This window comes from Streptomyces sp. BB1-1-1, assembly GCF_031597775.1.
Classification (GTDB): domain Bacteria; phylum Actinomycetota; class Actinomycetes; order Streptomycetales; family Streptomycetaceae; genus Streptomyces; species Streptomyces thinghirensis.
The window spans coordinates 2,362,501-2,420,171 of the sequence record NZ_CP134203.1 but is presented as its reverse complement, the minus strand read 5'-3'; the positions used below and the strand labels follow the sequence as shown (position 1 = coordinate 2,420,171).

Below are 57,671 nucleotides of genomic sequence, written 5' to 3'. Positions count from 1 at the left end.
ACACGACCGCCGCCGAGGGCTTCACCGACGGCCGCCCGACGCGATGGGTACGCCCCTTCCACCCGGCCTTCCAGCTGCGCCTGAACAGACCGCCCGGCGACACCCGCGCCGCATACCGCCGCTCCGTCGACTTCACCACCGGCGAGACGACCGCCACCTGCTCCACCTGGACCAGCCGCGTCTTCGTCTCCCGCGCCGACGACGTGATCGTCCAGCACGTCACCGCCCCGAACCTCACCCTCGACCTCTCCCTCGACCCCCGCCTCCCCGGCGCCCCCGCCGGGCTCGGCGTCGGCCACGGCGCCGTCCTCACCCCCGAGGGCGCCCTGCTCAGCCTGCGCGCCCGCTACCCCGGCGACAGCGGCCTGGCGTACACCGGCGTCACCCTGGCCGCCGTCACCGGCGGCACCACGAAGCTGGTACCGCCCGGCGTACGCGTCGAGGGCGCCACGGAGGTACTGCTCCTCACCCGGGTGCGCCGGCACACCTGCGAGCTGGACGTGGTCACCGAGGGCCGGGCCCTGCGCGACCTGCCGGAGGGGACGTCGTACGAGGGCCTCCTCGACCGCCATCTCGCCCTCCACCGCACCGCCTACGACCGCGTCACCCTCGACCTCGCCGCCGACCCCGCCGAACGCGCCCTGCCGGGCTCCGCGCTGCTCGACCGCCCCCGCGGCAGCGCCCTCCTGGAGCGGCTCTTCGCCGCCGGCCGCTACCACCTCCTGTCGGCCAGCGGCATGCTCCCGCCCCGCCTGACCGGCCTGTGGACCGGCGACTGGAACACCGCCTGGTCGGGGGCGTTCACCACCAACGCCAACCTCAACCTCCAGACCGCCTCCGCCGCGGCCGCCGCCCTCCCCGAGGTCACCGAGGCCCATGCCGCCCTGGTCCACGGGCAGCTCCCGGACTGGCGGGACAACGCCCGCGCGATCTTCGGCACCCGGGGCGTCGTCGCGCCCTCGCACACCGACGGCGAGTGCGGGCACACGTACCACTTCAGCCGCGAGTACCCGCTGCACCTGTGGACGGCGGGCGCCGACTGGCTGCTCAAGCCCCTCGTCGACCACGACGAGACCCGCGGCGAACGCGACCCCCGCACCACCGCCGCGCTCGCCGAAGTCGCCCTGTTCTACGAGGACTTCCTCACCCGGACCGACGACGACGGACACGCGGTCGTGGTCCCCTCCTACTCACCCGAGAACCGCCCCGCCAACGCCGGTTGGGGCACCGTCGACGCGGCCATGGACCTCTCCGCCGCCCGGCACGCCCTGCTGACCGCCGCCGACCGCCACCCCGAGCACGCCGACCGCTGGCGCGCCCTGGCCGACCGCCTCCCACCGCACCGGACCAACGCCGACGGCGCCCTGGCGGAGTGGGCGTGGCCGGGCCTGGCGGACACCTACGACCACCGCCACCTCAGCCACCTCTACGGCGTCTGGCCGCTCGACGAGATCAACCCGTACGACACCCCGGCCCTCGCCGAGGCCGCCCACCGCGCCCTCGCACTGCGCGGCGCCGAGAACGACTCCGCCCACGGCCACCTCCACCACGCCCTGATCGCGGCCCGCCTCCGGGACGCCGGACGGGTCGCCCACGCCCTCGGCCAGGTGCTCGACGGCGACTTCTTCCACGCGTCCCTGATGAGCGCGCACTACCCCCACCGCGACGTGTACAACGCGGACGCCGCGCACGCCCTCCCGGCCGTGCTCATCGAGATGCTCGTGCAGTCCACCCCCGACCGGCTGGTCCTGCTCCCCGCGCTCCCGGAGAGCTGCCGCGCGGGCCGGCTCACGGGCGTACGCACCCGGTTCGGAGCGGAGCTGGACCTCACCTGGGCGGCCGACGGTACGGCGACGGCCGTCCTGCGCCCGGGCCGCACCCACCGCATCGAACTGAGGACTCCCTCCGGCACCGAACCGCTCGACCTCGCCGCCGGAGAGGACCGCGTCATCAGCGTCAAGGCGCGGTAGCAGCACCGCAACTCCCCCCCACCCATGGAAGGAACCCCATGGCACCACGCAACCGCACTCGTCTCCGCACCCGCACCCTGACCGCCCTGCTGGCCCCGGCCCTCGCCCTCGGCGCCACCGTCGGCCTGGCCTCCGCCCCCGCCCAGGCGGCCGTCTGGAACTCCTGCGACCAGTGGGGCAACACGAGCCTGAACGGCTACACGCTCTACAACAACATCTGGGGCTCCGGCGCCGGCAGCCAGTGCGTCTGGGCCAACTCCGGCACCAACTGGGGCGTCTGGGCCGACCACCCCAACACCGGCGGCATCAAGTCCTACCCGAACGCCAAGAAGGTGATCAACAAGCCCATCACCTCCCTCGGTTCGCTGAGCAGCAGCTACAACGTCACGGTCCCGTCGTCCGGCGCGTACAACACGTCGTACGACATCTGGGACACGGACTACGACTACGAGATCATGCTCTGGGTCAACCACAACGGGGCCGTGGGCCCGCTCGGCAGCCCGCAGGGGTCGGTCACCCTCGGCGGCCACTCCTGGAACGTCTACAAGGGGGACAACGGCGCCAACGAGGTCTTCTCGTTCCTGCGCACCTCGGACTCGAACTCCGGCACCGTCGACATCCTGCCGATCCTGAAGTGGATCAAGGACACCAAGGGCTGGATGGGCAACGAGACCATCGGTGACGTGCAGTTCGGCTACGAGATCACCTCGTCCGCCGGCGGCCTCGACTTCCGCACCAACAACCTGACGGTCAGCGGCGGCTGACCCGTACCGCGGCACGGCCGAGGGGCCGGCCCCGCCCGGGACCGGCCCCTTCGCTCATCCCGCGCTCACTCCGCGACCGGCAGCCGCGCCCCGTCCCGCAGGAACAGCGGGATGCGGTCCAGCGGCGCGTCCACCGTCACCGACCTCCCGCCCTCGTACGTCTCACCCGTCCACGCGTCCGTCCACCGCGCGCCCGCCGGAAGGTACGCCGTCCGGACCGTGGCGCCCGCCGTCAGCACCGGCGCGACCAGCAGGTCCCGGCCGAAGAGGTAGGCGTCGTCCACCGGCCAGGCCGCCGGATCGTCGGGGAACTCCAGGAACAGCGGCCGCATCACCGGCAGCCCCTCCTCGTGGGCCTCGCGCATGACGTCGAGCACGTACGGCTTCAGCCGCTCGCGCAGCCGCAGGTACTTCTCCAGAATCGGGTACGCCTCCTCGCCGTACGACCACACCTCGTTCGGGCCGCCGGTCATGTCCGGGCCCAGCGGCATGCCCGGGTCACGGAAGCCGTGCAGCCGCATCAGCGGGGACAGCGCGCCGAACTGGAACCAGCGGACCAGCACCTCCCGGTACGCCGGGTCGTCCGGGTCGCCGCCGTGGAAGCCGCCGATGTCCGTGTTCCACCAGGGGATACCGGACAGCCCGGTGTTGAGACCGGCGGCGATCTGGCGGCGCAGGGTCGCGAAGTCGGTGCCGATGTCCCCGGACCAGAGCGCGGCGCCGTGGCGCTGACTGCCCGCCCACGCCGAGCGGTTGAGGGTGATCACCTCGTCGACGCCGGCGGCGCGCAGGCCCTCGTCGAAGGCGCGGGCGTTCTCGGCCGGGTACAGGTTCCCGACCTCCAGGCCCGGACCGGCCCAGTAGCGCAGGTTCTCCGGGAAGCCCGGTTTCAGCTCGGGCTCGCAGGCGTCCAGCCAGAAGGCCGTGATGCCGTAGGGGTCGAGATAGTTCTCCTTGATCTTCGACCACACGAACTCGCGCGCCTCGGGGTTGGTGGCGTCGTAGAAGGCCACCTGGACCGTCGACGCGACCTCCTTGTCCGGCCAGTCGGCGTGCGCCATCGGGCCGTACTGGGTGCCGATGAAGTAGCCGCGCTGTTCCATGACCGGATGGTTTTCGCTCAGCGGGGACACCGACGGCCAGACGCTCACCACCAGCTTGACGCCCAGCTCGCCCAGCTCACGGACCATGGCCGCCGGGTCCGGCCACTCGGCCGGGTCGAACTTCCACTCACCGAGGTGCGTCCAGTGGAAGAAGTCGCAGACGATGGCGTCGATGGGCAGCCCGCGCCGCCTGTACTCCCGAGCCACCGCGAGGAGTTCGGCCTGCGTGCGGTAGCGCAGCTTGCACTGCCAGAAGCCGGCCGCCCACGCGGGCAGCATCGGCGTACGGCCGGTCACCGCGCTGTAGCGGCGCTGCGCGTCGGCCGGGGCGCCGGCCGTGATCCAGTAGTCGATCTGCCGGGCCGAGTCGGCGACCCAGCGGGTGCCGTTGTGGGCCAGCTCCACGCGGCCGATGGCCGGGTTGTTCCACAGCAGCGTGTAGCCGCGGCTGGAGGTGAGGACCGGGACGGAGACCTCGGCGTTGCGCTGGACCAGGTCCACGACCAGGCCCTTCTGGTCGAGGCGGCCGTGCTGGTGCTGGCCGAGGCCGTACAGCTTCTCGTCGTCGTAGGCGGCGAACCGCTGCTCCAGCCGGTGGTGCCCGCCTCCGACGGCCGTGTACAGGCGCGGGCCGGGCCACCAGAAGTGGGCGGGTTCCTCGGCCAGCAGCTCACCGCCGTCCGCGGTCCTTACGAAGCACACCTGTCCCTCGGAGCCGACCTCCACGGTCAGCGCCCCGACGGTCAGCGAGCCGTGCCCGTCCTCGATCTTGACGGTGCTCTCGGTCGCCGGTGCCTCGGCGAGGAGTGCTCCCGGCAGCCCCTCCAGCACCGGGCCGCCGAGCCGGGCCCGGACCCGGACCGCGTCCGGCCCCCACGCCTCGATCCGGACGGTCTCCTGACGGCCGCTCCACTCCAGCGCGCCGTCCCGCTCGCGGAACGTGCCGACGGTGGGGGAGGACTGGGCGAGGCTGACCTTCGGCTGTATCTCGGCAGGCTGGTTCACGGAAGCGGCTCCTGGGGGAGTGCGGGGAGAACGGGGGCTACTGAGAGAGCAGGGGGGCACTGAGAGAGCAGGGAGGCACTGGGAGAGCGGAGGGCTACTGAGTAAGCGGAGAGCTACGACCCGGCGGGCGCCGGCCCCGAGCTGGCCCGGACCGTCAGTTCCGGCGCGAGCAGCACGACCTCGTCGCTCCCGCGCCCGTCGAGCTTGGCGACCAGCTGCTGCACGGCGTGCCGGCCCATCTCCTGCGCGGGCACGGCGACCGACGTCAGCCGCACCGAGGCCTGGGTGGCGACCTGCTCGGGGCAGACCGCGACCACCGACACGTCCTCGGGCACGGCCCGGCCCTGCTGGCGCAGCAGGGCGAGCAGCGGCTCGACCGCGGACTCGTTCTGGACGACGAACCCGGTGGTGTCCGGGCGTTCGTCGAAGACGCGGGCGAGGGTCGCGGCCATCGCGTCGTACCCGCCCTCGCAGGGGCGGTGCAGCAGCCGCAGCTCCAGCTCCCGCGCGCGGGTGCGCAGCCCGTCGAGGGTGCGCTCGGCGAAGCCGGTGTGCCGTTCGTAGACCGCGGGCGCCTCGCCGATGACCGCGATGTCGCGGTGCCCCAGCTTCGCCAGATGCTCCACGCACAGCGCGCCGGTCGCCCGGAAGTCGAGGTCGACGCAGGTCAGCCCGGTGGTGTCGGCGGGCAGGCCGATCAGCACGGACGGCTGGTCGGTGTCACGCAGCAGGGGCAGCCGCTCGTCGTCGAGTTCGACGTCCATCAGGATCATCGCGTCGGCGAGCCCGCTGCCGGTGACGCGGCGCACCGCGTCGGGGCCCTCCTCACCGGTGAGCAGCAGGACGTCGTACCCGTGGGTGCGCGCGCTGGTCGCGACCGCGATGGCGATCTCCATCATCACCGGCACGTACATGTCGGTGCGCAGTGGGATCATCAGGGCGATGATGTTCGACCTGCTGCTGGCCAGGGCGCGGGCACCCGCGTTCGGGTGGTAGCCGAGCTTCCGGATGCTCTCCTCGACCCGCTGCCGGGTGGTGGTGGAGATGGACCGCTTGCCGCTGAGGACATAGCTCACCGTGCTCGCCGAGACTCCGGCGTGCTGGGCGACCTCGGCGAGGGTGACCATCCAGCTCTCCAAGCTATGTGAAGCGCTTCGACAGCGCGCGGGGTGGACAAAAGCGGGTGAGGGTGGTTCGACACTAACCCCAGCGGGGGTGGGTGTCCATAGGGTCGTCGAAGCGCTTCGACACCTTTCTTTCCCGCCGTTCCTCCGCCGCTCCCCTTCCACGGCATCGGCCGAACGGCCGCACGAAGGGTGGTGGGACCGCCCGGGATCGGGTACATACGATCGGGTAGCACCGACTAGTAACGTACGTCCGCAACTTCGCGTATGACGAACCGTCGCGATCTTCGTGGACGTACTTTCCCCCGATGCCGATTCGCGGCGAGGTGAGCCTCATGTCCGCACCAACCACCCCCTCCTCCCGATCCACCGTCACCGAACGTGAGGCCCGCGAGGTCGCGGAGGCGGCCCGGGAACAGGACTGGCGCAAGCCGAGCTTCGCCAAGGAGCTGTTCCTCGGCCGCTTCCGCCTCGACCTCATCCACCCCCACCCGCTCCCGGCCGCCGAGGACCTCCAGCGCGGCGAGGAGTTCCTCGCCAAGCTGCGGGACTTCTGCGAGACGAAGATCGACGGGGCCGTGATCGAGCGCGACGCACGGATCCCGGACGAGGTGATCACCGGGCTGAAGGAGCTGGGCGCCTTCGGCATGAAGATCGACACCAAGTACGGCGGTCTCGGCCTCACCCAGGTCTACTACAACAAGGCCCTCGCCCTGGTCGGATCCGCGAATCCCGCGATCGGCGCGCTGCTCTCCGCCCACCAGTCGATCGGCGTGCCGCAGCCGCTGAAGATGTTCGGCACGCAGGAGCAGAAGGACACGTTCCTGCCGCGTTGCGCCCGCACCGACATCTCGGCGTTCCTGCTGACCGAGCCGGACGTCGGCTCGGACCCGGCCCGCCTGGCCACCACCGCCGTCCGGGACGGCGACGACTACGTCCTCGACGGCGTGAAGCTGTGGACGACCAACGGCGTCGTGGCCGACCTGCTCGTCGTGATGGCCCGCGTCCCGAAGTCCGAGGGTCACAAGGACGGCGAGGGCGGCAAGGGCGGCATCACCGCCTTCGTCGTGGAGGCCGCCTCCGAGGGCGTCACGGTCGAGAACCGCAACGCCTTCATGGGCCTGCGCGGCCTGGAGAACGGCGTCACCCGCTTCCACCGCGTCCGCGTCCCGGCCGCCAACCGCATCGGCCCCGAGGGCGCCGGCCTCAAGATCGCCCTGACCACCCTCAACACCGGCCGGCTCTCGCTCCCCGCCATGTGCGTCGGCGCCGGCAAGTGGTGCCTGAAGATCGCCCGCGAGTGGTCCGCGGTGCGCGAGCAGTGGGGCAAGCCGGTCGCGCTGCACGAGGCGGTCGGTTCGAAGATCTCGTTCATCGCGGCGACGACCTTCGCCCTGGAGGCGGTCCTGGACCTGTCGTCCCAGATGGCGGACGAGGACCGCAACGACATCCGCATCGAGGCCGCCCTCGCCAAGCTCTACGGCTCCGAGATGGCCTGCCTGATGGCCGACGAGCTGGTCCAGATCCGCGGCGGCCGCGGCTTCGAGACCGCGGCCTCCCTCGCCGCCCGCGGTGAGCGCGCGGTGCCCGCCGAGCAGATCCTGCGCGACCTGCGCATCAACCGGATCTTCGAGGGCTCCACCGAGATCATGCACCTGCTGATCGCCCGCGAGGCCGTCGACGCCCACCTCTCGGTCGCCGGCGATCTGATCGACCCCGACAAGACCCTGTCGGACAAGGCGCGGGCGGGCGCACAGGCGGGCGTCTTCTACGCCAAGTGGCTGCCGAAGCTGGTCGCCGGACCCGGTCAGCTCCCGCGCTCCTACGCCGACTTCCACCCGTCCGGCCACCCCGACCTGTCCGGACACCTCCGCTATGTCGAACGCACCGCCCGCAAGCTGGCCCGCTCCACCTTCTACGCCATGTCCCGCTGGCAGGGCCGGATGGAGACCAAGCAGGGCTTCCTGGGCAGGATCGTCGACATCGGCGCCGAGCTGTTCGCGATGAGCGCCGCGTGCGTGCGTGCCGAGCACCTGCGCGCCGAGGGCGACCACGGCCGCGAGGCCTACCAGCTCGCCGACGCCTTCTGCCGCCAGGCCCGCATCCGCGTCGAGGAACTCTTCGGCCGCCTGTGGACCAACACCGACGACCTCGACCGCAAGGTCGTCAAGGGCGTGCTGGGCGGCGCCTACGAGTGGCTGGAGCAGGGCGTCGTCGACCCCTCGGGGGACGGTCCGTGGATCGCGGACGCGTCGCCGGGCGAGTCACGGCGGGAGAACGTCCATCGCCCCATCCGGTAGACCGGCCGCACGCCAGTACCTTCCCGGGGCCGCCCCAGCGGGGCCGCGCGGCCCCGGGAAGGCGCCGCGACACCCGTGCGAGGGACGCGCTGTCCGCCCGGCGGGCGGTTGCGGCAACAATGGGAGGATGAGCGACAGTCCAGCCCCACTCGCCGACCCCCACCTCGTCTACGACCCGGTGGCGGGCGACGGCCCGAAGGACGTGGTGATCCTCGGGTCCACCGGGTCGATCGGGACCCAGGCCATCGACCTCGTGCTGCGCAACCCGGACCGCTTCCGGGTCACCGCCCTGTCCGCGAACGGCGGCCGGGTCGCCCTCCTCGCCGAGCAGGCGTACCGGCTGAAGGCGCGGACCGTCGCCGTCGCCCGCGAGGACGTCGTACCGGCGCTGCGGGAGGCGCTGAGCGACCAGTACGGCGGTGGGGAGCCGCTCCCCGAGATCCTCGCCGGACCGGACGCGGCCACCCAGGTCGCCGCCTCCGACTGTCACACCGTCCTCAACGGCATCACCGGTTCCATCGGGCTCGCCCCGACCCTCGCCGCCCTGGAGGCGGGCCGCACCCTCGCGCTCGCCAACAAGGAATCGCTCATCGTCGGCGGCCCGCTGGTCAAGGCGCTCGCCAAGCCGGGGCAGATCATCCCGGTCGACTCCGAGCACGCCGCCCTCTTCCAGGCGCTGGCCGCCGGCACCCGCGCCGACGTGCGCAAGCTGGTCGTCACCGCGTCCGGTGGTCCGTTCCGGGGGCGTACCAAGGAGCAGCTGGCGGGCGTCACCGTCGAGGACGCCCTCGCCCACCCCACCTGGGCGATGGGCCCGGTGATCACGATCAACTCCGCGACCCTCGTCAACAAGGGCCTGGAGGTGATCGAGGCCCACCTGCTCTACGACATTCCCTTCGACCGCATTGAGGTGGTCGTGCACCCGCAGTCGTATGTCCACTCGATGGTTGAGTTCACGGACGGATCGACACTGGCCCAGGCGACGCCCCCCGACATGGGCGGGCCCATCGCCATCGGCCTCGGCTGGCCTGAACGCGTCCCCGACGCCGCGCCCACCTTCGACTGGAGCAAGGCGTCGACCTGGGAGTTCTTCCCGCTCGACAACGAGGCCTTCCCGTCGGTGAACCTGGCCCGGCACGTAGGGGAGCTCGCGGGCACGGCCCCGGCGGTGTTCAATGCCGCCAACGAGGAGTGCGTCGAGGCGTTCCGCTCCGGCGCGCTGCCGTATCTCGGGATCATGGAGACCGTCACGCGGGTGGTCGAGGAACACGGCACCCCCCGGGCGGGAACCTCGCTCACCGTCGCGGACGTCCTCGAAGCGGAGACCTGGGCCCGCACCCGGGCCCGGCAACTGGCGGCACAGACGGCGGAGGCCCGTGCATGACGACCCTGATGTTCATCCTTGGCATAGTCGTCTTCGCGGTCGGCCTGCTGTTCTCGATCGCCTGGCACGAGCTTGGGCACCTCTCCACGGCGAAGATGTTCGGCATCCGCGTGCCGCAGTACATGGTCGGCTTCGGGCCGACGCTCTTCTCGCGGAAGAAGGGCGAGACCGAGTACGGGGTAAAGGCCATCCCGTTCGGCGGCTACATCCGCATGATCGGCATGTTCCCGCCCGGCGCCGACGGCCGGCTGGAGGCCCGCTCCACCTCACCCTGGCGCGGCATGATCGAGGACGCCCGCTCGGCCGCCTTCGAGGAACTGCAGCCGGGTGACGAGAAGCGCCTGTTCTACACGCGCAAGCCGTGGAAACGCGTCATCGTGATGTTCGCGGGCCCGTTCATGAACCTCATCCTCGCGGTGGTGCTGTTCCTCACCGTCCTGATGGGCTTCGGCATCTCGCAGCAGACCACCACCGTCAGCTCCGTCTCCCAGTGCGTCATCTCGCAGAGCGAGAACCGCGACGACTGCACCAAGTCCGACCCGGCCTCCCCGGCCGCGGCGGCCGGCCTCCGCGCGGGCGACAAGATCGTCGCCTTCGACGGCGTACGGACCGACGACTGGGACCGGCTGTCCAACATGATCCGCGCCAACCCCGGCGAGCAGGTGCCGGTCGTCGTCGAGCGCGGCGGCCAGGAGATCACCCTCCAGGCGACGATCGCCACCAACCAGGTCGCGAAGAAGGACTCGAACGGACAGATCGTCGAGGGTGAGTACGTCACCGCCGGCTTCCTCGGCTTCAGCGCCGCCACCGGCGTGGTGAAACAGGACTTCGGCCAGTCCGTGACCTGGATGGGCGACCGCGTCGGCGACGCCGTCGACTCCCTGGCCGCGCTGCCCTCCAAGATCCCCGCCCTGTGGGACGCGGCCTTCGGCGACGGACCACGCGAGGCCGACTCCCCGATGGGCGTCGTGGGCGCCGCCCGCGTCGGCGGCGAGATCGCCACCCTGGACATCCCACCCACCCAGCAGCTCGCGATGTTCGTGATGCTGGTGGCCGGCTTCAACCTCTCCCTGTTCCTCTTCAACATGCTCCCGCTGCTGCCGCTCGACGGCGGCCACATCGCGGGCGCGCTGTGGGAGTCGCTGCGCCGGAACGCGGCCAAGGTGCTGCGCCGCCCGGACCCGGGGCCGTTCGACGTGGCGAAGCTGATGCCGGTGGCCTACGTGGTGGCGGGCATCTTCGTCTGCTTCACGCTGCTCGTCCTGGTGGCGGATGTCGTCAATCCGGTACGAATCAGCTGACATGGGGACGGTTCGGTCAATCCGGAGAGTTCGGAGGGGCCGGACAATCACCACGATCCGATGAGAAGCCCGATCCGGAGAGCCTGTCCCTCCGGGTCGGGCTTCACGCCGGTCACCCGGCAGATGGACGCCAAAGGGTGTACTCCCCGTACGCCGTGTGCCTGGCGTTCACGTCGGTGCCGTAATCTCGAAGGCCGGAGCCCGCCGCTGAACGGGGCCGGACCTTGATCCACGACTTGGGGTTGCACAGCAGATGACTGCGATTTCTCTCGGCATGCCGGACGTTCCGACCAGGCTCGCGGAGCGCCGCAAGAGCCGTCAGATCCAGGTCGGGCCCGTGGCGGTGGGCGGCGACGCCCCCGTGTCGGTGCAGTCCATGACCACCACCCGGACGTCGGACATCGGCGCGACGCTCCAGCAGATCGCCGAGCTGACGGCGTCCGGCTGCCAGATCGTGCGGGTGGCCTGCCCCACGCAGGACGACGCCGACGCCCTTGCCGTGATCGCGAAGAAGTCGCAGATCCCGGTGATCGCGGACATCCACTTCCAGCCCAAGTACGTCTTCGCCGCGATCGAGGCGGGCTGCGCGGCGGTCCGTGTGAATCCCGGCAACATCAAGCAGTTCGACGACAAGGTCAAGGAGATCGCCAAGGCGGCCCGTGATCACGGCACGCCGATCCGCATCGGCGTCAACGCCGGCTCGCTGGACCGGCGCCTGCTTCAGAAGTACGGCAAGGCGACCCCGGAGGCGCTCGCGGAGTCCGCCCTGTGGGAGGCGTCCCTGTTCGAGGAGCACGACTTCCGGGACATCAAGATCTCCGTCAAGCACAACGACCCGGTCGTGATGGTCGAGGCGTACCGGCAGCTCGCCGCCCAGTGCGACTACCCGCTGCACCTCGGTGTCACCGAGGCCGGTCCCGCCTTCCAGGGCACCATCAAGTCGGCCGTCGCCTTCGGCGCCCTGCTCTCCCAGGGCATCGGCGACACCATCCGCGTCTCCCTGTCGGCCCCGCCGGTCGAGGAGATCAAGGTCGGCATCCAGATCCTGGAGTCGCTCAACCTGCGCCAGCGCGGCCTGGAGATCGTCTCCTGCCCGTCCTGCGGCCGCGCCCAGGTCGACGTCTACAAGCTGGCCGAGGAGGTCACCGCCGGCCTGGAGGGCATGGACGTCCCGCTGCGCGTCGCCGTCATGGGCTGCGTCGTCAACGGCCCCGGCGAGGCCCGCGAGGCCGACCTCGGCGTCGCCTCCGGCAACGGCAAGGGCCAGATCTTCGTCAAGGGCGAGGTCGTCAAGACCGTCCCCGAGTCCAAGATCGTGGAGACGCTGATCGAGGAGGCCATGAAGATCGCCGAGCAGATGGAGGCCGACGGCGTGGCCTCCGGCGAGCCCTCGGTGGCCGTCGCGGGCTGATCCACCCTGCTTCTGCCGCGTCGCCCTGGGGGGCGGCGCGGCATATTCGTGGCAGGTACAGTGCGGGGACCAGCAGATCTCAGGGTGAGGCCCCCGCACGTGTTGACGCAGACCACCTCCCGCGTGCTCGAACCGAGCGACCTGGACGCCGCGCTCGCCATCCTCGACCGCGAGCCGGTCGCGAACGCCTTCGTGGCCGCCCGGGTGCAGATCGCCGGCCTCGACCCGTGGCGGCTCGGCGGCGAGATGTGGGGCTGGTACGAGCACGGCATGCTGACCTCCCTGTGCTACGCGGGCGCCAACCTCGTCCCCATCTGCGCCACCCCGCGCGCCGTCCGCGCCTTCGCCGACCGCGCCCGGCGGGCCGGCCGCCGCTGCTCCTCGATCGTCGGCCCCGCCGACACGACCGCCCAGCTCTGGCGCCTGCTCGAACCGGGCTGGGGCCCGGCCCGCGAGGTCCGCACCCGCCAGCCCCTCATGGTCACCGGCCGCATGCCCGCCGACATCACCCCCGACCCGTACGTCCGCCGCGTCCGCAAGGACGAGATGGAGCGGATCATGCCGGCCTGCGTGGCGATGTTCACCGAGGAGGTCGGCATCTCCCCGATGGCCGGCGACGGCGGCCTGCTCTACCAGGCCCGGGTCGCCGAACTCGTCGGCTCCGGCCGCTCCTTCGCCCGCTTCGACAGCGACGGCAGGGTCGTCTTCAAGGCCGAGATCGGCGCCGCCACCGACCGCACCTGCCAGATCCAGGGCGTATGGGTGGCCCCCGAGTACCGGGGCACCGGCCTCGCGGCACCCGGCATGGCGGCGGTCCTCCGCTACGCCCTCACCGACGTCGCCCCGGTGGCGAGCCTGTACGTGAACGACTTCAACACGGCGGCCCGACGGACGTACCGGCGGGTGGGTTTCCAGGAGATCGGCGCCTTCATGAGTGTGCTGTTCTGAACGCCGCGGGAAAACACCGGCTCCGGTCCCGCCGTGAGCGGCGCCTGGGCCAGCGCACCGGCGCTGACCGGCGAAGCACCCAGGTAGGCTCCCCGCCATGGAGCTCGTGATCGGCCCCTTGGACCTCGCCGCGCACGTGGACGAGGCCCTCGCGGTCCAAGCCGCCGCGTTCGGACTCGGCCCCGACGAGGTGGCCGTCCGACGACAGATCGTCCTGCGCCACCTGACCTACCCCGGCGCGAGAGCCCTCGGCGCCACCGTCGGAGGCGACCTCGTCGGCTTCGTCTACGGCATGCCCAACGACCGCTCCCACTGGTGGTCCACCGTCGTCGAGCCCTACCTCCGCGCCCAGGGCAACGACACCTGGCTCGACGACTCCTTCGTCATCACCGAACTCCACGTCCACCCGGCCCACCAGAATCGCGGCCTGGGCCGCTCCCTGATCACCACGATCACCGACGCGGTCGCCGAACCCCGCTCGATCCTCTCCGCGATCGACCGGGACAGCCCCGCCCGCGGCCTCTACCGCTCCCTCGGCTACCAGGACCTCGCCCGCCAGGTCCTCTTCCCCAGCGCCCCCAAGCCGTACGCCGTGATGGGCGCCCCGCTGCCCCTGCGCAGGCCGGCGGCCGGTCATTAACCGATTTCCACCGCACCGGACCCCCCGGCTAACCTCCTAGCACCACCCTTACGCAGCAGGAGACACGTAAACCATGGCCAACGCACCGGTCCAGCGCATGTCGAAGTTGATGGCGAAGACGCTGCGCGACGACCCGGCGGACGCCGAGGTCCTCAGCCACAAGCTGCTGGTCCGCGCCGGCTACGTGCGCCGCACCGCCGCCGGCCTCTGGAGCTGGCTGCCGCTCGGCAAGAAGGTCCTCGGCAACATCGAGCGCATCGTCCGCGAGGAGATGGACGCCATCGGCGCCCAGGAGGTCCAGCTCCCCGCCCTGCTGCCGCGCGAGCCGTACGAGGCCACCGGCCGCTGGGACGAGTACGGTCCCGAGCTGTTCCGCCTCCAGGACCGCAAGGGCGGCGACTACCTCCTCGGCCCCACCCACGAGGAGATCTTCACCCTGCTGGTGAAGGACCAGGCGTCCTCCTACAAGGACCTGCCGGTCATCCTCTACCAGATCCAGAACAAGTACCGCGACGAGGCCCGCCCCCGGGCCGGCATCCTGCGCGGCCGCGAGTTCCTGATGAAGGACTCCTACTCCTTCGACGTCGCCGACGAGGGCCTCGCCGAGTCCTACGCCCTGCACCGCGCCGCCTACCAGCGGATCTTCGAGCGCCTCGGCCTCGACTACCGCATCTGCGCCGCGACCGCCGGCGCGATGGGCGGCTCCAAGTCCGAGGAGTTCCTGGCCCCCGCCGAGGCCGGCGAGGACACCTTCGCGGACTGCCCGAACTGCGACTTCGCCGCCAACACCGAGGCGATCACGTACGCGCTCAAGCCGGTGGACGCGGCGGACGTGCCCGCCGCCGAGGACATCCCGACCCCCGACACCCCCACCATCGAGACCCTCGCCGCGTCGCTCGGTGTCCCGGCCTCCGCCACCCTGAAGAACCTCCTCGTCAAGGTGGACGGCGAGATCGTCGCCGTGGGCGTCCCCGGTGACCGCGAGGTCGACATGGACAAGGTCGAGGCGCACTTCGCCCCGGCCGCCGTCGAACTGGTCACCGCCGAGGACTTCGTGGGCCGCCCCGACCTGGTCCGCGGCTACGTCGGCCCGCAGGGCCTGGGCGAGAAGGTCCAGTACATCGCCGACCCGCGCGTGGCGCCGGGCACCGCCTGGATCACCGGCGCCAACAAGGAGCACACGCACGCCAAGAACGTCGTGGCGGGCCGTGACTTCGAGGTCGACGCGTACGTCGACGTCGTCGTGGTCCGCGAGGGCGACCCCTGCCCGAAGTGCGGCACCGGTCTCAAGCTGGACCGCGCCATCGAGATCGGCCACATCTTCCAGCTGGGCCGCAAGTACACCGACGCCCTCAAGCTCGACGTCCTCGGCCAGAACGGCAAGCCGGCCCGCGTCACCATGGGCTCCTACGGCATCGGCGTCTCCCGCGCGGTGGCCGCCCTCGCCGAGCAGCACGCCGACGACAAGGGCCTCGTCTGGTCCAAGGAGGTCGCCCCGGCCGACGTCCACGTCGTCGCCGCCGGCAAGGCCCTGCAGACCGAGCTGGCCCTCGACGTCTCCGAGAAGCTGTCCGCCGCCGGCGTCTGCGTCCTGGTGGACGACCGGGCCGGCGTCTCCCCGGGCGTCAAGTTCACGGACGCCGAACTCATCGGCGTACCCCAGATCCTGGTCGCCGGACGCCGCTCCGCCGAGGGCGTGGTCGAGCTGAAGGACCGCCGTACCGGTGAGCGCGAGGAACTGACGGTCGACGAGGCCATCGCCCGCCTCACGGCCTGACGCCCCGGGCCCACGGCGGCCCATGACGTGGAAGGGGCGGCGTACTCCGGCGCGGTGCCGGCGTACGCCGCCCTCGGGCGGAACGGGTCGCGGGATGTGGCCCGCTTTCATGGCGGTTACTTCGGGTCGCGGTTGAACTTCGCGGCCGACCAGAAGTAGCCGAGCACCGCGAGCCCCAGGCACCAGGCGACCGCCAGCCACCCGTTGTGGCCGATCTCGGTGCCGAGCAGCAGCCCGCGCAGGGTCTCGATGGCGGGTGTGAAGGGCTGGTACTCGGCGATCGGCTGGAACCAGCCCGGCATCGCGTCGACCGGGACGAAGGCGCTGGAGAGCAGCGGCAGCAGGATCATCGGCATCGCGTTGTTGCCGGCGGCCTCGGCGTTCGGGCTGATCAGACCCATGCCGACGGCGATCCAGGTGAGTGCCGTGGCGAAGAGCACGAGCAGTCCGAACGCGGCCAGCCATTCCAGGGCGGTGGCGTCGGTGGAGCGGAAGCCGATGGCCACGGCGACGGCGCCGACGAGGACCACGCTCATGACGGACTGGAGCACGCTGCCGATGACGTGCCCGATGAGTACGGAGCCGCGGTGGATCGCCATGGTGCGGAAGCGGGCGATGATGCCCTCGGTCATGTCCATGGAGACGGACACCGCGGTGCCGATCGTGGTGCTGCCGATGGTCATCAGGAGGAGACCCGGCACGAGGTAGGCGATGTAGTCGGAGCGGTCGGCGCCGCCGCCGGCGATGCCCGCGCTCATCACGTCGCCGAAGACGTAGACGAAGAGCAGCAGCAGCATGACCGGCGTGAGCAGCAGGTTCAGGGTGAGGGACGGGTAGCGCCGGGCGTGCAGCAGGTTGCGGCGCAGCATGGTGGACGAGTCGCGCACGGCGAGGGAGAGGGAGCTCATCGGAGGGCCTCCTTGGGCTGGTTCGGGATGCCGGGGCCGGTCAGGGCGAAGAACACGTCGTCGAGGTCGGGGGTGTGCACGGTCAGTTCGTCGGCCTCGACGCCGGCGGAGTCCAGCCGGTCGAGGACGGAGCGCAGCTCGCGCTGGCTGCCGTCGCTGGGGAGCCGCAGTGCCAGTGCCTCGTCGTCCCGGGTGACCTCGCCCAGTGCGGAGGCGGCGCGCTGGTAGGCGGCCGGGTCGGTGAAGCGGAGCCGGATGTGTCCGCCGGGGATGAGCCGCTTCAGTTCCTCGGCGCTGCCCTGGGCGGCGATCCTGCCGTCGTTGAGTACGGCGATGCGGTCGGCGAGCTGGTCGGCCTCTTCGAGGTACTGGGTGGTGAGGAAGACGGTGACGCCGCCGGTGACGAGTTCGCGGATGATCTGCCACATGTTGTGGCGGGAGCGGGGGTCGAGGCCGGTGGTGGGTTCGTCGAGGAAGATGATGCGGGGGTCGCCGACGAGGGTCATGGCGATGTCGAGGCGGCGCTTCATGCCGCCGGAGTAGGTGGCGGCGGGCTTCTTCGCCGCCTCCGTGAGATCGAACCGCGCCAGCAGTTCGGCGGTGACCCGTCGCCCCTCCTTCTTGGAGAGGTGGTGCAGGTCGGCCATGAGGAGCATGTTCTCCTCGCCGGTGATCAGGCCGTCCACGGCGGAGAACTGCCCGGTGACACCGATCGCGGCCCGCACCGCCTGCGGGTCGGAGGCGAGGTCGTGGCCGCCGACGCGGATCTCACCGGAGGCGGGATCGGCGGAGACGAGGGTGGAGAGGATCTTGACGGCGGTGGTCTTGCCGGCGCCGTTCGGGCCGAGCAGGGCGAACACGGACCCGGTCGGGATGTGCAGGTCGATGCCGTCGAGGACGACCTTGTCGCCGTAGGACTTGCGCAGCCCGTTCGCGGTGATGGCCGGAGTGGTCATGATCGGTGCTCCTCAGAGGCTGCGGGCGACGATGTCGCCGTAGGAGGTGGTCGCGTGGATGGTCAGGTCCGCGGCGGCGCCGTCGGTGTTCCTGAGCGCGTTGTGAATCCGGCCGTAGCCGGTGCCGGCGTCCAGGGAGGCGGAGACTCCGTGGGCGGCGCCGACCGACACCTCGCCGGCCTCGGTGCGCAGCACGACCGTGCCGCGCGCGGCCTCGGCGATCCGGATGTCGCCCTTGGCGGTCCTGATCTCCGCGGGGCCGTCCAGGCGGCCGACCGAGACGTCACCGGCGAGGGTGGTGAGCCGGGCACTCGCGGCCTCGTCGAGCTTGACCGAGCCGTGCGAGCTCTCGAAGGCGACGTCGCCGAGCCGTCCGACGCCCCGGAATTCGGCGCTGGCCGCCTTCCCCTCGACCCGGGAGTCGGCGGGCAGCTGGATGGTCACCTCGATGGAGCCGGAGCTGCCGAGGATCCGGTTGTCCGCCGGAGCCTCGACCCGCAGGACGCCGTCGCCGTATTCGACCCTGGTCCGCTCCGCCGCCTTCACGTCGCGGCCGTTCGAGGCGTTCGCGGGCAGTACCTCGACAGTGGTGTCGGCCCGGTCGGCGGCGATGAACCGGATGCGTCCGGCGGGGATGTCCAGGACGGTGGCGATCGGGGTGGGAGTGTCGAACGTCTGCATCGTGCTCTCCTTCGTCGCGCTGCTTTCTGACGTTCGAAACGCTACGTTGCATTCACGGATCCATCAACAAGTCTGTTGCATCCAATCCCTGTCACCGCAGGTGAAGGCTGTCTATTTGTTGCAATGGCCTTCCCGCTTAATGCAACGACGGACTCGCTGGCGTTGCAATGGATTGAAAGCGAACGCTATGGTGGTGACACCACGGCAGTACGAAGGAGGCAGCGGTGCCCGGAGGCAGGCTCACTCAGCAGGAACGTCAGCGGATCGCACTCGGGCTGGCCGACGGCCTCGCCTACGCGGAGATCGCCAGACGCCTCGACCGCCCGACCTCGACGATCACGCGCGAGGTGATGCGCAACGGCGGCCCCACCGCCTACCGTGCCGACCTCGCCCACCGCGCCACCGAACACCGAGCCCACCGGCGCAGGCAGGCCGCCCCCCAGGGCCCGAAGGCGACGCCGCAGGCCCACGGGCGGGACGCCGACGCCGTGCGTGAGTACGAGGAGGTGTTCACCACGGTCCTCATGGCCTCGGGCATGCCCAAGATGATGGCCCGGGTCATGGCCTGTCTCACCCTCACCGACTCCGGCAGCCTCACCGCGTCCGAACTCGTCCAGCGCCTCCAGGTGAGCCCGGCGTCCGTCTCCAAAGCGATCGCGTTCCTCGACGAGCAGGCCTTCGTCCGCCGGGAACGCGACGAACGCCGCCGCGAGCGCTACGTCGTCGACGACGACATCTGGTACCAGTCCACGGTGGCCAGTGCCCGGTCCATCGCCCAGGTCGTCGAGACCGCACGGCAGGGCGTAGGCGTCCTCGGCTCCGGCACCCCGGCCGGCGCCCGCCTGGAGAACGTCGCCCGCTTCCTCGACTTCGTCAGCGAGAGCACCGCCCGCGCCGCCGAGCAGGCCCGCGAGGTCCTCCACACGAAAGCCAAGACGCCCGAACCCGCGGCGCCGGACGCGGAGACGACGCGGTAGGGAGCCAGGACGGCGTGATCAGGCGCCGCGTCGACTCCCCGCCGCGCCCTCCGGCGTCCTACAGCCAGCTCGCGAACTCCAGCAGCAGTTCCGCGTCCTGCTCCCGGCCCACCCGGCGGGCCCGTACGCCCGACTCGACAGCGCGGAACAGCGTCCAGCCGCGCAGCCGTTCCTGGTCGACCTCCAGCGACTCCGCGAGCCGCTTGACCCGCCGCCGGGTCGTCGAGGCGCCCGAAGGCTGGGCGATGAGGTCCTCCACCCGGTCCCGCACCAACCGCGCGAGGTCGAAGGCGCTCTCGCCGACCACCGGGTCCGGGCCCACGGCGAGCCAGGGCATCCGGTCCCCGGCGAGCACCTTGCTCTGCCGGAACGTGCCGTGCAGAAGCCGCGCTTCGGGCGGCGCGGCCAGCAGTTCCTCGCGGGCCGCGAGCGCCGCGTCGACCAGCGGCGCCACCTCGGGGCCGGCCACCGCGCCCGCCCGCATGGCCTCGGCCTGCCGCCCGGTCCGCTCGGCCACGGTCTCGAATGGGTGACCGGCGGGCGGCTCGACCCACAGCCGCCGCAGCGTCCCCGCGGCCTCCAGCAACGCCTTCGCCTCCGGCAGCGACCGCACCGAAACGTCCGGATGCAGCCGCTCCAGCAGCAGTACGCCCTCCGCGGTCTCCGCTTCGAGCAGCTGTACGGCGCCCAGTCCGCCCCAGTGGGCGAGCGCGGCCCGCTCGCTCTCCGGGCGCGCCCGGCGCGGGGCCAGCTTCAGCACCGCGGGCGTCCCGCCGGCCGTCCGCACCAGGACCACCAGACTGCTGCGCCCGCCGGGCACCTGCACCCGCTCCGCGGTCAACTCGCGCAGCGCCACGGCCCGCTCCGCCGCTTCGGGCAGCTTCTCCAACCAGTCGTCACCGTCCGGTGCCGTCTCACCGAGCGCCCTGACCAGACGCCGCGGCGGTTCGAAAGCCATGCGCGAGCCGTTCCCTTCCCGTACGGGCAGCCGTACGTGTTACGCGGTCGGTGTCCCCGAAGCCGAAGCCGAAGCCGGGTCCGAGGCCGGGCCCGAGGCCTGGTCCGGCGCCGCATCCGGGGTCGACGGGCTGCCGGCCCGCTCGGCGAGCCCAGGGAAGGCTACGCTCCCGCCCCGCCAGCGCACCGCCCGGACCGCCGCCTCCCGCAGCGCCCCCGCCGCCGCGGCCCGGCGTTCGCCCTCCGCCGCCCGCACCAGGTCCGAATAGACACCGGCCACGCGCTCCTCCAGCTCGGCCGCCAGCCGCACCGCCGCCGCCGAGTCCGGCACCTCGAAGGGCAGCGCGTACCCGGCCGCAGCGGCGACCGGCTTGCCGCCGAGGTCGCGCACCTTGCGCGCCAGCGCGTCCCGCCGCGCCCGGTGGGCGTCGTAGGCCGTCCGCGCCTCGGTACGCCGTTCCTCGCCGACCCGGCCGCCGACGACCCCGTAGCCGTACACGGCCGCGTGCTCCGCCGCCAGCGCCGCCTGGACGGCGTCCAGTTCCCGGTCCTCCGCCTCGCTCACCCGTCACCCTCCGTCAGCAGATACACGTGCGCGGATCCGGCCGCCGCCACCGAGGCCAGCAGCCGGGCGAGCTCGCCCGGCACCTCCAGCAGCGCCCGGGCCCGCCGGTCGGCCAGCTCCCGCTCGGCGGCGGCGAGCAGGGCCAGGGCGTCCTTCTCGGCCGCCGGTACGGCGGCGGAGGCGTCCTCCGGTCCGGCGGCCCGCGCGGAGACCGAGGGCGACGCCTTCGGCGAGGCCGCACGCACGGCACCGAACGCCTCCGCGTGCCGCACCACCTCCGCGTGCAGCGGCCTCAGCCGCTCCGCCAGCCCCGGATGTGCGGTGATCACCGCCGCGTACCGTCCGGCCAGTTCCTCGCTGTCCCGGGCCGCACGCGCGCGTGCCCGGTCGGCGGCCGACGGACTGCCCTCCGTGCCGCCGTCGCCCGGCCCGCCGGAACAGCCGACGAGCAGGGCGGCCCCGGCGGCCGAGGCGAGCAGGGTCCTTCTGCGCGGCCCCGAGGGCAGGCGCGGCGACGCGGGCGGGCGCGGCGACGCGGGCGGGCGCGGCGATGAGGAAAACGACACGGCAGACGTCCTCGACAGGCTCGTACGGAAGCGACGGCAAAGCGACGGGCGAGCGGCGGGAACCCGCGGTGCGGCCTGCCCGTGATCACGGTACCCGGGCCCCGGCCGGGCACCACTCATCGGCGCCGCCGGTCCCGGGTGGACGGCAACACCCCCCGGGACCGGATACCCTTTGACCAGACACGCGCACCGTCCCACAACAGCACACGCGGCCGAGGAGTCACCCGGATGAGCACCACCCAGAGCGAGAGGCTGCGAGAGCTGCTGGAGCCGCTCGTCGCCTCCCAGGGCCTGGACCTCGAAGAGATCGCGGTGGACTCGGTCGGCCGCAAGCGTGTGCTGCGTGTCGTCGTCGACTCCGACACCGGTGCGGACCTGGACCGGATCGCCGATGTGAGCCGCGCGCTCTCGGCGAAGCTCGACGAGAGCGACGCGATGGGCGAGGCCGAGTACACCCTCGAGGTCGGCACCCCGGGCGCGGAGCGCTCCCTCACCGAGCACCGCCACTATGTGCGCGCCACGGACCGCCTGGTGCGGTTCCAGCTCCACGAGGGCGGCGAACTGGTCGCACGCGTTCTCGGCGTGGACGACGACGGACTCGACCTCGAAGTGCCCGGAGTGAAGGGCCGCAAGGCCACCACCCGCAGACTCGCCTTCACCGACATCGACAAGGCCCGCGTCCAGGTGGAGTTCAACCGCAAGGACGACAGCGGCGACAAGAACGACAAGAACACGACGGAAGAGGAGGAGGCGTAGCCGTGGACATCGACATGAGCGCCCTGCGGGGCTTGGTACGGGAGAAGGAGATCTCCTTCGACCTGCTGGTCCAAGCGATCGAGTCGGCCCTCCTCATCGCCTACCACCGCACCGAGGGAAGCCGCCGACACGCGCGCGTGGAGCTCAACCGGGACACCGGGCATGTGACCGTGTGGGCGAAGGAGGACCCCGACGACCTCGAAGAGGGCCAGGCGGCCCGGGAGTTCGACGACACCCCGTCCGACTTCGGCCGTATCGCCGCCAGCACCGCTAAGCAGGTCATCCTGCAGCGGCTGCGCGACGCCGAGGACGACGCGACGCTCGGTGAGTACGCCGGCCGTGAGGGCGACATCGTCACCGGCGTGGTCCAGCAGGGCCGCGACCCGAAGAACGTGCTCGTCGACATCGGCAAGCTGGAGGCCATCCTGCCGGTGCAGGAGCAGGTGCCGGGCGAGACCTACCCGCACGGCATGCGGCTGCGCTCGTACGTCGTCCGGGTGGCCAAGGGCGTGCGCGGCCCCTCCGTGACGCTGTCCCGCACGCACCCCAACCTGGTGAAGAAGCTCTTCGCCCTGGAGGTGCCGGAGATCGCCGACGGGTCCGTCGAGATCTCGGCGATCGCCCGCGAGGCCGGCCACCGCACCAAGATCGCCGTACGCTCCACCCGCTCGGGCCTGAACGCCAAGGGCGCCTGCATCGGCCCCATGGGCGGCCGGGTGCGCAACGTCATGGGCGAGCTGAACGGCGAGAAGATCGACATCGTCGACTGGTCGGACGACCCGGCCGAGATGGTGGCGAACGCGCTCTCCCCGGCCCGCGTCTCCAAGGTGGAGGTCGTGGACCTGGCGGCCCGCTCCGCACGCGTGATCGTGCCCGACTACCAGCTGTCGCTGGCGATCGGCAAGGAGGGCCAGAACGCCCGCCTCGCGGCCCGGCTGACCGGCTGGCGGATCGACATCCGGCCGGACACCGAGCAGCCGTCCGAGCACTCGTCCGAGCAGTCGTCCGACCGTCCGTCGGCGGGGCGCGGGGAATAGATCCAAGCCGCACGGCGCTGAGATCACGACAGTCTTGCGTGCGGTATGTGTTCGATTCTTGCCCCAAAGGGGTGAGGTCGGTCCGGGGAGGTAGACTTAGCTGTGTCTGGCCGGACACGTACCCGAGCATGCCCCGAGCGCACCTGCGTGGGGTGCCGGGAGCGAGCGGTCAAGAGCGAGCTGCTGCGCACTGTGGCGGTCGAGGGTGATTGCACCCCCGATCCACGCGGTACGCTGCCCGGCCGGGGTGCCTATGTGCACCCCGCACCGGTCTGTGTCGACCAGGCAGTGCGCCGCAAGGCGTTCCCGCGGGCGCTCCGCGTCCCGGGGCCGCTCGACGTAAAGGCGTTGCGCCGCTACGTCGAGCAGGCACAGGGTTGCCGACAGCAGCTGTAGGCAACGTGCCAAGGAAGACGAGTCGTACGGAACCCCGTGCGGCCTGGTACCTCGCGAAGTGAAAGCAGGTCGAGATTGCGATGAGCACTCGATGAGTACGCGATGAGTACGCCCATGAACTAGCGACGGTCCGGACGCAACCCGGACCTCAGAGGAGCGAAGTGGCTAAGGTCCGGGTCTACGAACTCGCCAAGGAGTTCGGTGTCGAGAGCAAGGTCGTCATGGCCAAGCTCCAGGAGCTCGGTGAATTCGTCCGTTCGGCGTCTTCGACGATCGAGGCGCCCGTAGTACGCAAGCTGACAGACGCGTTCCAGCAGGGCAGTGGCAACGGCCGGTCCGCCGGTCGCCCCGCGGCCCCGAAGAAGGCGGCCCCCAGGCCCGCCGCGCCGTCCCCGGCGCAGGCGGCCCGCCCGGCCGCCCCGCGGCCGCCGGCCGCGCCCAAGCCCGCGGCTGCCCAGCAGCCCGAGGCTCCGTCGGCCCCCGCGCCGGCGCCGTCCCAGGGCCAGTCCCAGGGCCAGCGGCCGACGCCGGGCCCGAAGCCCGCGCCGCGTCCGGCCCCCGCCGCCCCGGAGTTCACCGCTCCGCCGGCTGCTCCGGCCGCTCCGGCCGCCTCGACTCCGGCTCCGGCCGGACCGAAGCCCGGTGGCGCGCGTCCCGGTGCTCCCAAGCCCGGCGGCAGCCGTCCGTCCGGTCCGGGTCAGGACCGCGGTCAGCAGGGCGGCCAGGGCCGTCCCGGTGGCCAGCGCCCCGGCGCCCCGGCGCAGCGTCCCGGAGGCCGCCCCGGCGGTCCGCGTCCGGGTAACAACCCCTTCACCTCCGGCGGCAACGCCGGCATGGCGCGCCCGCAGGCGCCCCGTCCGCAGGGCGGCCCGCGCCCGGGTGGTCCCGGTGCCCCCGGCGCCGGTCCCCGTCCGCAGGCTCCCGGCGGTCAGGGCGGCGGTCCTCGTCCCCAGGCTCCGGGCGGCAACCGTCCGAGCCCGGGCTCGATGCCGCGTCCGCAGGGCGGCGGCGCAGGTCCCCGTCCCGGCGGCGGCCCGCGTCCGAACCCCGGCATGATGCCGCAGCGTCCCGCTGCCGGCCCGCGTCCCGGCCCCGGTGGCGGCGGTCGCGGTCCCGGCGGTGCCGGTCGTCCCGGCGGCGGCGGTCGTCCCGGTGGCGGCGGCGGCTTCGCCGGTCGTCCCGGTGGCGGTGGCGGCGGCGGTCGTCCCGGTGGCGGCGGCGGTTTCGCCGGTCGTCCCGGTGGTGGCGGCGGCTTCGGTGGCGGCGGTGGCCGTCCCGGCTTCGGCGGTCGTCCCGGTGGCCCGGGTGGCCGTGGTGGCACGCAGGGCGCCTTCGGTCGTCCCGGCGGTCCCGCGCGTCGCGGTCGCAAGTCGAAGCGGCAGAGGCGCCAGGAGTACGAGGCCATGCAGGCCCCGTCGGTCGGCGGCGTGATGCTGCCTCGCGGCAACGGCGAAGCCATTCGCCTGTCGCGCGGTGCCTCGCTCACCGACTTCGCGGAGAAGATCAACGCCAACCCGGCGTCGCTCGTCGCGGTCATGATGAACCTCGGCGAGATGGTCACCGCGACCCAGTCCGTCTCCGACGAGACGCTCCAGCTCCTCGCCGGCGAGATGAACTACACGGTTCAGATCGTCAGCCCGGAGGAGGAGGACCGCGAGCTGCTCGAGTCCTTCGACCTGGAGTTCGGCGAGGACGAGGGCTCCGAGGAGGACCTGGTCGTCCGTCCGCCGGTCGTGACCGTCATGGGTCACGTCGACCACGGTAAGACCCGGCTGCTCGACGCCATCCGCAAGACGAACGTCATCGCGGGCGAGGCCGGCGGCATCACCCAGCACATCGGTGCCTACCAGGTCGCGACCGAGGTCAACGAAGAAGAGCGCAAGATCACCTTCATCGACACCCCGGGTCACGAGGCGTTCACCGCCATGCGTGCCCGTGGTGCGCGGTCGACCGACATCGCGATCCTGGTCGTCGCGGCCAACGACGGCGTCATGCCGCAGACGGTCGAGGCGCTCAACCACGCCCAGGCGGCCGACGTCCCGATCGTCGTCGCGGTCAACAAGATCGACGTCGAGGGCGCCGACCCGACCAAGGTGCGCGGTCAGCTGACCGAGTACGGCCTGGTGGCCGAGGAGTTCGGCGGCGACACCATGTTCGTCGACATCTCCGCCAAGCAGGGTCTGCACATCGACTCCCTGCTGGAGGCCGTGGTCCTCACCGCGGACGCCTCGCTCGATCTGCGGGCCAACCCGGTCCAGGACGCGCAGGGCATCTCGATCGAGTCCCGTCTCGACCGCGGCCGCGGTGCCGTGGCGACGGTCCTCGTCCAGCGAGGCACCCTGCGGGTCGGCGACACGATGGTGGTGGGCGACGCCTACGGCCGCGTCCGCGCCATGCTCGACGACAACGGCAACAACGTCGCCGAGGCCGGTCCGTCGACGCCGGTCCAGGTCCTGGGCCTGACCAACGTCCCGGGCGCCGGTGACAACTTCATCGTGGTCGAGGAGGACCGTACGGCCCGCCAGATCGCGGAGAAGCGCGCCGCCCGCGAGCGGAACGCCGCGTTCGCCAAGCGCACGCGCCGCGTGTCGCTGGAGGACCTGGACAAGGTGCTCAAGGCCGGCGAGGTCCAGCAGCTGAACCTGATCATCAAGGGTGACGCTTCCGGATCCGTCGAGGCCCTCGAGTCCTCGCTGCTCCAGCTGGACGTCGGCGAAGAGGTCGACATCCGCGTCCTGCACCGCGGCGTCGGTGCGGTCACGGAGTCCGACATCGACCTGGCGATGGGCTCCGACGCCATCGTGATCGGCTTCAACGTGCGCGCCGCTGGGCGTGCCGCGCAGATGGCCGAGCGCGAAGGTGTGGACGTCCGGTACTACTCGGTCATCTACCAGGCGATCGAGGAGATCGAGGCGGCCCTCAAGGGCATGCTCAAGCCGGAGTTCGAAGAGGTCGAGCTCGGTACGGCGGAGATCCGCGAGGTCTTCCGCTCGTCCAAGCTGGGCAACATCGCGGGTGTTCTCATCCGCTCCGGCGAGGTCAAGCGCAACACCAAGGCGCGCCTGCTGCGCGATGGCAAGGTCATCGCGGAGAGCCTCAACATCGTGGGCCTGCGTCGCTTCAAGGACGACGTCACCGAGATCCGCGAAGGCTTCGAGGGCGGTATCAACCTCGGAAACTTCAACGACATCAAGGTCGACGACGTCATCGCGACGTACGAGATGCGCGAGAAGCCGCGGGTGTAACAGCCCCGACTTCCGAGACGGTGCGGTCCGGGGCCGGTCGGCGGAGCACAATATCCGTCGATCGGCCCCGGCCGTTCGTTGTACGGTTCTGATGTCCCCGCCACATGGATGGCGGGGCCATCGATCCCGAGCCGGCGGGTGAACCGGTTGCACACATGTATGTGGGGACGCTGTCCTTCGACCTCCTCCTCGGCGACGTACATTCGCTGAAGGAGAAGCGCTCCGTCGTCCGCCCGATCGTCGCCGAGCTCCAGCGGAAGTACGCGGTGAGCGCGGCCGAGGTGGAGCACATGGACTTGCACCGGCGGGCGGTCGTCGGCCTGGCCCTGGTGTCCGGTGACGCGGGGCACCTGTCCGACGTACTCGACCGGTGCGAGCGGCTGGTGGCCGGCCGCCCCGAGGTGGAGCTGCTGTCCGTCAGACGGCGCTTCCACGGCGACGACGACTGACCAGAGAACGCACGAGAAGCGCAGAAGAAGCGCAGACGAAGCGCAGACGAGAAAGAGAACGGGAGACGGACCAGTGGCCGACAACGCGCGGGCGAAAAGGCTGGCGGACCTCATCCGAGAGGTGGTGGCCCAGAAGCTGCAGCGCGGGATCAAGGACCCGCGGCTCGGCTCGCACGTCACCATCACGGACACCCGGGTCACGGGTGACCTGCGGGAGGCGACCGTCTTCTACACGGTGTACGGGGACGACGAGGAGCGCGCGGCCGCGAGCGCCGGCCTGGAGAGCGCCAAGGGCATCCTGCGCTCCGAGGTCGGCAAGGCGGCGGGCGTGAAGTTCACGCCGACCCTGACCTTCGTCATGGACGCCCTCCCGGACACCGCCCGGAACATCGAGGACCTCCTCGACAAGGCGCGGCAGTCCGACGAGAAGGTGCGCGAGGCGTCCGCGGGCGCCGCGTACGCCGGTGAGGCGGACCCGTACCGCAAGCCGGACGAGTCCGAGGACGACGCCGAGGCCGCCGAGGCCGACGAGACGGACGACACCGCTAAATGACCGACAAGCACCCCACGCCCGACGGCCTTGTCATCGTCGACAAGCCGTCGGGCTTCACTTCGCACGACGTCGTCGCCAAGATGCGGGGCATCGCCCGCACCCGGCGCGTCGGGCACGCCGGCACGCTCGACCCGATGGCGACGGGCGTCCTGGTCCTCGGTGTGGAGCGGGCGACCAAGCTCCTCGGGCACCTCGCCCTCACCGAGAAGGAGTACCTGGGCACGATCAGGCTCGGGCAGACGACACTGACCGACGACGCCGAGGGCGAGATCACGGGGTCGCAGGACGCCTCGAAGGTCACCCGGGACGCCGTCGACGCCGCCGTCGCCAAGCTGACCGGCCGCATCATGCAGGTGCCGTCCAAGGTCAGCGCCATCAAGATCAAGGGCGTGCGCTCCTACAAGCGGGCGCGCGAGGGCGAGGAGTTCGAGATCCCCGCCCGCCCCGTCACCGTCTCCTCCTTCGCGGTGTACGACGTCCGGGACGCCGTCGCCGAGGACGGCACCCCGGTGCTGGACCTGGTGGTCTCGGTGGTCTGCTCCTCCGGCACCTACATCCGCGCCCTCGCCCGCGACCTGGGCGCCGACCTGGGCGTGGGGGGCCACCTCACGGCCCTGCGCCGCACCCGTGTCGGCCCGTACAAGCTGGACGCGGCCAAGACGCTGGACCAGCTCCAGCAGGACCTCACCGTCATGCCGATCGCGGACGCGGCCACCGCCGCCTTCCCGCGCTGGGACGTGGACGCCAAGCGGGCGCGGCTGCTCACCAACGGTGTACGCCTGGAGATGCCCGACTCCTACGCGGGCGCCGGTGCCGTCGCCGTCTTCGATCCCGAGGGCCGCTTCCTCGCGCTCGTGGAGGAGCACAAGGGCAAGGCGAAGAGCCTGGCCATATTCGGCTGAGCCGACCTGCCGTCGGGCTCCGCCCGTGGAGCGGCGATCACGGGGACTTCCATCGTCGCCGCTCCACGGTCCCCCCTCGGTTCCCCCACCACATAGGGTGTATCCAACCCTCCCTTCCTGTTCACCCGTCCGGGCAGGCGCTCGGAGTGAACCGGGGGAGTGGAAGGGGGCGCGTTCGCCATGGGATCTGTCCCATTGATCATCACGCGCCTACCGTCGAACACACAGCACGGGTGTACGGCGGGGAGGTTCGACGATGGCGTCGCGGAACCGGTCCCGGGAGGCGGCGGGCGGCAGGGCAGGACTGCGGTCCCCGGACTGCCTCCCGGAGGCGTGCGGCGGGCCGCCCGCCCCGCCGACCGAAGCGCCACGGATCGCGCCCGACGACGCGCTGATCCGGGTCCATGACCTCGCCGGCCGCCCCCGAGGCACCGGTTTCCTCGCCGACCACCACGGCACGCTGATCACCAGCCACGAAGCGGTCGACGGTCTGTCCCGACTGGTGCTGAGCGGCGCCGGGGACCGCCGCCGTGTCGTGGCCGCCGCCGACGTGACTCCGCTGCCCGCCCTCGGCCTGGCCCTCGTACGCACCGAGGGCCTCGGCGCCGAGCCGCTGCCCGTCGCGGCGCGCGGCAGGGTCGAGGCCGGGACGTACGTCCGGATCGCCGCCGGCGGCTGGCGCGAGGCCCGGGTCCTCGGCGCCACCGACGTCACCTACGCGGCCACCGACCGCTTCCATCTCCTCGGCGACGCCCTGGAGCTGGCGCTCGGCACATCGGGGCGGGACGCGCTGCGGCTGGGCGGCGGCGCGGCCGGCGGACCGGTCCTCGACATCGCGACCGGCGCGGTCGTCGGCGTCCTCGGCACCGCCCTGAGTTCCGGACACAGCGACGTCGGCTTCGCCGTGCCGTTGCTTCCCGTCCCCGGCCCCCTCGCCGACCTGCTCGCCGAGAACGCGGCGACGGTCCCGGCCTACGGCGCCGACCTCAATCTGGCGGGCGTACTCGCACTCACGGCGACCTCGGTGGGGCAGGACGGTCCGCCGGGGGCGGCGGGAGGGGGTGGGCGCGGGGGTGTGGGTCACGGATCCGGCTCCGGCTTCGTGTCCGGGTCCAGCTTCGGGTCCGGGTCCGGGTTCGGGTCCAGCTCCGGCTCCGGCTCCGGTTTCGTGTCCGGGTTCGGCTCCGGCTTCGGGTCCAGCTCCGGCTCCGGTTTCGTGTCCGGGTCCGGGCCCAGCTCCGGCTCAGGCTCCGGTTCCGGCGCCGGGAGCGATCCGGGTGTCGGGGCGGGGGTCGGGCCGGGCACCGGCTGCCCCGCGGGACCGGTCGAACGCGCGGCTGTGGTGCGGGAGTTCGCCGACTTCGCCGTAAGTCGCGCCAGCGTGCTCGGCCTGGTCGGTGCGCCCGGCAGCGGCCGTACGACCGAGCTGGCGGCCCTCGCCTCCCGCCGCGCCCTGGGCGCGGAACCGGCGCCCACACTGTGGCTGCGCGGCGCCGATCTGCGGGACGACGACATGTCGCTGGCGGACGCGGCACGCAGGACGCTGGCCCGGGCCGCCCGCATCATCGCCGCCTCGGACCGCTCCCGCTCCGCCGGCCTCGGCGACATCACCCCGGACCGCCTCGCCCACCTCGCCCGCGCCGCCGGACGCCCCCTTCTGCTGCTGCTCGACGGCCCCGAGGAGATGCCGCCCGTCCTGGCCCACCGCCTCCCCGAGTGGACGGAGGGCACGGTGACGTGGCTGCGGGACACGGGGTCGCGGCTCGTGGTGGCATGCCGGGCGGAGTACTGGGAGCGGGCGGGGGCGGAGTTCCCGCGGGAGCTGTTGTACGGGGCGGTGGCGGGGGCGCCGGCGTCCGGACCGGTTGCCGGAGTGTCGCGGCCGCCCGGCTCGGCTGCGGGGGAGTGGCCGTCCGGGCAGGTCGTGGGCGCGCCGTCGCCTCGGGCGATCGCTGCCGGAGAGCCGTGGCCCGGGTCGGCGGGCGGTGGAGTGCCGCTGTCCGGAGCGGCCTGTGGAGAGCCGTGTGGCGTGCCGGTCAGTGGCGCGTCGTTGCCGGCGTCGGGCGCTGAAGTGCCCTCGATCGGGACGCCCCTCGTAGCGGCGCTGGAGGAGTCGACGGCAGGGCCGGCAGGCAGAGCGCCCACGTCGAAGGCCGCCGATCGCGAACCGGAACCGCCGTTCGGAGCGGCCGGCGCAGCGCCGAGGGAGACGGCGCCGACCGCCGGCAGGACGACCGCGGGCAGGACGACCTCCGGCAGGACGACCTCCGAGACAGCGGCCGCTCCGGTTCGGTCCGAGTACGCCGAGCCCCGGTCCGAAGATCCCGGCGCAGGCATCCCACCCTGCGTCCGGCTCGGCGATCTGCGCGACGACGAGGCCCGGGAGGCGCGCGCACGCTACCGCCTACCGGAAGGCGCCCTCGCGGACCCGGACGGTCGGCACCCCCTCACCCTTCGCCTGCTCGCGGAGGTGCGTGACGCCCTCCCCGGCTCCCCGCCCCCCGCCCGCGCCGAGCGGCACGCGGTCTTCGCGGCCTACCTGGACCTGACGTGCCTGCGCGTCGCCAACCGCCTGGCCGCGGCGAACGGCCTGCACGGCACCGCCGTACGACGACTCGCGGCCAAGGTCTCCGGACAGGTCCACGAGGCGGCCCGGCGCAGTCTCGGCCCGGGCCAGGGCGAGCTGGACCGGGAGTCGTTCGAGGCGCTGTTCCCGTTGGGACCGGCCCCCGCCCGGCTCGGCGGCGGCACCGGTTGGGCAACGGCCGTACTCGGCGAGGGCCTCCTCGTACCCGCGGGCAGCGGCTACCGCTTCGCCCACGAGGAGCTCGCCGACTGGATCCAGGGCACGCACCTCGACCTGGACGAGGCCCTGCGCGCCCTCGTCCACCACCGCGGCACCCCGCACGACCCCCACACCCACACCCTCCCCGTGCCGCACCACCGCATCGGCCCCGTGGTCGAGGCCCTGCTGCTCCTCGCCCGCCAGTACGGCATCCCCCAACTCGCGCTGACTCTCGAAGAGCTGGTGCACGCACTGGACGCCGACCCGCACTCCTGGTGGGCCGCCCGGCTGCTCGCCGAGGTGCTGACGCGCGTGCCCGACGCCACGCCGTACACGGAGGTGCTGCGGCTGCTCGCCGACGGCATCGTGGAGCGGAGCGGCGAAGGGCGGGCCGCGCCGGGGGAGTTCGGGCCCGCCTTCTGGACGGCCGTGCGACTGCCGGAGGCCACGCGCCTGGACCTGCTGCGCCGCCTCGTCCTCGCCGACGGCCCCCCGCACGAGCCCGGCCCCCGTCACCTCGACACCGTCGCCGGACGGCTCGCCGCCGATCCGACGGCCGTGCAACCGCTCCTCGTCCGTTGGTTCGACGACGAACGGCCGCTGCCCGCGACCCCGCACGCCACCGTCGCGACGGCCGCACAGGCGCTGCTGCACACGCACCGCCACCGCGGCCCGGGCGGCCTGGACGGCCTCACCGAGGTACTCGTCGACAGCGCGCACCGACGGGCCGACGAACTGCTCGCCGTCCTGGCCGAGGAGGAGCCGTCCGCCCTCTGCCGCGCCGTCGAACGGTGGGCGCGCGACGAGCGGCCCGCCCGGCGGACGGCGGCGGTGACCCATGGCCTGCGCACCGCACCGCACGCACGCACCGGTGCCGACCGCACCCTCCTCCGCCACGCCGCCCTGGTCCTGCTCGCCGACCCCGCCGACAGCGCCTCGCGCGGTGGTGCGCTCGCCCTGCTCGTCCAGGACCCGGGCAGCCGGGACCGTCACCTCCCGCGGGCGCTGAGCCACTTCGCGGCGGGCGACCCGTACCTCCCGCCGAGCGCGGTGGCCGCCGCCCTGCCGACCCATCCGGGGCCCGTCCTCGACGCCTTCCGGGCCAGGCTGCGCGGGCCGGACGCCGGAGAGGCGCTGCGCAGGCTCGCCGACGCCACCACGCCCGCGCTCGCCCGCAGGGTGGCCGTACTCGTCGGTGAGGCCGTGGTGGAACGCCCGGAGACCGCCGGGCACGTGGCCGCGTACGTCGACCGGCGCCTCGACCGGGACCCCGCGGCCCGCGCCGTACTCCACCCCCTGGTCACCGGCCTGCTCGACGACGGTCCCGAGCCGGTGCGCGCCGCGCTCGCCGGTGTCCTCGCCGGCGACGGCACCCATGGCAGCGGCGCCCCTGGCAGCGGTCCGCTCCGCCGCGAGTTGCGCGAGCACCTCCTGGCCCACGAGCAGGACCCCGCCGTCCTGGACGCGCTGCTGCATGCGGCCGCCCGGTGCGGCGGCGACGACCTGCCCGCCCTCGTCCACCGCACCGGCCTCCTCCTCGTCCGCACCCCGGACGGCGCCACCCGCTTCGACCGCGGCCTGGTCGACCTGGCCCGCCACCTCCCGGGGTTCGCCACCAGGGTCACCGGCTGGCTGGCCGACGAGCCCCAGGACTGGGCGGCGCTGGTGGGCCCCAGCGCACGCCGCACGATCGAGAACCTGGCGGGCGCCCGGATCCCGGCGTGAGCCGGATCCGGCGCACCGGACGTGCACCCGGTCACAGCGCGGATGCCGATGCGGGCGGGAGCCGGACGGCATGGCACCCTTAGACCTGCGTAAGAGGCACCACGGAAACCACCAAGGAGCAGACACAGTGCAGCGCTGGCGTGGCTTGGAGGACATCCCCGAGGACTGGGGACGCAGCGTCGTCACCATCGGCTCCTACGACGGCGTCCACCGCGGGCACCAGCTGATCATCAAGCACGCGGTGGACCGCGCCCGCGAACTGGGCGTCCCCGCCGTCGTCGTCACCTTCGACCCGCACCCCAGCGAGGTCGTCCGCCCCGGCAGCCACCCGCCGTTGCTCGCCCCGCACCACCGCCGCGCCGAACTGATGGCGGAACTGGGCGTGGACGCGGTGCTGATCCTCCCCTTCACCAAGGAGTTCTCGAAGCTGTCCGCGGCCGACTTCGTGGTCAAGGTCCTGGTCGACCGGCTGCGCGCCAAGGCGGTCGTCGAGGGCCCCAACTTCCGCTTCGGCCACAAGGCCGCGGGGAACGTCGAGTTCCTCATCGAGCAGGGCAAGGTCTACGACTTCGAGGTCGAGGTCGTAGACCTGTACGTGACCGGTGACGCGGGCGGCGGCGAACCCTTCTCCTCGACGCTGACCCGCCGCCTGGTCGCCGAGGGCGACGTCGCCGGCGCCGCGGAGATCCTGGGCCGCCCGCACCGCGTCGAGGGAGTCGTCGTCCGGGGCGCCCAGCGCGGCCGTGAGATGGGCTTCCCCACGGCCAACGTCGAGACCCTCCCGCACACCGCCATCCCGGCCGACGGCGTTTACGCCGGCTGGCTGCACGCCCAGGGCGAGGCGATGCCGGCCGCGATCTCCGTCGGCACCAACCCGCAGTTCGAGGGCACCGAGCGCACGGTGGAGGCGTACGCCATCGACCGCGTCGGCCTCGACCTGTACGGCCTGCACGTCGCCGTGGACTTCCTGGCCTTCGTACGGGGCCAGGCGAAGTTCGAGACGCTGGAGGCGCTGCTCGTCCAGATGGGCGACGACGTCGACAAGTGCCGAGAGATCATCGCGGCGGACGACACCCGGCAGCCCTGACGGCCACGCCGACACCGTCGGCGGGTATACCGTCGCCGCCACCCCGGGCGGTAGCCGCGTTACTGCCCTGCCCGGATGGGTCGTTTCTGCCGCGTGGCAGCTGCGCCCCGCCGACGCCGTCCGCCCGGCCGTCCAGTGGGGTGGTAGCGCGTCCCCCGACGGACAGGCCCGCCCGGGTCAGCCCGGCCGTACCGCGGCCGTGTCCCCCGCCCCGGCCGCCGACCGCTCCGTCAGGGCCCAGTGGCAGGCGACCTGCGCCGTGTCGCCGCCGGTCAGGATCTCCAGGTCCTGATGGCGGCACGCGTCGGCGACCCCGGCGCGTTCCGCCTCGCCACCGGCCAGGATCTGGCAGCGGACGTGGAAGCGGCAGCCGGCGGGGACATGCGACGGGTCGGGAGGTTCACCGGAGAGCACGACCGGGGCGCCGGGCGCCTCCGGCAGGACGGACAGCAGGGCCTGGGTGTACGGATGCCGGGGCGCCGTCAGTACCTGCTCCACCGCACCCGTCTCGACGATCCGGCCCAGGTACATCACCGCGACCCGGTCCGCGATGTTCCAGGCCAGCCCCAGATCGTGGGTCACCACCAGCGCGGACAGGCCCAACTCGGTGCGCAGCCGCAGCAGCAGCGCGAGGATCTCGCCGCGCACCGACGCGTCGAGGGAGGCCACCGGTTCGTCGGCGACGAGGAGTTCCGGTTTCAGGACCAGGGCGCCCGCGATGACGACCCGCTGGCGCTGGCCGCCGGACAGCTCGTGCGGGTAACGCAGGAAGAAGCGTTCCGGTGGCCGCAGCCCGGCACGGGACAGCGCCTCGGCGACCGCCGTCCGTTCGTTCCCCGCGTGACCGTGGATGCGCAGGCCCTCGGCGACGATGTCATACACCGTGTGCCGCGGGTTCAGTGAGCCGCTCGGGTCCTGGAGGACCAGTTGGGCCCGCCTGCGGTACGCCTTCAGCGCGCGGCCGGAGCGGGCGAGCGGGGCGCCGTCGAAGGTGACGCGGCCGGCGGTCGGCGGGACCAGGCCGAGCAGGCAGCGGGCGAGTGTGGTCTTCCCGCAGCCCGACTCGCCGACCAGCGCGACGATCTCGCCCCGCCCGATGTCGAGATCGACCCCGTCCACGGCCCGGGCGGCGGGCGCGCCGCGCCGACCGGGGAAGGCGACCTCCAATCCCTGAACGCTCAACAGCGAAGGTGCGGTGCCCGTCGTCGGGGTGCTCGTCGTCGGAGTGCTCGTCATGGGGTGCTGCTCCTCACTCCCTCGTCCCGCGCCGGCGGTGTGCCGCCGGGTGCCGCGCCGTCGGCGGGCGGTGTGCTGGTGCCGTCGGTCCCCACGTGCACGCACGCCGCCCGCCGGTCCTCTCCCGCCGCCCGCAGTGCCTGGTCCTGCGTGGCGCAGACGTCCAGCGCGACCGGGCACCTCGGGTGGAACGCGCACCCGGACGGCACCGCCGCCGGGTCCGGTGGGTCACCCGGCAGCCCGCGCGGCGCGAACCGCGACGCCGGGTCGCCGATCCGCGGGAACGCCCCCGACAGCGCCCGGCCGTACGGATGCCGGGCGTCCTCGTAGACCTGCCGTGCCGGGCCCTCCTCGACCACCCGCCCCGCGTACATCACCGCCAGCCGGTCGCAGGTGTCGGCCAGTACGGCGAGGTCGTGGCTGATCATGATCAGGCCCACGTCCTGCTCACCCACCAGGGTCTCGATCAGCCGCAGGATCTGGGCCTGGATCATCACGTCGAGCGCCGTGGTGGGCTCGTCGGCGACGATCAGACGCGGGTCGCAGGCCAGCGCCATCGCGATCATCACCCGCTGCCGCTGGCCGCCGGACAGCTCGTGCGGGTAGGCGCTCGCGCGGGCCGCCGGCAGGCCCACCTGCTCCAGCAGCTCACCGGCCCTCTTCCGGGCGCCGGCCGGCGTGGCCCTGCGGTGCAGCAGGATGGGCTCGGCGATCTGGTCGCCGACGCGGTGCACGGCGTTCAGGGAGTGCATCGCGCCCTGGAAGACGATCGACGCCCTCGCCCAGCGGACCGCCCGCACCCGGCCCCACTTCATCGTCAGCACGTCCTCGCCGTCCAGCAGGACCTCCCCGTCGGTCCGGGCACCGGGCGGCAGCAGCCGCAGCAGGGCCAGTGCCAGGGTGGACTTGCCGCAGCCGGACTCGCCCGCGATGCCGAGCTTCTCGCCCGCGACGAGGCTCAGATCGGCTCCGCGCAGCGCGGCCGCACCGCCGGGATACGTCACGTGCAGGTCACGGACCTCGAGCAGGCTCAACGCGACACCCCCAGCCTGGGATTGAGAACGGCCTCCACCGCGCGCCCGCACAGGGTGAACGCCAGCGCCACCAGTGCGATCCCGACGCCCGGCGGCACCAGGTACCACCAGTCGCCCGAGCTCACGGACCCCGCCTCCCGCGCGTCCTGCAGCAGCCCGCCCCAGGAGACGACCGCCGGGTCCCCGAGCCCGAGGAAGGCCAGGGTGGCCTCGGCCAGGATCGCGGAGGAGATGATCAGGGTCGTCTGGGCGAGGACCAGCGGCATGACGTTGGGCAGCACGTGCCGGGACATGATGTGCCAGTGCCCGCCCCCGAGCGCCTTCGCGCGTTCGATGTACGGCCGCGACTCCACCGCCAGCGTCTGGGCCCGGACCAGACGTGCCGTGGTGGGCCAGGTGGTCACGCCGATGGCCAGCACGATCGTGCCGAGTGAACGGGACAGGACCGTCGCCAGCACGATGGCGAGCACCAGCGTCGGCATCACCAGGAACCAGTCCGTGATCCGCATCATCACCGTGGCGTACCAGCCGCGGAAGTGTCCGGCCGTGATCCCGATGAGCGCCCCGATCGTCACCGACAGCGCGGCCGCGAGCAGCCCGACGAGCAGCGAGACGCGTGAGCCCCAGATCAGCAGACCCAGCAGATCCCGCCCGAACTGGTCGGTGCCCAGGAGGAACCGGCCGCTCGGGCTCTCCAGCGGCTGCCCGGGCGCGTTGGTCACGCTCTCCACGTCCGACCCGACGGTGAGCGGTGCGGAGAGCGCGACAAGCACGAACAGCGACAACGCCGCCAGCCCGAACACGCCCGCGCGGTGCCTGCGGTACTCCCTCCAGAAGCGCGCGACGGTGGCCCGGCGCCGCCGCCGGGCGAGAGCACGTGGACCGGGTGCCGCGCCTTTCGCCGGGGACTCGGGGCTCTCGGTGCCTTCGGCACCTGTGGTGCTCTCGCTGCCTTCGGTGGTCTCGGCGGTCATCGGCCCACCCTCGGATCGAACAGTGGATACAGCAGGTCGGCCAGTGTGTTCATGAGGATCACCGCGGCAGCGAAGACGAAGAACAGCCCCTGCACCAACGGAAGATCGGGCACACTGAGCGCCTGGTAGAACAGCCCGCCGAGCCCCGGCCACGAGAAGACCGTCTCGACGAGGATGACGCCTGCCACCGTCCGCCCCAGGTTGACGAAGACCAGCGTGACCGTCGGCAGCAGCGCGTTGGGCACCGCGTGCCGGCGCCGTACGAGATCGTCCCTGAGCCCCTTGGCCCGCGCCGTCGTCAGGTAGTCGCCGCCCATTTCGTCCAGCAGCGCCGACCGGGTGACCAGCAGCGTCTGCCCGTACTCCACGGCGACCAGAGTCACCACCGGGAGTACGAGGTGGTGGGCGACGTCGACGACGTGGGCGAAGCCCTCTTCCCTGCCTGACTCCATGCCCCCGGTCGGGAACAGACCCGGGATCGGGTCCACGCCGACCGACAGGACGATGATGAGCAGCAGCCCCAGCCAGAAGGACGGGATGGAGTAGAGCGTCAGTGCCAGACCGGTGTGGAGACGGTCGCCGAGCCCGCCGTGCCGCCATGCCGAGCGGGTGCCGAGAAAGACGCCCAGCGCGGTGTAGAGCACGAACGCCGTGCCGGTGAGCAGCAGGGTGTTCGGCAGCGCCTCGGTGATCTTGTCGACGACCGGCGCGCGGAACTGGTACGACGTGCCCAGGTCCCCGGTGAGTGCCTTGCCGCAGTAGTCCGTGAACTGCTGCCACAGCGGCAGGTCGAGCCCGAACTCCCGCCGGTAGACGGCGATCTGCTCGGCCGAGACCGGGCGGCGGCCGGTCATGAACTTCACCGGATCACCGGGGATCATCCTGAAGAGGAAGAAGCTGGTGACGAGGACGGCGAGCAGGGAGACGGCCGCGCCGGCCAGCTTGCCCGCCACGTACCGGGGATACGCGCCGACGGAGAGCCCGCGGGCGCGGGGCGACGGGGACGGCCGCTCCGCGCCCGCGGACCCCGGCCCTGGCGCCGCACCGGCCTCCCCGGTCGTCGGCCTGCTCACGCTACTCACGGTCGTCCGCCGTCGCCCGGCGGCGGACCAGGAAGAGCACCCCGAGCCCGACGAGGACGACGGCGCCCGCGGTGATCCCGATCACGGCACCGGTCGACGACGAACCGCCGGAGGAGTCACCGGAGTCCGCGGGGACCGCCGACCACCAGCTCCAGTAGCCGTCCTGCCCGTATATATTGCCCGCCGCGGAGGGCATGGTCGTGATCGACTCGATCTGGTCCGTGCGGTAGGCCTCGACCGCGTTCGGGTAGGCCATGACGTTCATGTACCCCAAGTCGTACAGCCGCGACTGCATCTGCTTGACGATGTCCGCCCGCTTGGCGGGGTCGTACTCGGCCAGCTGCCGGGCGTACAGCTCGTCGTACGTCTTGTCGCAGATGAAGTTGTCCGTGGCGCCCGTGTCCTTCGGCGTGGCCGGGAGCGCGTCGCAGGTGTGGATGGAGAGCACGAAGTCCGGGTCGGGGTTGACGGACCAGCCGTCGAAGGCCAGGTCGTACTCGCCGGCCAGCCACGGGTCGGTCACGTTGTCCAGGCAATTGAGGGTGATCGAGATGCCCAGCTCGCCCCACCACTCCTCCAGGTACTTGCCGACCGCCTTGTCGTTCGGGTCGGTGGCGTGGCACAGGACGCGGTAGTTCAGCGGCTTGCCGTCCTTGCCCAGACGCTTGCCGTCGGCGTTCGTCCGGTAGCCCGCCTCGTCGAGCAGCCGGGCCGCCTCGGCGGGAGCGTATGCCAGCTTCTGGTCGGCCGACGGCTCGAAGAAGTACTGCGGGAAGCGCGGCGGGATGTAGCCCTCACCCTCGACCGCGTGCCCCTGGAACACCTTGTCGACGATCGCCTTGCGGTCCACCGCCATGAACAGCGCGTGCCGCACCCGCTGGTCCAGCAGGGAGGGGTGGCCGTCACCGAACTTCGTGCCGTCCTTCGCCCGTACGCCCGGGTTGGTGGCGAGGGCGTAGAAGCGGCGGCCGGGCGCGTCGTTGACGTGGATGTTCTCCTCTTCCTCCAGCGAGGCGGACTGGGCGGGCGTCAGCGACGGCGAGCCGGACACGAACGACACCTCGCCCTTGCGCAGGGCGGCCACGGCGGCGTCCTGGTCCTTGTAGTAGCGGAAGACCAGCTCGTCGAACTCGGGCGCGCCCCGCCAGAAGTCCTTGTTGGCCTTCAGTCGTACATAGCTGTCCGGTTTGTAGTCCGTGAGGACGAACGGGCCGTTCCCGACGACCGGGAAGTCCTTGTCGTTGTTGAACTTCGAGAGGTCGTCGACCTTCTCCCAGACGTGTCTGGGCACGATCGGGACGTCGAGCGCGGTCATGGTGGCCTGCGGCTGCTTCAGCCGGATCACCAGCTGGGTCGGGCTGGGCGCGGTGACCTCCGCGAAGTTGGTGACGAAGCTGCCGTTGGCGGTGGCGGCTCCGTCGTCGGTCATCATCTTGTTGAACGTCCACGCCGCGTCCTCGGCGGTGGCCTGCTGCCCGTCCGACCACTCGGAGTCGGAGCGGATCGTGTACGTCCAGGTCAGCTTGTCCGGCGACGACTTCCACTTGGTGGCCAGACCCGGGACGACGTGGTTGTCCTCGGGGTCGTAGTTGGTCAGGTACTCGTACGTCAGCCGGTGGATGCTCGTGCTGAGCAGCCGTACCGCCAGGAAGGGACTGAGCGAGTCGACGCTCTGCGCCACGGCGACGGTGAGCACCTCGTCGTCCTCGGCGGCCGAGGCCGACGGGGCGGCGGTCCCCGATGCGAGGAGGAGCGCGGTGGCGCCCGCGGCGGCGAGCAGCCGGATCCTCCGCGGGCGGGTGCCGGTACGTCCACTGCCGAGCTGATCGTGTGTGCTCATGACTACCTGACCTCGCGTCATCGCACGCGCGGGATGCCGTGGGCCCCCGCGGGAGGCGGGCTTGAACAGATGTGAACAGGCTGGAGCGATCCGTGAATGGCTTCGAGCGGGCTTGCCCGGGTGGCACAAGCAGAATGAAGTGTGTGTCTACCAGCGGCAGTCTGCGCGCGTCAACGGTGCGTCAAACCCCATGTGGCCTGCGGAAACAACGAGTTGGTGAAGCATTCACTCCCATTGGCACAGACCACTGGCGCCTCCCTGGTGAGAGCCTGACGGCCGAGCCCCACCCGTTCTGCCTGCGAACGTGCGAAGGCCCGCGCCGTCCGGGGACGACGCGGGCCTTCAAGCGGTGGTGGACCTACTGCTGCGGCGGGGGAGGCGTCGGCCCCGGCTGCGGATATCCGTAACCGGGCTGCGGGTACGGCTGTTGCCCCGGCTGTTGCGGGTACGGCTGCCCGGGCTGCTGCGGGTAGGGCTGTCCCGGCTGGTGCTGTGCGGGCTGTTCCGGCTGGGCGTACTGGCCCGGCTGTGCGGGCGCACCGGGCTGACCCTGTACGGGCTGTTGCCCGGGCATGGGCTGCTGACCTGGCGCGGGCTGCTGTCCGGGCATGGGCTGACCCGGCAGCGGCGGTGCGGCCACCGGCGGCGGGTTGCCGTTGGACGTCCACAGGCCGTGCGACTGCTGGTGGCGGACGAAGTCCTCGGCGACCATCGCCGAGAGGTTGAAGTACGCCTCCCGCACCTTCGGCCGCATCATGTCGAGGTCGACCTCGGCACCGGCGGCCAGGTGCTCGTCGAACGGCACCACGACCACGCCCCGGCACCGGGTCTGGAAGTGGCCGACGATGTCGTCGACCTTGATCATCTTGCCGGTCTCGCGGACCCCCGAGATGACGGTGATGGACCGGGAGACGAGGTCCGCGTACCCGTGCGCGGACAGCCAGTCCAACGTCGTACTGGCGCTGCTCGCACCGTCCACGGACGGCGTCGAGATGATGATCAGCTGGTCGGCGAGGTCGAGCACTCCGCGCATGGCGCTGTAGAGGAGACCCGTGCCCGAGTCGGTCAGGATGATCGGGTACTGCTTGCCCAGCACGTCGATCGCGCGCCGGTAGTCCTCGTCGTTGAAGGTCGTGGACACGGCCGGGTCGACGTCGTTGGCGATGATCTCCAGCCCGGACGAGGCCTGGGAGGTGAACCGCCTGATGTCCATGTACGAGTTGAGGTACGGGATCGCCTGGACGAGGTCGCGGATGGTGGCCCCGGTCTCCCGGCGCACCCGGCGGCCGAGCGTACCGGCGTCCGGGTTGGCGTCGATCGCGAGGATCTTGTCCTGCCGCTCGGTGGCGAGCGTGGAGCCGAGGGCGGTGGTGGTGGTCGTCTTGCCGACGCCGCCCTTGAGGCTGATGACGGCGATGCGGTAGCAGGAGAGCACGGGCGTGCGGATCAGCTCCAGCTTCCGCTGCCGCTCGGCCTCCTCCTTCTTCCCGCCCAGCTTGAATCGCGAACCGCCGGCCGCCGGGCGGCTGCTCTTCGCCTTCTGCTTCTTGTTGTTGAGCAGCCGGTCGGACGACAGCTCCACGGCGGCCGTGTAACCGAGCGGTGCGGCACCCGGGTTGGTGGGCTGACGCTGGTCGTGCTGCATGGGTTGCGGCCAGGCGGCACCGAGACGGGGGTCGACGGGGTGCTGCTGCTGAGGCTGGTGAGGCGCTTGGGCCTGGGCCTGGGCCTGGGCCTGCTGAGGTTGCTGGGACTGGTCCGGCTGACCGGGGTGCCCGGGCTGCATCGGCTGGGGTGCGGGGGGCGCGGCCTGGTACGGCTGCTGGGCAGACGGGGCCGGCGGAGTCTGGGGAGCCTGTCCCGGCTGAGGGTGCCCCGGCTGAGGAACCTGCCCCGGCTGAGGGGCCATCGGCTGGGCCTGCGGATCCTGCGGGGTGAAGCCCTGCTGGGCGGCCGGCGGCGCGGTCGGCGGAGTCTGAGCCTCACCCTGCGGCTGCCCCTGCTGAGGTACACCGGGGTGCGGCTGCGGCTGCGGCTCCGGTGACTGCCCGTGCGGCGCGGGCGCCTGCGGGAAGCCGTAACCACCGGGCTGCGCCGGAGGGTAGGGCTGCTGAGTCGGCGCACCGGGCTGAGGGAACCCATAACCGGTGGCGCTGGGCGCGGGAGCGCCGCCAGGCTGCTGGACCGGAGGCTGCTGGGCTGCCGGAGGCGTGGCGCCCGGCTGCGGGAAGCCATAGCCGGCCTGCGGAGCGGGCTGGGGAGCGGGCTGCGCGGGCACCTGGTTCGGCGGCATCGGCGCGGCGGTCGGCTGCGGGTTCCACGCGGCGGGCGCGGGCTGCGGAGCCTGCGGCTGGAACGGAGGCTGCTGGGTCGGTACGCCCGGCTGCTCCGGAGCGGCGGGGGCCGGCTGCGGCTCTGCGGGCCACTGGTGCGCCGGGGCGGGCGCGACGGGAGGGTACGACGGAGGCAGGGGCGGCACTCCGCCCTGCGCCACGGGCGGTGCGTCGGCCGGCACGGCGTCCTCCGGCGCGCTGTCGGCGGGAGCGTCGGCCGGGACGGCGTCCACGGGCTCCGCAACAGGCGCCACGGGCTCCGCCGAGGGCTGGGCGTCCCGAGGATGGGGCACCGCGTCCTCGGGCTCGTCCTCGGCCGGAGTGCTGTCCTCGGGGGCGGGCTCGGCCACCGGAGCGGCGGGAGCGAGCGGGGCGACCGACACGGGCTCGTCGTCCTGAGCCGGACCGGCGAGGCGGGACTCGTCCACGTCGTCGGCCAGGTCGGACACGTCGACCGAGGGCGTACGGACCTCGTCCGTCTCCTCGTCCCGCTCACCGTCGTCGGCGAGTTCGGGACCGCCGCCCGCGACTGCGAAACCGTCGACGCTCTCGGGCTCCACGGCGTCGTTCGGCACGGCGTCGTCCGCCACGGCGGAGGGCTCGTCCGGCGCGTCCTCACCGGTCTCGTCGGTCTCGTCGGTCTCGTCGGAAACGGTCACCGCGTCGTCCACGGCGGTGACTTCGGGCTCGTCGACCGCAGGCTCCGGACGCTCGTCCTGCCCGGTGTCGTCCGCCGCGGCACGCTCGGCGATCTCCCGCTGCAGGGCGACGGCGGAGAAGCGCATGGTGGCGCCGCTCTCCAGGTCACCATTGTCCGGCTCCGGCGCGGGCTCGGGCTCTGCCTTCGGCACCTCGGCCGGCGGGGGAGCGGGCGCCTGAAGCTGGAACCCGCCGGCCGGAAACGCCGGTACGGCCGTGGGAGAAGCAGGGTCCGCGGCAGGCGCCGGGTCGGGCACGGCCTCCGGCTCGGCTCGCACCTGCGGTTCAACCTCGACCTCGGGCTCGGGCGCGGGTTCCGGCCGCGCCTGCGGCTGCTGCGGCTCGAACCCGCTCCCGACCGGCAGCCTGGGCACCCCGGTCGGCCCCCCGGTCGGCGGCGCGGGCGGAGTGAAAGGCGCCCCCGGACCCGGCGGCGGAGGCGGCGTGAACGCGGCCCCCGGAGCAGGCGGCGGAGGCGGAGTGAAAGGCGCCCCCGGGGCCGGGGCCGGAATGGAGGAGGAGCCGTTGGACGGAGCCGCGTGCGGCGGCGGAGTCAGCCCGGGCAGCGGCGGAACCGGCCCACGAGGAGCAGGCGGAGTGGACGGAGCGGAAGAATGAGAGGCCCCGGCGCCCGAGCCCGCCCCTTGCCCCTGGCCCTGGTTCTGGCCCTGCCCCTGATTCTGAGCCTGCCCCTGCCCCGAATCGCTCGACGCGTTCTGCGTGTACCAGGCGGGCGGAGCGTAGTCGATGGTGAACTCGCCCGTCGTCTCGATTGCGGACTCCGCGTCGGGTTGGTCATCGCCGGGTTTAGCCCAGCCCCCGCGGATCCCGTCCCGATCGCTGCTCACAGTTCCTCCTGGTGTGGTCGAGCACCCTCATGCCGTGCTGGGGCGACCGTTTTTGTCGTCCGACGTTGTCCGAGTGAAACGAGGTCGTCCGATCGTCGGCCCTCCCCGTACGACGCCGACGCCCGGTCCACGGGTTCTGGCGTCGCGCCGGGACCCAGCCTAATCACCGCACGCCCCACCCCGGCAGCCCCGTCCTCACCTCAGCGTCTGCCCATTGCGTCACAGCCTGCCCTGAAGTGCCGTACCTCGTTTCCGAATCCGTGCATGCGCGACGCCACATCCATGAACAAGTCGGACAGAACCTCACCGGAAACGCGGCCGGAGCCGACGGTGCCGAACCCGTCCGTGCCAACGGATGATCAAGACCCGGCATAGTAGGAGCGCTTGCCGTCATCCCATCGCGGGACCCCCCAGGATCAGGAAGAGGACCCACGCGTGAGCTTCGGCCCGCCCCCTTCGATGACCCAGCCCGCGCCGACCGAGCCGACCAGCGTGCGGAAACGCGGGCGGAAGGTCCTGACGGCACTGCTCGCGGTCGTCGTCGCCGCGGCGCTGGGTACCGGCGGTTGGCTGCTGTGGGGCGGCGGCGGCGAGAACGGCACACCGTCGGACAAACCGCAGGCCGCGGGCGAGCAGGGCCCTCTCGACGTCCGCGAGACGGTCGAGAAGCAACCCCCGGGCACCGTGGGCGAGATGGCCTTCCGGTTCTCCGTGGACGACATGGCCCCCGGCGAGCACGTCGAGATGCCGGGCATGTGGGCCACGGACCGCATCCTCGCCAAGGGGATCAACAAGACCCTCGTCGGCATGCGCATCGGTACCGACATCGCGCCCGGCGAGGAGGAGTGGCGGCTCGGACTCGACGGCCCGATCTGCGGCTACACACGTCATGTGACGGGCGACCACCGCACCGCCGTGCTCTTCAGGGCGAACGACCGTGAAGAGGACGCCTTCTGCAACCAGGTCGCCTTCGTCGATCTCGACGACGGCCGACTCGTCTGGGAGGACCGCTTCTCCTATTCCGTGGCCGGTCCCGGCCCGGGCTTCGCGACGGGCAGCAGCTCCCAGGACCGGCCCAGCGTGACGCTGACGCACGACACGGTCGCCGTCACCTGGGGCGGTGGCACCGTCGGGTACGACATGGAGGAGGGGGAGAGCCGGTGGGCCACGAAGGCCACCGCTCCCTGCCAGGACATGGGAGCGGCCGGCGGCCGCGCGCTGCTGATCCGTCAGATGTGCTGGAGCACCGACGAGAGCGTGCCGGACACGTCCTGGCAGCACGTCACCTACAAGGTGCGCAAGGTCGACCCGGCCACGGGCCGGACCCAGTGGACGTACTCCGCCGCCAAGGGCATCCGTGACCTCAGCGTGCCCTCCACCGACCCGGCCGTCCTCGCCGTCGCCGGCGGCGACACCGAGATCACCGACCTGCTGTCTCTCGACGACAAGGGCCGCAACCGCGCCACGATCAGTCTCCGCAACGGCGCGTACGTCGCCGACTGCGCCTACACCGACTACGTCGTCATCGACGACTGCCCGACCATCGCCGTCGGCGCGGGCCAGGTCTTCATCCGCAGCAAGGACCAGATGGAGAAGCAGATCTCCAACTGGATCATCGGCTTCGACCTGGCGACGGGGAACACGACGAAGAAGTTCGACTCGGGGGCGGGCTCCCTGCTCCAGCCGCTGCGCATGAGCGGCGACCAGCTCCTCGCCCTGCGCCTGAGCGACGACCACATCGCGCCGAACACGCTGGTCGCCCTGGATCCCGCGACGGACGAGGAGATCCCGTACCTCTACTTCGGGCTGCCGGCCGAGGGCGAGCCGCTGACGCTCTCGAACGAGAACGACATCGTCGTCCAGGACGGAAGGATATTCTTCGGCGCCAAGTCCGCGAACGGCCCGTCCGGGGACAAGAAGAAGCAGTGGACCTACCTGGTCCTGGGGATCGGAAGCAGCACGGCGGGGAAGCCCTGACGGTCCCGTCCGCCCTTCCCCGCCCCCGGCCGGTCCCTTCCCCACCCCCGGGTGTCTTCCCCGCCCCGGGTCACTCCGCCCGGGCGACCCCGTCCTCGGGCGCCGGCTCCAGGTCGAACTCCCCGTCCCGCGCACCGAGCACGAACGCCCGCCACTCCGCCTCCGTGTACCGCAGCACGGTGTCCGGATCGAGTGACGACCGCATCGCCACGGCGCCCTCGGGAAGGTAGGCGATCTCGACCCGTTCCTCGTGCTCCTCGGTGCCGGGCGCGCTGTGCCACTCGACGCCGGAGATGTCGAGGGAGTAGAGCTCGTCCCGCTCCCGTTCCTTGCGCGCCTTGAGTTCCCGGTCCTCGGCTTCGACCATGGTGGCTCGGTCCTTCCTGCACTGCGGGCGGTCTGTGCGGTCACCCTACTGGCCGTCGTTCTCCCTGCTCAGCGGTTTGCGGATGTCCGTGACCGCACGGGTGACGGCCCGGTCACCGAGCCCGCGGGAAGGGGCCCCGGCCCTGCCGGAAAGGCCCGCCGGGCCTGCGGGAAGGGACGTCCGCCCAGGCTGGTACGCTGTGTGACGGCCGTATGTGTACGCGCCCCCGGAGCTCAGAGCCCTGGAGGACGCGCCCAGCGGATCCCCGCCTTCCGAGTCACGGAAGATCCCCCGAGACGTAGACCGGGGGCACTCGGTTGGCACTCTCAGACCAAGAGGAGTACGCGTGTCGCTCGACGCCGCAGTGAAGAAGCAGATCATCACCGAGTTCGGTACCAAGGAGGGCGACACCGGCTCCCCCGAGGTCCAGGTCGCTCTGCTGTCCCGTCGGATCTCCGACCTGACCGAGCACCTCAAGACCCACAAGCACGACCACCACTCCCGTCGTGGTCTGCTGATCCTGGTCGGCCAGCGCCGCCGGCTGCTGCAGTACCTCGCCAAGAAGGACATCCAGCGCTTCCGTGCGCTGGTCGAGCGCCTCGGCATCCGCCGCGGTGCGGCGGGCGCCAAGTAAGACGCCGTGAAGGGAGCGGTTCCCATCGTTCGGGGGCCGCTCCCTTTGCTGTACGTGCGCTCTGTCGCCGCCGCTTTGTAGTGTGGTAGCAGAAGACAAGACGCACGACGCGAGACGCACGACGTACACGACGTACGACACAACGAACGAGAACGAGGAGAAGCGCGCCCAGCCGCCGCCGGTCCTCGGTAGTGGCCCCCGGGGGCAGAACCCCGGGTGCTTCGATCGAAGACCGGCCCGCACTGCACGGAGCGCTTCTCCGCCACCGTCCCCCCGCCACACGGGCGAGGAGGGACGAAAGACGACAAGTAACGGAGAAAATGCTAGTGGAGAACGAGACCCACTACGCCGAGGCCGTCATCGACAACGGCGTATTCGGCACCCGCACCATCCGCTTCGAGACCGGCCGGCTGGCCAGGCAGGCCGCCGGTTCCGCCGTGGCGTACCTGGACGACGACACCATGGTGCTGTCGGCCACCAGCGCGTCCAAGAACCCCAAGGACCAGCTCGACTTCTTCCCCCTCACGGTGGACGTCGAGGAGCGGATGTACGCCGCCGGCAAGATCCCCGGCAGCTTCTTCCGCCGTGAGGGCCGGCCGTCCGAGGACGCCGTCCTCACCTGCCGCCTGATCGACCGGCCGCTGCGCCCGTCCTTCAAGAAGGGCCTGCGCAACGAGATCCAGGTCGTCGCCACGATCATGGCCCTCAACCCCGACCACCTGTACGACGTCGTGGCGATCAACGCCGCCTCCGCGTCCACGCAGCTGGCCGGCCTGCCCTTCTCCGGCCCGATCGGCGGCGTCCGCGTCGCGCTGATCCGCGGCCAGTGGGTGGCCTTCCCGACGCACACCGAGCTCGAGGACGCCGTCTTCGACATGGTCGTCGCGGGCCGCGCCCTGGAGGACGGCGACGTCGCGATCATGATGGTCGAGGCCGAGGCCACCGAGAAGACCATCAAGCTGGTCGAGGGCGGCGCCGAGGCGCCCACCGAGGAGGTCGTCGCCGCCGGTCTGGACGCCGCGAAGCCCTTCATCAAGGTGCTGTGCCGCGCCCAGGCCGACCTCGCCGCGAAGGCCGCCAAGCCGACCGGTGAGTTCCCGGTCTTCCTGGACTACCAGGACGACATCCTCGAGGCGCTCAGCGGCGCCGTCCGCCCCGAGCTCAGCCAGGCGCTCACCATCGCCGGCAAGCAGGAGCGCGAGGCCGAGCTGGACCGCGTCAAGGCGCTCGCCGCCGAGAAGCTCCTGCCGGAGTTCGAGGGCCGCGAGAAGGAGATCTCCGCCGCGTACCGCTCGCTGACCAAGTCCCTGGTCCGTGAGCGCGTCATCAAGGAGAAGAAGCGCATCGACGGCCGCGGTGTCACCGACATCCGCACCCTGGCCGCCGAGGTCGAGGCCATCCCGCGCGTGCACGGTTCCGCGCTGTTCGAGCGTGGCGAGACCCAGATCCTGGGCGTCACCACCCTCAACATGCTCCGCATGGAGCAGCAGCTGGACACCCTCTCCCCGGTGACCCGCAAGCGCTACATGCACAACTACAACTTCCCGCCGTACTCCGTCGGCGAGACCGGCCGCGTCGGCTCCCCGAAGCGCCGCGAGATCGGCCACGGCGCCCTCGCCGAGCGCGCCATCGTGCCGGTGCTGCCGACGCGCGAGGAGTTCCCGTACGCGATCCGTCAGGTGTCCGAGGCCCTCGGCTCCAACGGCTCGACGTCCATGGGCTCGGTCTGCGCCTCCACCATGTCGCTGCTGAACGCCGGTGTGCCGCTGAAGGCCCCCGTCGCCGGTATCGCCATGGGCCTGATCTCCCAGGAGATCAACGGCGAGACGCACTACGTCGCCCTCACCGACATCCTCGGTGCGGAGGACGCCTTCGGCGACATGGACTTCAAGGTCGCCGGCACCAAGGAGTTCGTCACCGCCCTCCAGCTGGACACCAAGCTGGACGGCATCCCCGCCTCCGTCCTGGCCGCCGCCCTCAAGCAGGCCCGTGACGCCCGCCTCCACATCCTCGACGTGATGATGGAAGCGATCGACACGCCGGACGAGATGTCCCCGAACGCGCCGCGGATCATCACCGTGAAGATCCCCGTCGACAAGATCGGTGAGGTCATCGGCCCCAAGGGCAAGATGATCAACCAGATCCAGGAGGACACGGGCGCCGACATCACGATCGAGGACGACGGCACCATCTACATCGGTGCCGCCCAGGGCTCGCAGGCCGAGGCCGCCCGCGCCACGATCAACGGCATCGCCAACCCGACCATGCCCGAGGTCGGTGAGCGCTACCTGGGCACCGTCGTGAAGACGACGACCTTCGGCGCGTTCGTCTCCCTGCTGCCCGGCAAGGACGGTCTGCTGCACATCTCGCAGATCCGCAAGCTGGCCGGCGGCAAGCGCGTGGAGAACGTCGAGGACGTCCTCGGTGTGGGCCAGAAGGTCCAGGTCGAGATCGCCGAGATCGACTCCCGCGGCAAGCTCTCCCTGATCCCCGTGATCGAGGGCGAAGAGGGCGACGACGCTGCGTCCACCGCCGCGGAGAAGGACGACACCGACCAGTGACGTCCCGTAGCGCCAAGGCGACGGCCCGCACCTCCTCGGAGGCGCGGGCCGTCGCCCGTACCCAAACCCTGATCAAGGGCGAGCACGGCATCGGCACGGTCCGCAAGACCACCCTCCCGGGCGGCCTGCGCATCGTCACCGAGACCCTCCCCTCGGTCCGCTCGGCGACCTTCGGCATCTGGGCGCACGTCGGCTCCCGCGACGAGACCCCGGCCCTGAACGGCGCCACCCACTACCTGGAGCACCTGCTCTTCAAGGGCACCGGCAAGCGCAGTGCCCTGGACATCTCCTCCGCCATCGACGCCGTCGGCGGCGAGATGAACGCGTTCACGGCCAAGGAGTACACGTGCTACTACGCACGCGTGCTCGACACCGACCTGCCGCTCGCCATCGACGTGGTCTGCGACATGCTGACCGGCTCGCTCATCCGCGAGGACGACGTGGACGTCGAGCGCGGCGCGATCCTCGAAGAGATCGCGATGACCGAGGACGACGCCGGCGACTGCGTGCACGACCTGTTCGCGCACACCATGTTCGGCGACAACGCGCTGGGCCGCCCCGTCCTCGGCACCGTCGACACGGTCAACGCCCTCACCGCCGACCGCATCCGCCGCTTCTACAAGAAGCACTACGACCCCACACACCTGGTGGTCGCCGCCGCCGGCAACGTCGACCACAACAAGGTCGTACGCCAGGTCCGCGCCGCCTTCGAGAAGGCCGGCGCCTTCCGGGAGCCGGTGGCCGCCCCCATCGCCCCGCGTGACGGGCGGCGCACGATCCGTGCCGCGGGCCGGGTGGAGCTGATCGGACGCAAGACCGAACAGGCGCACGTCATCCTCGGCATGCCGGGCCTGGCCCGCACCGACGAGCGTCGCTGGGCGATGGGCGTCCTCAACACCGCCCTCGGCGGCGGCATGTCCTCCCGCCTCTTCCAGGAGGTCCGCGAGAAGCGCGGCCTCGCCTACAGCGTGTACTCGTACACCTCCGGCTTCGCCGACTGCGGCCTCTTCGGCGTCTACGCGGGCTGCCGGCCCTCCCAGGTGCACGACGTGCTGAAGATCTGCCGCGACGAACTCGACCACGTCGCCGAGCACGGCCTCACCGACGACGAGATCGGCCGCGCCGTCGGCCAGCTCCAGGGCTCCACGGTCCTCGGCCTGGAGGACACCGGCGCGCTGATGAACCGTATCGGCAAGAGCGAACTGTGCTGGGGCGAGCAGATGTCCGTCGACGACATGCTGGCCCGGATAGCCTCGGTCACGCCGGACGACGTCCGCGCCGTCGCCCGCGAAGTCCTGGGACGACGGCCCTCGCTGTCGGTCATCGGCCCGCTGAAGGACAAGCAGGCGTCCCGGCTGCACGACGCCGTCGCCTGACACTCCCGGTCTCTCGGTAAGGAAGCGAACACAACATGAGCAAGCTGCGCGTGGCCGTCCTCGGCGCCAGGGGCCGGATCGGCTCCGAGGCGGTACGGGCGGTCGAGGCCGCCGAGGACATGGAGCTGGTCGCCGCCCTCGGGCGGAACGACAGCCTGGACACGCTGGCCGAGACCGGCGCCCAGGTCGCCGTCGAGCTGACCACCCCCGCCTCGGTGATGGACAACCTCGACTACTGCGTACGCCATGGCATCCACGCCGTCGTCGGCACCACCGGCTGGACCGACGAGCGTCTCGCACAGCTGAACACCTGGCTCGACGGCTCCCCGGAGACGGGCGTGCTCATCGCGCCCAACTTCTCCATCGGCGCCGTGCTCACCATGAAGTTCGCGCAGCTCGCCGCCCCGTACTTCGAGTCCGTCGAGGTCGTCGAACTGCACCACCCGAACAAGGTCGACGCCCCCAGCGGCACCGCCACCCGCACCGCACAGCTGATCGCCGAGGCCCGGCAGAAGGCAGGCTCCGCACCGGCGCCCGACGCCACTGCCACCGCCCTGGACGGCGCCCGCGGCGCGAACGTCGACGGCGTCCCGGTCCACGCGATCCGCCTGCGCGGCCTGCTGGCCCACCAGGAGGTCCTGCTGGGCGGCGAGGGCGAGACCCTCACCGTCCGGCACGACTCCCTGCACCACAGCAGCTTCATGCCCGGCATCCTGCTGGGCGCCCGCCGCGTGGTGAGCACCCCGGGCCTCACCTTCGGCCTGGAACACTTCCTGGACCTGAACTGAGCCCGGGACCGAGACCCGAACCGAGCCCTTGACCCACATGCGCGCGAAACTCACCTACGTCATCACGGCCGCCGTCCTGGTCTTCTACTTCGCCCTGGTCGGCAGCCGCGGTGTGCTGCTCATCGGCACCGGCACCGTCCTCACCGTGACCTTCGGCGTCGCGGTGCTGATCCTGCCGGTGATCGGCCTGTGGTTCCTCTGGAAGAACACCCAGTTCGTCCGCAAGGCCAACCAGCTCGCCGCGGAGCTCGACGCCGAGGGCGGACTGCCCGTCGACGAGCTGAAGCGCACCCCGAGCGGCCGCGTCGACCGGGACTCGGCCGACGAGGTCTTCGCCCTGCGCAAGGCCGAGACGGAGGACGCCCCCGGCGACTGGCGCAGCTGGTTCCGCCTCGCCGTCGCCTACCACGATGCCCGCGACACTCCGCGCGCCCGCAAGGCGATGCAGCGGGCGATCGCCCTGCACGACGGCAAGCACGTCGAGGCGGCCTGACCAGACCGAAAAGCCGGGGGCCCGGACCGCAGCCGCGGTCCGGGCCCCCGGCTTTTCGGTCTGTCGCCTGTCGCCCGTCGCCTGTCGTCGGAGCTCAGCCTCGCCGGTACTCGGCGGCCCACGCCTCCACGGCGTCGGCCGCCCGGTCGAAGGCGTCCTCCCGCCCGAGGAAGTCGGCGTTGTGCGTGGTCAGCAGCGGAGGCGAGGTCTCCGCGGACCGGCCCTGCCGGACGAGGAGCAGCGCCTGCCCCTGCACCGTGCGCGGCAGCCCGAGCCAGCGCACCGGCTGCTGCACCGTGCGCACGCTGGAGGCCTGCTGCCAGGCCACCGTGCGCGTGCTGAAGAAGCGCACGTGACGCACTCCGTTCGCGCTCACCCACGCGCCCATGCGCAGCAGCCGCAGGGCGCAGGCGATCGCGACCACCGCGATGCCGAAGACCACACCGGCGGAGGACAGCGAGTCCGTCGCCGCGATGATGATCGCCGCGAACAGCACGAACGAGGCGAGCAGCAGCATCAGCGCCGCCACCCCCACGCGCCACGGCCCCGGCCGGTAGGGCCGGCGCCAGAGGTCGCGGTCGTCGTACGGCAGCGCGACGTCGTCGTCGGCGTCGAAGGCGCGGTCGGCCGTCAGGAAGGGCAGGGGCACGGCTGGTCCTCACTCGTTCCATGGCATGTGCTGTGCCCGGTGAGGCTACCGACCTGTGTCTCCGGTCACCACCTTCGGGGTCCGGATGGAGTCAGAACCGGTCCGTCGACGCCGCTCAGCGCCGCTCAGCGCCGGTCGGACGCCTGCGACGGCTGCTTGTGCGGCGAGGGCTGGTCGGCGGACAGAGCGGGCATCCCGATCACCAGGGAGCCCACGATTCCGGCGACGACGGTGAGTCCGAGCAACCAGCGCCCGGCCAACTGGCCGAAGGACGCCCGCTCGCGCGGCGGGGGTGTGACATTGCTGCGGAACCTGTCGGCTTCGGCGACGAAGGCGAACGGCACGGGTTCACGCCGGCGGATCATGGAGGCTGCGTCTCCCTTCAGGGATGAATGTTTCGCTGTTACTCATACAGACGAACGAACAGCCCCTCGGGTGCCCTCTTTCACCGATTTCATCGCGGCACTGCACCGAACGCCCCATTCGGCGGGCCGATGGCCGACGAGCCGTAGAGTGGCCTCGCCAAGCGACAAGATGGGAAGGCCCTGCACCCGTGACCGACACCCCCGCCGACGATTTCAAGATCGACCTCCGCAGCGACGTCACCGTCGAACTGGTCAAGAGCAGCGCGACCGACTCGGACGTGCTGTTCGCCGCCCGTGTCTCGACCGTCGGGGAGCAGTCCCTGGACGAGCTGAAGAAGGACCCGGAGCGCTCGAAGGGCCTGATCAACTACCTGATGCGGGACCGGCACGGCAGCCCGTTCGAGCACAACTCGATGACCTTCTTCATCAGCGCCCCGATCTTCGTCTTCCGCGAGTTCATGCGGCACCGCGTCGGCTGGTCGTACAACGAGGAATCGGGCCGCTACCGGGAGCTCCAGCCGGTCTTCTACGTGCCGGGACAGGACCGCAAGCTGGTCCAGCAGGGCCGCCCGGGCAAGTACGTCTTCGTCGAGGGCACCACCGAGCAGCACGAGCTGGTCAGCCGGTCGATGGAGGACTCCTACCGCCAGGCCTACCGCACGTACCAGGAGATGCTCGCCGCCGGCGTCGCCCGCGAGGTGGCCCGCGCGGTACTCCCCGTCGGCCTGTACTCGTCGATGTACGCCACCTGCAACGCGCGCTCGATGATGCACTTCCTCGGCCTGCGCACCCAGCACGAGCTGGCCAAGGTCCCCTCCTTCCCGCAGCGGGAGATCGAGATGGTCGGCGAGAAGATGGAAGCGGAGTGGGCGCGGCTCATGCCGCTCACCCACGCCGCCTTCAACGCGAACGGTCGCGTGGCGCCGTAACGCGCCTTCGGCGCCCGATCGGGCACAGATGTACGCATCAGCCGTGCGAAGTGTCCGTATTGCGACGTTTGGAGAAGTTCATCTAGCCTGATCAAAGGGACCCGGCACTGCTTGAACCCCCGAGCAGGCAGTGCCGGGCTCCACTTCCGTTCCGACCTGCCGCCTCCCCCGAGGGCAGACCCCGCCCTGAGCAACGAGTAGCGTGTAACCCATGGCTCCGACCTCCACTCCGCAGACCCCCTTCGGGCGGGTCCTCACCGCCATGGTCACGCCCTTCGCGGCGGACGGCGCACTCGACCTCGACGGCGCTCAGCGGCTCGCCGCCCACCTGGTGGACGCAGGCAACGACGGCCTGATCATCAACGGCACCACCGGTGAGTCCCCCACCACCAGCGACGCGGAGAAAACGGACCTCGTACGAGCCGTCCTGGAGGCCGTCGGCGACCGGGCACACGTCGTCGCCGGAGTCGGCACGAACAACACCCAGCACAGCATCGAGCTGGCCCGCGCCGCCGAGCGCGTCGGCGCCCACGGCCTCCTGCTCGTCACGCCGTACTACAACAAGCCCCCGCAGGAGGGCCTGTACCAGCACTTCACGGCCATCGCCGACGCCGCCGAGCTGCCGGTCATGCTCTACGACATCCCCGGCCGCAGCGGCGTCCCGATCAACACCGAGACGCTGGTCCGCCTCGCGGAGCACCCGCGGATCGTCGCGAACAAGGACGCCAAGGGCGACCTCGGCCGCGCCAGCTGGGCCATCGCGCGCTCCGGCCTCGCCTGGTACTCCGGCGACGACATGCTCAACCTGCCGCTGCTCTCCGTGGGCGCGGTCGGCTTCGTCTCGGTCGTCGGCCACGTCGTCACGCCCGAACTGCGCGCCATGGTGGACGCGCACGTCGCCGGTGACGTACAGAAGGCACTGGAGATCCACCAGAAGCTGCTCCCGGTCTTCACCGGCATGTTCCGCACCCAGGGCGTCATGACCACCAAGGCCGCGCTCGCCCTCCTGGGACTGCCCGCCGGACCGCTGCGCGCGCCCATGGTCGGCCTCACGCCCGAGGAAACCGAGCAGCTCAAGATCGATCTTGCCGCCGGCGGGGTACAGCTCTGACAACAGACTTCGCACGACCGCACCACCGCGCGACCGGACTTCACAACTGAATACGCGGGCCACCGGTGCCCGCACCCCACTACGACAACTGCTTCTGCACGAACGTCACGCGCGCCACGTGCCCACCGGTACGTGGCGCGTGTGGTTGAGGAGAGTCTTTTGAGTCATCCGCATCCTGAACTGGGCCGTCCTCCTGCGCTCCCCAAGGGCGGCCTTCGGGTCACGCCCCTCGGCGGCCTCGGCGAGATCGGCCGCAACATGACGGTCTTCGAGTACGGCGGCCGTCTACTGATCGTTGACTGCGGGGTGCTCTTCCCGGAGGAGGAGCAGCCCGGAATCGACCTGATCCTGCCGGACTTCTCGTCCATCCGGGACCGCCTCGACGACATCGAGGGCATCGTCCTCACCCATGGCCACGAGGACCACATCGGCGGTGTCCCCTTCCTCCTCCGGGAGAAGCCGGACATTCCGCTGATCGGTTCCAAGCTGACCCTCGCGCTCATCGAGGCCAAGCTCCAGGAACACCGGATCCGCCCGTACACCCTCGAGGTGGCGGAGGGGCGCCGCGAGCGCATCGGCCCCTTCGACTGCGAGTTCGTCGCGGTCAACCACTCCATCCCGGACGCGCTGGCCGTCGCCATCCGCACCCCCGCGGGCATGGCGGTCCACACCGGCGACTTCAAGATGGACCAGCTCCCGCTGGACGGCCGCCTCACGGACCTGCACGCCTTCGCGCGCCTGAGTGAGGAGGGCATCGACCTCCTCCTCTCGGACTCGACGAACGCCGAGGTCCCCGGGTTCGTCCCGCCCGAGAAGGACATCTCCAACGTCCTGCGCCAGGTCTTCGCCGGTGCCCGCAAGCGGATCATCGTGGCGAGCTTCGCCAGCCACGTCCACCGCATCCAGCAGATCCTGGACGCGGCGCACGAGTACGGCCGCCGGGTCGCCTTCGTCGGCCGTTCCATGGTCCGCAACATGGGCATCGCCCGGGACCTCGGCTACCTCAAGGTCCCGCCGGGTCTCGTCGTGGACGTCAAGACGCTCGACGACCTGCCGGACAGCGAAGTGGTCCTGGTCTGCACGGGCTCCCAGGGCGAACCGATGGCCGCCCTGTCCCGCATGGCCAACCGCGACCACCAGATCCGCATCGTCAACGGCGACACGGTGATCCTGGCCTCGTCCCTCATCCCGGGCAACGAGAACGCGGTGTACCGCGTGATCAACGGCCTGACCCGCTGGGGCGCGAACGTCGTCCACAAGGGCAACGCCAAGGTCCACGTCTCGGGCCACGCCTCGGCCGGCGAGCTGCTGTACTTCTACAACATCTGCCGGCCCAGAAACCTGATGCCGGTCCACGGCGAATGGCGCCACCTGCGTGCCAACGCCGAGCTGGGCGCCCTGACGGGTGTCCCGCACGACCGCATCGTCATCGCCGAGGACGGCGTCGTCGTCGACCTCGTCGAGGGCAAGGCCAAGATCTCCGGCAAGGTCCAGGCGGGATACGTCTATGTCGACGGCCTCTCGGTCGGTGACGTGGGCGAGCCGGCCCTCAAGGACCGCAAGATCCTCGGTGACGAGGGCATCATCTCGGTCTTCGTGGTCATCGACTCGTCCACCGGCAAGATCACCGGCGGCCCGCATGTCCAGGCCCGGGGCTCCGGTATCGAGGACTCCGCCTTCGCGGCGGTGCTCCCCAAGGTCACGGAGGTTTTGGAGCGTTCGGCCCAGGACGGAGTCGTCGAGCCCCACCAGCTCCAGCAGTTGGTGCGCCGAACCCTCGGCAAGTGGGTCTCGGACCAGTACCGGCGTCGGCCGATGATCCTCCCTGTCGTCGTGGAGGTCTGACGGCCCGTCGGACGCCTCACAGCGCCAACCTGGAGCGGGGCGCCTCGATTTGCATCGAGGCGCCCCGCTCCAGTACGTTTACATCTCCGCTCGGACGGGCACCCGATCACTTCGTGGATCGGAGCCGGCCCAGGAGGGCGGGAATTCCGACTCAGAATCTCTGATAAAGTCGGAACCGCCGGAAAGGGAAACGCGAAAGCGGGAACCTGGAAAGCACCGAGGAAATCGGATCGGAAAGATCTGATAGAGTCGGAAACG

At 71.6% G+C, this 57,671-nt stretch carries 45 protein-coding genes (1 of these 45 running past the window's edge); 28 read left to right on the top strand and 17 right to left on the bottom strand.

Annotated features, from left to right (window positions below):
* Together RI578_RS11105 and RI578_RS11100 are read left to right on the top strand one after the other, a co-directional pair.
* On the top strand, positions 1-1,970 hold the 3' portion of the coding sequence (locus tag RI578_RS11105; RefSeq protein WP_310870943.1) for a glycosyl hydrolase family 95 catalytic domain-containing protein. 235 nt of this gene lie to the left of the window's left edge; the window shows 1,970 of its 2,205 coding nt (coding positions 236-2,205); its start codon lies beyond the left edge, outside the window; the stop codon is at positions 1,968-1,970.
* Between the two features lie 38 nt (positions 1,971-2,008).
* Positions 2,009-2,734 carry a GH12 family glycosyl hydrolase domain-containing protein gene (locus RI578_RS11100; RefSeq protein ID WP_310870942.1) on the top strand — a complete coding sequence of 242 codons (726 nt, stop codon included), beginning with the start codon at positions 2,009-2,011 and terminating at the stop codon, positions 2,732-2,734.
* Between the two features lie 65 nt (positions 2,735-2,799).
* On the opposite strand, the gene RI578_RS11095 is transcribed toward RI578_RS11100, so the two are convergent.
* Together RI578_RS11095 and RI578_RS11090 are read right to left on the bottom strand one after the other, a co-directional pair.
* Positions 2,800-4,842, bottom strand: a complete 2,043-nt coding sequence (locus tag RI578_RS11095; RefSeq protein WP_310870941.1) for a glycoside hydrolase family 31 protein — start codon at positions 4,840-4,842, stop codon at positions 2,800-2,802.
* Between the two features lie 113 nt (positions 4,843-4,955).
* Complete coding sequence (locus tag RI578_RS11090) at positions 4,956-5,969, bottom strand: LacI family DNA-binding transcriptional regulator (RefSeq protein WP_310870940.1); 1,014 nt, start codon at positions 5,967-5,969, stop codon at positions 4,956-4,958.
* 332 nt (positions 5,970-6,301) lie between these two features.
* Here RI578_RS11090 and RI578_RS11085 point away from each other — a divergent pair, with 332 nt between their 5' ends.
* The 7 genes from RI578_RS11085 (at position 6,302) to RI578_RS11055 (ending at position 15,727) form a co-directional block, all read left to right on the top strand.
* The gene (locus RI578_RS11085; RefSeq protein WP_310870939.1) at positions 6,302-8,266 is read left to right on the top strand and encodes an acyl-CoA dehydrogenase family protein; all 1,965 of its coding nucleotides are present in this window, start codon (positions 6,302-6,304) and stop codon (positions 8,264-8,266) included.
* A gap of 127 nt (positions 8,267-8,393) precedes the next feature.
* Positions 8,394-9,650 (top strand): 1-deoxy-D-xylulose-5-phosphate reductoisomerase, encoded by a 1,257-nt coding sequence (gene dxr, locus RI578_RS11080; RefSeq protein ID WP_310870938.1) that lies wholly within the window; start codon positions 8,394-8,396, stop codon positions 9,648-9,650.
* An 8-nt stretch (positions 9,651-9,658) separates the two neighbouring features.
* Positions 9,659-10,951, top strand: coding sequence for a site-2 protease family protein (locus tag RI578_RS11075; RefSeq protein WP_310875735.1), 1,293 nt, complete (start codon positions 9,659-9,661; stop codon positions 10,949-10,951).
* Between the two features lie 253 nt (positions 10,952-11,204).
* Complete coding sequence (gene ispG, locus RI578_RS11070) at positions 11,205-12,362, top strand: flavodoxin-dependent (E)-4-hydroxy-3-methylbut-2-enyl-diphosphate synthase (RefSeq protein WP_310870937.1); 1,158 nt, start codon at positions 11,205-11,207, stop codon at positions 12,360-12,362.
* Positions 12,363-12,461: 99 nt separating this feature from the next.
* Positions 12,462-13,310, top strand: coding sequence for a GNAT family N-acetyltransferase (locus tag RI578_RS11065; RefSeq protein ID WP_310870936.1), 849 nt, complete (start codon positions 12,462-12,464; stop codon positions 13,308-13,310).
* Between the two features lie 97 nt (positions 13,311-13,407).
* Positions 13,408-13,950, top strand: a complete 543-nt coding sequence (locus RI578_RS11060; RefSeq protein ID WP_310870935.1) for a GNAT family N-acetyltransferase — start codon at positions 13,408-13,410, stop codon at positions 13,948-13,950.
* Positions 13,951-14,023: 73 nt separating this feature from the next.
* Entirely contained in the window at positions 14,024-15,727 is a 1,704-nt protein-coding gene (locus RI578_RS11055; RefSeq protein ID WP_310870934.1) for a proline--tRNA ligase, read from the top strand.
* A gap of 116 nt (positions 15,728-15,843) precedes the next feature.
* Here RI578_RS11055 and RI578_RS11050 read toward each other — a convergent pair whose 3' ends face one another.
* The 3 genes from RI578_RS11050 to RI578_RS11040 are packed head-to-tail and all read right to left on the bottom strand — an operon-like array spanning position 15,844 to position 18,272.
* On the bottom strand, positions 15,844-16,635 hold the full coding sequence (locus RI578_RS11050) for an ABC transporter permease (protein ID WP_310870933.1): 792 nt from the start codon (positions 16,633-16,635) through the stop codon (positions 15,844-15,846).
* Positions 16,632-17,591, bottom strand: coding sequence for an ATP-binding cassette domain-containing protein (locus RI578_RS11045; protein WP_310870932.1), 960 nt, complete (start codon positions 17,589-17,591; stop codon positions 16,632-16,634). Before RI578_RS11045 ends, RI578_RS11050 begins: the two co-directional genes overlap by 4 nt.
* Before the next feature lie 12 nt (positions 17,592-17,603).
* Entirely contained in the window at positions 17,604-18,272 is a 669-nt protein-coding gene (locus RI578_RS11040) for a DUF4097 family beta strand repeat-containing protein (RefSeq protein WP_310870931.1), read from the bottom strand.
* A gap of 224 nt (positions 18,273-18,496) precedes the next feature.
* On the opposite strand from RI578_RS11040, the gene RI578_RS42695 reads away from it, so the two are divergent.
* Complete coding sequence (locus RI578_RS42695; protein ID WP_399059881.1) at positions 18,497-19,249, top strand: helix-turn-helix domain-containing protein; 753 nt, start codon at positions 18,497-18,499, stop codon at positions 19,247-19,249.
* A 58-nt stretch (positions 19,250-19,307) separates the two neighbouring features.
* On the opposite strand, the gene RI578_RS11025 is transcribed toward RI578_RS42695, so the two are convergent.
* From RI578_RS11025 to RI578_RS11015, 3 genes are read right to left on the bottom strand one after another with little or no spacing between them, the layout of a single operon-like run.
* A complete protein-coding gene (locus RI578_RS11025) occupies positions 19,308-20,207 on the bottom strand; it encodes an aminoglycoside phosphotransferase family protein (protein WP_310870930.1) in 900 nt (299 codons plus the stop codon).
* 39 nt (positions 20,208-20,246) lie between these two features.
* On the bottom strand, positions 20,247-20,771 hold the full coding sequence (locus tag RI578_RS11020) for a DUF4439 domain-containing protein (protein ID WP_310870929.1): 525 nt from the start codon (positions 20,769-20,771) through the stop codon (positions 20,247-20,249).
* Entirely contained in the window at positions 20,768-21,337 is a 570-nt protein-coding gene (locus RI578_RS11015) for a hypothetical protein (RefSeq protein WP_310870928.1), read from the bottom strand. Before RI578_RS11015 ends, RI578_RS11020 begins: the two co-directional genes overlap by 4 nt.
* Before the next feature lie 228 nt (positions 21,338-21,565).
* Between RI578_RS11015 and rimP the strand changes: the two genes are divergently transcribed.
* The 9 genes from rimP to RI578_RS10970 all read left to right on the top strand — a co-directional run bounded on the left by rimP (position 21,566) and on the right by RI578_RS10970 (position 34,272).
* Positions 21,566-22,093 carry a ribosome maturation factor RimP gene (gene rimP / locus RI578_RS11010; protein WP_310870927.1) on the top strand — a complete coding sequence of 176 codons (528 nt, stop codon included), beginning with the start codon at positions 21,566-21,568 and terminating at the stop codon, positions 22,091-22,093.
* A gap of 2 nt (positions 22,094-22,095) precedes the next feature.
* Positions 22,096-23,130, top strand: coding sequence for a transcription termination factor NusA (gene nusA / locus RI578_RS11005; RefSeq protein ID WP_310870926.1), 1,035 nt, complete (start codon positions 22,096-22,098; stop codon positions 23,128-23,130).
* Positions 23,131-23,232: 102 nt separating this feature from the next.
* Positions 23,233-23,526 (top strand): YlxR family RNase P modulator, encoded by a 294-nt coding sequence (locus RI578_RS11000; protein WP_310870925.1) that lies wholly within the window; start codon positions 23,233-23,235, stop codon positions 23,524-23,526.
* Positions 23,527-23,687: 161 nt separating this feature from the next.
* On the top strand, positions 23,688-26,771 hold the full coding sequence (gene infB, locus RI578_RS10995) for a translation initiation factor IF-2 (protein ID WP_310870924.1): 3,084 nt from the start codon (positions 23,688-23,690) through the stop codon (positions 26,769-26,771).
* 155 nt (positions 26,772-26,926) lie between these two features.
* Positions 26,927-27,220: a DUF503 domain-containing protein gene (locus tag RI578_RS10990; protein WP_121749465.1), complete on the top strand. Its 294-nt coding sequence runs from the start codon at positions 26,927-26,929 to the stop codon at positions 27,218-27,220.
* A 73-nt stretch (positions 27,221-27,293) separates the two neighbouring features.
* Positions 27,294-27,773 (top strand): 30S ribosome-binding factor RbfA, encoded by a 480-nt coding sequence (rbfA, locus tag RI578_RS10985; RefSeq protein ID WP_310870923.1) that lies wholly within the window; start codon positions 27,294-27,296, stop codon positions 27,771-27,773.
* A complete protein-coding gene (gene truB / locus RI578_RS10980; protein WP_310870922.1) occupies positions 27,770-28,675 on the top strand; it encodes a tRNA pseudouridine(55) synthase TruB in 906 nt (301 codons plus the stop codon). Before rbfA ends, truB begins: the two co-directional genes overlap by 4 nt.
* A gap of 256 nt (positions 28,676-28,931) precedes the next feature.
* Positions 28,932-33,185: a hypothetical protein gene (locus RI578_RS10975; RefSeq protein WP_310870921.1), complete on the top strand. Its 4,254-nt coding sequence runs from the start codon at positions 28,932-28,934 to the stop codon at positions 33,183-33,185.
* A 127-nt stretch (positions 33,186-33,312) separates the two neighbouring features.
* Entirely contained in the window at positions 33,313-34,272 is a 960-nt protein-coding gene (locus RI578_RS10970; protein WP_310870920.1) for a bifunctional riboflavin kinase/FAD synthetase, read from the top strand.
* A gap of 177 nt (positions 34,273-34,449) precedes the next feature.
* Here RI578_RS10970 and RI578_RS10965 read toward each other — a convergent pair whose 3' ends face one another.
* The 6 genes from RI578_RS10965 to RI578_RS10940 form a co-directional block, all read right to left on the bottom strand.
* Entirely contained in the window at positions 34,450-35,508 is a 1,059-nt protein-coding gene (locus tag RI578_RS10965) for an ABC transporter ATP-binding protein (RefSeq protein WP_310870919.1), read from the bottom strand.
* Positions 35,505-36,542: an ABC transporter ATP-binding protein gene (locus RI578_RS10960; protein ID WP_310870918.1), complete on the bottom strand. Its 1,038-nt coding sequence runs from the start codon at positions 36,540-36,542 to the stop codon at positions 35,505-35,507. The genes RI578_RS10965 and RI578_RS10960 overlap by 4 nt, the downstream gene beginning before the upstream one ends.
* Positions 36,539-37,516: an ABC transporter permease gene (locus tag RI578_RS10955; protein WP_310870917.1), complete on the bottom strand. Its 978-nt coding sequence runs from the start codon at positions 37,514-37,516 to the stop codon at positions 36,539-36,541. The genes RI578_RS10960 and RI578_RS10955 overlap by 4 nt, the downstream gene beginning before the upstream one ends.
* Positions 37,513-38,589, bottom strand: a complete 1,077-nt coding sequence (locus RI578_RS10950) for an ABC transporter permease (RefSeq protein WP_310870916.1) — start codon at positions 38,587-38,589, stop codon at positions 37,513-37,515. Before RI578_RS10950 ends, RI578_RS10955 begins: the two co-directional genes overlap by 4 nt.
* Before the next feature lies 1 nt (position 38,590).
* Positions 38,591-40,438 carry an ABC transporter substrate-binding protein gene (locus tag RI578_RS10945; RefSeq protein ID WP_310870915.1) on the bottom strand — a complete coding sequence of 616 codons (1,848 nt, stop codon included), beginning with the start codon at positions 40,436-40,438 and terminating at the stop codon, positions 38,591-38,593.
* Positions 40,439-40,796: 358 nt separating this feature from the next.
* A complete protein-coding gene (locus tag RI578_RS10940; RefSeq protein WP_310870914.1) occupies positions 40,797-44,318 on the bottom strand; it encodes an SCO5717 family growth-regulating ATPase in 3,522 nt (1,173 codons plus the stop codon).
* A 435-nt stretch (positions 44,319-44,753) separates the two neighbouring features.
* Here RI578_RS10940 and RI578_RS10935 point away from each other — a divergent pair, with 435 nt between their 5' ends.
* Positions 44,754-46,295, top strand: coding sequence for a PQQ-binding-like beta-propeller repeat protein (locus RI578_RS10935; protein ID WP_310870913.1), 1,542 nt, complete (start codon positions 44,754-44,756; stop codon positions 46,293-46,295).
* 70 nt (positions 46,296-46,365) lie between these two features.
* On the opposite strand, the gene RI578_RS10930 is transcribed toward RI578_RS10935, so the two are convergent.
* Positions 46,366-46,662 (bottom strand): DUF397 domain-containing protein, encoded by a 297-nt coding sequence (locus RI578_RS10930; RefSeq protein WP_310870912.1) that lies wholly within the window; start codon positions 46,660-46,662, stop codon positions 46,366-46,368.
* A gap of 346 nt (positions 46,663-47,008) precedes the next feature.
* Here RI578_RS10930 and rpsO point away from each other — a divergent pair, with 346 nt between their 5' ends.
* From rpsO to RI578_RS10905, 5 genes are all read left to right on the top strand, one after another.
* Positions 47,009-47,296, top strand: a complete 288-nt coding sequence (gene rpsO, locus RI578_RS10925) for a 30S ribosomal protein S15 (protein ID WP_019330982.1) — start codon at positions 47,009-47,011, stop codon at positions 47,294-47,296.
* Positions 47,297-47,622: 326 nt separating this feature from the next.
* Positions 47,623-49,857, top strand: coding sequence for a polyribonucleotide nucleotidyltransferase (locus RI578_RS10920; RefSeq protein WP_310870911.1), 2,235 nt, complete (start codon positions 47,623-47,625; stop codon positions 49,855-49,857).
* On the top strand, positions 49,854-51,233 hold the full coding sequence (locus RI578_RS10915; RefSeq protein ID WP_310870910.1) for a pitrilysin family protein: 1,380 nt from the start codon (positions 49,854-49,856) through the stop codon (positions 51,231-51,233). Before RI578_RS10920 ends, RI578_RS10915 begins: the two co-directional genes overlap by 4 nt.
* 35 nt (positions 51,234-51,268) lie before the next feature.
* Complete coding sequence (gene dapB, locus RI578_RS10910) at positions 51,269-52,021, top strand: 4-hydroxy-tetrahydrodipicolinate reductase (protein WP_310870909.1); 753 nt, start codon at positions 51,269-51,271, stop codon at positions 52,019-52,021.
* A gap of 37 nt (positions 52,022-52,058) precedes the next feature.
* Positions 52,059-52,514: a hypothetical protein gene (locus RI578_RS10905; protein ID WP_121749480.1), complete on the top strand. Its 456-nt coding sequence runs from the start codon at positions 52,059-52,061 to the stop codon at positions 52,512-52,514.
* 94 nt (positions 52,515-52,608) lie between these two features.
* On the opposite strand, the gene RI578_RS10900 is transcribed toward RI578_RS10905, so the two are convergent.
* Both RI578_RS10900 and RI578_RS10895 read right to left on the bottom strand, forming a co-directional pair.
* Positions 52,609-53,163 (bottom strand): hypothetical protein, encoded by a 555-nt coding sequence (locus tag RI578_RS10900; protein WP_310870908.1) that lies wholly within the window; start codon positions 53,161-53,163, stop codon positions 52,609-52,611.
* Positions 53,164-53,288: 125 nt separating this feature from the next.
* Positions 53,289-53,528, bottom strand: a complete 240-nt coding sequence (locus RI578_RS10895; protein WP_055421654.1) for a hypothetical protein — start codon at positions 53,526-53,528, stop codon at positions 53,289-53,291.
* Positions 53,529-53,716: 188 nt separating this feature from the next.
* On the opposite strand from RI578_RS10895, the gene thyX reads away from it, so the two are divergent.
* The 3 genes from thyX to RI578_RS10880 all read left to right on the top strand — a co-directional run bounded on the left by thyX (position 53,717) and on the right by RI578_RS10880 (position 57,413).
* The gene (gene thyX / locus RI578_RS10890) at positions 53,717-54,457 is read left to right on the top strand and encodes an FAD-dependent thymidylate synthase (RefSeq protein ID WP_310870907.1); all 741 of its coding nucleotides are present in this window, start codon (positions 53,717-53,719) and stop codon (positions 54,455-54,457) included.
* Positions 54,458-54,668: 211 nt separating this feature from the next.
* Positions 54,669-55,568: a 4-hydroxy-tetrahydrodipicolinate synthase gene (gene dapA, locus RI578_RS10885; RefSeq protein WP_310870906.1), complete on the top strand. Its 900-nt coding sequence runs from the start codon at positions 54,669-54,671 to the stop codon at positions 55,566-55,568.
* Positions 55,569-55,727: 159 nt separating this feature from the next.
* Positions 55,728-57,413 carry a ribonuclease J gene (locus RI578_RS10880; protein WP_310870905.1) on the top strand — a complete coding sequence of 562 codons (1,686 nt, stop codon included), beginning with the start codon at positions 55,728-55,730 and terminating at the stop codon, positions 57,411-57,413.
* Positions 57,414-57,671 lie beyond the last annotated feature (258 nt).

Excerpts from the sequence above, each read along its gene's own strand:
- RI578_RS10955 (WP_310870917.1), bottom strand. The coding sequence starts at position 37,516 with ATGACCGCCGAGACCACCGAAGGCAGCGAGAGCACCACAGGTGCCGAA.
- RI578_RS10965 (WP_310870919.1), bottom strand. The coding sequence starts at position 35,508 with ATGACGAGCACTCCGACGACGAGCACCCCGACGACGGGCACCGCACCT.
- ispG (WP_310870937.1), top strand. The coding sequence starts at position 11,205 with ATGACTGCGATTTCTCTCGGCATGCCGGACGTTCCGACCAGGCTCGCG.
- RI578_RS11085 (WP_310870939.1), top strand. The coding sequence starts at position 6,302 with ATGTCCGCACCAACCACCCCCTCCTCCCGATCCACCGTCACCGAACGT.
- RI578_RS11090 (WP_310870940.1), bottom strand. The coding sequence starts at position 5,969 with ATGGTCACCCTCGCCGAGGTCGCCCAGCACGCCGGAGTCTCGGCGAGC.
- RI578_RS10905 (WP_121749480.1), top strand. The coding sequence starts at position 52,059 with ATGCGCGCGAAACTCACCTACGTCATCACGGCCGCCGTCCTGGTCTTC.
- RI578_RS11055 (WP_310870934.1), top strand. The coding sequence starts at position 14,024 with ATGGCCAACGCACCGGTCCAGCGCATGTCGAAGTTGATGGCGAAGACG.
- dapB (WP_310870909.1), top strand. The coding sequence starts at position 51,269 with ATGAGCAAGCTGCGCGTGGCCGTCCTCGGCGCCAGGGGCCGGATCGGC.
- dxr (WP_310870938.1), top strand. The coding sequence starts at position 8,394 with ATGAGCGACAGTCCAGCCCCACTCGCCGACCCCCACCTCGTCTACGAC.
- RI578_RS10990 (WP_121749465.1), top strand. The coding sequence starts at position 26,927 with ATGTATGTGGGGACGCTGTCCTTCGACCTCCTCCTCGGCGACGTACAT.
- RI578_RS10945 (WP_310870915.1), bottom strand. The coding sequence starts at position 40,438 with ATGAGCACACACGATCAGCTCGGCAGTGGACGTACCGGCACCCGCCCG.
- RI578_RS11100 (WP_310870942.1), top strand. The coding sequence starts at position 2,009 with ATGGCACCACGCAACCGCACTCGTCTCCGCACCCGCACCCTGACCGCC.
- dapA (WP_310870906.1), top strand. The coding sequence starts at position 54,669 with ATGGCTCCGACCTCCACTCCGCAGACCCCCTTCGGGCGGGTCCTCACC.
- RI578_RS11075 (WP_310875735.1), top strand. The coding sequence starts at position 9,659 with ATGTTCATCCTTGGCATAGTCGTCTTCGCGGTCGGCCTGCTGTTCTCG.
- RI578_RS10930 (WP_310870912.1), bottom strand. The coding sequence starts at position 46,662 with ATGGTCGAAGCCGAGGACCGGGAACTCAAGGCGCGCAAGGAACGGGAG.
- truB (WP_310870922.1), top strand. The coding sequence starts at position 27,770 with ATGACCGACAAGCACCCCACGCCCGACGGCCTTGTCATCGTCGACAAG.
- RI578_RS11025 (WP_310870930.1), bottom strand. The coding sequence starts at position 20,207 with ATGGCTTTCGAACCGCCGCGGCGTCTGGTCAGGGCGCTCGGTGAGACG.
- RI578_RS11060 (WP_310870935.1), top strand. The coding sequence starts at position 13,408 with ATGGAGCTCGTGATCGGCCCCTTGGACCTCGCCGCGCACGTGGACGAG.
- RI578_RS10975 (WP_310870921.1), top strand. The coding sequence starts at position 28,932 with ATGGCGTCGCGGAACCGGTCCCGGGAGGCGGCGGGCGGCAGGGCAGGA.
- RI578_RS10895 (WP_055421654.1), bottom strand. The coding sequence starts at position 53,528 with ATGATCCGCCGGCGTGAACCCGTGCCGTTCGCCTTCGTCGCCGAAGCC.
- RI578_RS11045 (WP_310870932.1), bottom strand. The coding sequence starts at position 17,591 with ATGACCACTCCGGCCATCACCGCGAACGGGCTGCGCAAGTCCTACGGC.
- RI578_RS11050 (WP_310870933.1), bottom strand. The coding sequence starts at position 16,635 with ATGAGCTCCCTCTCCCTCGCCGTGCGCGACTCGTCCACCATGCTGCGC.
- RI578_RS11040 (WP_310870931.1), bottom strand. The coding sequence starts at position 18,272 with ATGCAGACGTTCGACACTCCCACCCCGATCGCCACCGTCCTGGACATC.
- rimP (WP_310870927.1), top strand. The coding sequence starts at position 21,566 with ATGAGCACCACCCAGAGCGAGAGGCTGCGAGAGCTGCTGGAGCCGCTC.